At 63.7% G+C, this 56,234-nt stretch carries 55 protein-coding genes (1 of these 55 running past the window's edge); 29 read left to right on the top strand and 26 right to left on the bottom strand.

Features of this window, described 5'->3' with window-relative positions:
* Positions 1–30: 30 nt before the first annotated feature.
* Both ACLI1P_RS07685 and dut read right to left on the bottom strand, forming a co-directional pair.
* The gene (locus ACLI1P_RS07685) at positions 31–924 is read right to left on the bottom strand and encodes a DUF3710 domain-containing protein (protein ID WP_296134603.1); all 894 of its coding nucleotides are present in this window, start codon (positions 922–924) and stop codon (positions 31–33) included.
* A 75-nt stretch (positions 925–999) separates the two neighbouring features.
* Positions 1,000–1,476: a dUTP diphosphatase gene (dut, locus tag ACLI1P_RS07690; protein WP_296134600.1), complete on the bottom strand. Its 477-nt coding sequence runs from the start codon at positions 1,474–1,476 to the stop codon at positions 1,000–1,002.
* A 127-nt stretch (positions 1,477–1,603) separates the two neighbouring features.
* On the opposite strand from dut, the gene ACLI1P_RS07695 reads away from it, so the two are divergent.
* On the top strand, positions 1,604–2,125 hold the full coding sequence (locus tag ACLI1P_RS07695) for a DUF3093 domain-containing protein (protein ID WP_411708485.1): 522 nt from the start codon (positions 1,604–1,606) through the stop codon (positions 2,123–2,125).
* A 49-nt stretch (positions 2,126–2,174) separates the two neighbouring features.
* Here ACLI1P_RS07695 and ACLI1P_RS07700 read toward each other — a convergent pair whose 3' ends face one another.
* Entirely contained in the window at positions 2,175–2,465 is a 291-nt protein-coding gene (locus tag ACLI1P_RS07700; RefSeq protein ID WP_296134595.1) for a DUF4193 domain-containing protein, read from the bottom strand.
* Between the two features lie 382 nt (positions 2,466–2,847).
* On the opposite strand from ACLI1P_RS07700, the gene ppgK reads away from it, so the two are divergent.
* On the top strand, positions 2,848–3,621 hold the full coding sequence (gene ppgK, locus ACLI1P_RS07705) for a polyphosphate--glucose phosphotransferase (RefSeq protein WP_306506839.1): 774 nt from the start codon (positions 2,848–2,850) through the stop codon (positions 3,619–3,621).
* 203 nt (positions 3,622–3,824) lie between these two features.
* Positions 3,825–5,318: an RNA polymerase sigma factor gene (locus ACLI1P_RS07710; RefSeq protein WP_411708486.1), complete on the top strand. Its 1,494-nt coding sequence runs from the start codon at positions 3,825–3,827 to the stop codon at positions 5,316–5,318.
* A 133-nt stretch (positions 5,319–5,451) separates the two neighbouring features.
* On the opposite strand, the gene ACLI1P_RS07715 is transcribed toward ACLI1P_RS07710, so the two are convergent.
* Positions 5,452–7,257, bottom strand: coding sequence for a DEAD/DEAH box helicase (locus ACLI1P_RS07715; RefSeq protein ID WP_306506837.1), 1,806 nt, complete (start codon positions 7,255–7,257; stop codon positions 5,452–5,454).
* A 122-nt stretch (positions 7,258–7,379) separates the two neighbouring features.
* Entirely contained in the window at positions 7,380–7,631 is a 252-nt protein-coding gene (locus ACLI1P_RS07720) for a DUF3039 domain-containing protein (protein ID WP_296130973.1), read from the bottom strand.
* A gap of 48 nt (positions 7,632–7,679) precedes the next feature.
* Here ACLI1P_RS07720 and ACLI1P_RS07725 point away from each other — a divergent pair, with 48 nt between their 5' ends.
* The 6 genes from ACLI1P_RS07725 (at position 7,680) to galE (ending at position 13,334) form a co-directional block, all read left to right on the top strand.
* The gene (locus ACLI1P_RS07725; protein WP_411708487.1) at positions 7,680–8,129 is read left to right on the top strand and encodes a DUF3099 domain-containing protein; all 450 of its coding nucleotides are present in this window, start codon (positions 7,680–7,682) and stop codon (positions 8,127–8,129) included.
* A 48-nt stretch (positions 8,130–8,177) separates the two neighbouring features.
* Positions 8,178–9,719 (top strand): methyltransferase, encoded by a 1,542-nt coding sequence (locus ACLI1P_RS07730; protein WP_411709706.1) that lies wholly within the window; start codon positions 8,178–8,180, stop codon positions 9,717–9,719.
* A gap of 53 nt (positions 9,720–9,772) precedes the next feature.
* Complete coding sequence (dtd, locus tag ACLI1P_RS07735) at positions 9,773–10,228, top strand: D-aminoacyl-tRNA deacylase (protein ID WP_411709707.1); 456 nt, start codon at positions 9,773–9,775, stop codon at positions 10,226–10,228.
* Positions 10,229–10,350: 122 nt separating this feature from the next.
* Positions 10,351–11,355 (top strand): sigma-70 family RNA polymerase sigma factor, encoded by a 1,005-nt coding sequence (locus ACLI1P_RS07740; protein WP_296130967.1) that lies wholly within the window; start codon positions 10,351–10,353, stop codon positions 11,353–11,355.
* Positions 11,356–11,665: 310 nt separating this feature from the next.
* On the top strand, positions 11,666–12,346 hold the full coding sequence (locus ACLI1P_RS07745; RefSeq protein ID WP_296130965.1) for a metal-dependent transcriptional regulator: 681 nt from the start codon (positions 11,666–11,668) through the stop codon (positions 12,344–12,346).
* A gap of 4 nt (positions 12,347–12,350) precedes the next feature.
* Positions 12,351–13,334 carry a UDP-glucose 4-epimerase GalE gene (gene galE / locus ACLI1P_RS07750; RefSeq protein WP_408930596.1) on the top strand — a complete coding sequence of 328 codons (984 nt, stop codon included), beginning with the start codon at positions 12,351–12,353 and terminating at the stop codon, positions 13,332–13,334.
* Here the strand turns inward: galE and ACLI1P_RS07755 are convergent.
* Positions 13,291–14,418, bottom strand: coding sequence for a DUF4192 domain-containing protein (locus ACLI1P_RS07755; RefSeq protein WP_408930597.1), 1,128 nt, complete (start codon positions 14,416–14,418; stop codon positions 13,291–13,293). The genes galE and ACLI1P_RS07755 overlap by 44 nt on opposite strands.
* 296 nt (positions 14,419–14,714) lie before the next feature.
* Between ACLI1P_RS07755 and ACLI1P_RS07760 the strand changes: the two genes are divergently transcribed.
* From ACLI1P_RS07760 to ACLI1P_RS07780, 5 genes are all read left to right on the top strand, one after another.
* Positions 14,715–15,749 (top strand): PAC2 family protein, encoded by a 1,035-nt coding sequence (locus ACLI1P_RS07760; RefSeq protein ID WP_408930598.1) that lies wholly within the window; start codon positions 14,715–14,717, stop codon positions 15,747–15,749.
* Between the two features lie 30 nt (positions 15,750–15,779).
* A complete protein-coding gene (locus ACLI1P_RS07765; RefSeq protein WP_306506832.1) occupies positions 15,780–18,335 on the top strand; it encodes a DEAD/DEAH box helicase in 2,556 nt (851 codons plus the stop codon).
* A gap of 124 nt (positions 18,336–18,459) precedes the next feature.
* The gene (locus ACLI1P_RS07770) at positions 18,460–19,485 is read left to right on the top strand and encodes a PTS transporter subunit IIC (RefSeq protein WP_373692261.1); all 1,026 of its coding nucleotides are present in this window, start codon (positions 18,460–18,462) and stop codon (positions 19,483–19,485) included.
* Between the two features lie 23 nt (positions 19,486–19,508).
* Positions 19,509–19,886, top strand: coding sequence for a hypothetical protein (locus ACLI1P_RS07775; protein WP_306506830.1), 378 nt, complete (start codon positions 19,509–19,511; stop codon positions 19,884–19,886).
* Positions 19,887–20,026: 140 nt separating this feature from the next.
* The gene (locus ACLI1P_RS07780; protein WP_411708488.1) at positions 20,027–20,737 is read left to right on the top strand and encodes a VIT1/CCC1 transporter family protein; all 711 of its coding nucleotides are present in this window, start codon (positions 20,027–20,029) and stop codon (positions 20,735–20,737) included.
* A gap of 7 nt (positions 20,738–20,744) precedes the next feature.
* Here the strand turns inward: ACLI1P_RS07780 and ACLI1P_RS07785 are convergent, their stop codons facing one another.
* Positions 20,745–21,269: a carboxymuconolactone decarboxylase family protein gene (locus ACLI1P_RS07785; RefSeq protein WP_296130945.1), complete on the bottom strand. Its 525-nt coding sequence runs from the start codon at positions 21,267–21,269 to the stop codon at positions 20,745–20,747.
* A gap of 53 nt (positions 21,270–21,322) precedes the next feature.
* Positions 21,323–21,916: a peroxiredoxin gene (locus ACLI1P_RS07790; protein WP_296130942.1), complete on the bottom strand. Its 594-nt coding sequence runs from the start codon at positions 21,914–21,916 to the stop codon at positions 21,323–21,325.
* 158 nt (positions 21,917–22,074) lie between these two features.
* Between ACLI1P_RS07790 and ACLI1P_RS07795 the strand changes: the two genes are divergently transcribed.
* The gene (locus ACLI1P_RS07795) at positions 22,075–23,031 is read left to right on the top strand and encodes a hydrogen peroxide-inducible genes activator (RefSeq protein WP_408930601.1); all 957 of its coding nucleotides are present in this window, start codon (positions 22,075–22,077) and stop codon (positions 23,029–23,031) included.
* A 98-nt stretch (positions 23,032–23,129) separates the two neighbouring features.
* Here ACLI1P_RS07795 and ACLI1P_RS07800 read toward each other — a convergent pair whose 3' ends face one another.
* On the bottom strand, positions 23,130–24,170 hold the full coding sequence (locus ACLI1P_RS07800; RefSeq protein WP_411708489.1) for a hypothetical protein: 1,041 nt from the start codon (positions 24,168–24,170) through the stop codon (positions 23,130–23,132).
* Between the two features lie 93 nt (positions 24,171–24,263).
* Here ACLI1P_RS07800 and hrpA point away from each other — a divergent pair, with 93 nt between their 5' ends.
* Positions 24,264–28,139, top strand: coding sequence for an ATP-dependent RNA helicase HrpA (gene hrpA, locus ACLI1P_RS07805; protein ID WP_411708490.1), 3,876 nt, complete (start codon positions 24,264–24,266; stop codon positions 28,137–28,139).
* A gap of 6 nt (positions 28,140–28,145) precedes the next feature.
* On the opposite strand, the gene nrdR is transcribed toward hrpA, so the two are convergent.
* Both nrdR and ACLI1P_RS07815 read right to left on the bottom strand, forming a co-directional pair.
* Entirely contained in the window at positions 28,146–28,604 is a 459-nt protein-coding gene (gene nrdR, locus ACLI1P_RS07810) for a transcriptional regulator NrdR (protein ID WP_296130930.1), read from the bottom strand.
* Between the two features lie 120 nt (positions 28,605–28,724).
* Positions 28,725–28,904, bottom strand: coding sequence for a hypothetical protein (locus ACLI1P_RS07815; protein WP_296130928.1), 180 nt, complete (start codon positions 28,902–28,904; stop codon positions 28,725–28,727).
* Positions 28,905–29,423: 519 nt separating this feature from the next.
* Here ACLI1P_RS07815 and lexA point away from each other — a divergent pair.
* On the top strand, positions 29,424–30,143 hold the full coding sequence (gene lexA / locus ACLI1P_RS07820) for a transcriptional repressor LexA (protein WP_411708491.1): 720 nt from the start codon (positions 29,424–29,426) through the stop codon (positions 30,141–30,143).
* Between the two features lie 365 nt (positions 30,144–30,508).
* Positions 30,509–31,291: a DeoR/GlpR family DNA-binding transcription regulator gene (locus tag ACLI1P_RS07825; protein ID WP_296130923.1), complete on the top strand. Its 783-nt coding sequence runs from the start codon at positions 30,509–30,511 to the stop codon at positions 31,289–31,291.
* A gap of 131 nt (positions 31,292–31,422) precedes the next feature.
* On the opposite strand, the gene ptsP is transcribed toward ACLI1P_RS07825, so the two are convergent.
* Positions 31,423–33,114, bottom strand: coding sequence for a phosphoenolpyruvate--protein phosphotransferase (ptsP, locus tag ACLI1P_RS07830; protein ID WP_411708492.1), 1,692 nt, complete (start codon positions 33,112–33,114; stop codon positions 31,423–31,425).
* Positions 33,115–33,340: 226 nt separating this feature from the next.
* Here ptsP and ACLI1P_RS07835 point away from each other — a divergent pair, with 226 nt between their 5' ends.
* From ACLI1P_RS07835 to ACLI1P_RS07850, 4 genes are all read left to right on the top strand, one after another.
* On the top strand, positions 33,341–34,312 hold the full coding sequence (locus tag ACLI1P_RS07835; RefSeq protein WP_411708493.1) for a 1-phosphofructokinase family hexose kinase: 972 nt from the start codon (positions 33,341–33,343) through the stop codon (positions 34,310–34,312).
* A 24-nt stretch (positions 34,313–34,336) separates the two neighbouring features.
* Entirely contained in the window at positions 34,337–36,427 is a 2,091-nt protein-coding gene (locus ACLI1P_RS07840) for a fructose-specific PTS transporter subunit EIIC (protein ID WP_411708494.1), read from the top strand.
* Positions 36,428–36,487: 60 nt separating this feature from the next.
* The gene (locus tag ACLI1P_RS07845) at positions 36,488–36,757 is read left to right on the top strand and encodes an HPr family phosphocarrier protein (protein WP_296130910.1); all 270 of its coding nucleotides are present in this window, start codon (positions 36,488–36,490) and stop codon (positions 36,755–36,757) included.
* 94 nt (positions 36,758–36,851) lie between these two features.
* Complete coding sequence (locus ACLI1P_RS07850; RefSeq protein WP_296130906.1) at positions 36,852–37,388, top strand: hypothetical protein; 537 nt, start codon at positions 36,852–36,854, stop codon at positions 37,386–37,388.
* Positions 37,389–37,555: 167 nt separating this feature from the next.
* On the opposite strand, the gene ACLI1P_RS07855 is transcribed toward ACLI1P_RS07850, so the two are convergent.
* Positions 37,556–38,836 (bottom strand): uracil-xanthine permease family protein, encoded by a 1,281-nt coding sequence (locus ACLI1P_RS07855; RefSeq protein ID WP_306506824.1) that lies wholly within the window; start codon positions 38,834–38,836, stop codon positions 37,556–37,558.
* A 34-nt stretch (positions 38,837–38,870) separates the two neighbouring features.
* A complete protein-coding gene (hflX, locus tag ACLI1P_RS07860; protein ID WP_306506823.1) occupies positions 38,871–40,346 on the bottom strand; it encodes a GTPase HflX in 1,476 nt (491 codons plus the stop codon).
* 111 nt (positions 40,347–40,457) lie between these two features.
* Here hflX and ACLI1P_RS07865 point away from each other — a divergent pair, with 111 nt between their 5' ends.
* Positions 40,458–41,222, top strand: coding sequence for a hypothetical protein (locus tag ACLI1P_RS07865; protein ID WP_306506822.1), 765 nt, complete (start codon positions 40,458–40,460; stop codon positions 41,220–41,222).
* A gap of 21 nt (positions 41,223–41,243) precedes the next feature.
* Entirely contained in the window at positions 41,244–41,762 is a 519-nt protein-coding gene (locus ACLI1P_RS07870; RefSeq protein WP_306506821.1) for a hypothetical protein, read from the top strand.
* Here the strand turns inward: ACLI1P_RS07870 and dapF are convergent.
* The 3 genes from dapF to ACLI1P_RS07885 are packed head-to-tail and all read right to left on the bottom strand — an operon-like array spanning position 41,753 to position 44,150.
* A complete protein-coding gene (dapF, locus tag ACLI1P_RS07875; protein ID WP_411708495.1) occupies positions 41,753–42,589 on the bottom strand; it encodes a diaminopimelate epimerase in 837 nt (278 codons plus the stop codon). The two genes, ACLI1P_RS07870 and dapF, sit on opposite strands and share 10 nt — an antisense overlap.
* Positions 42,590–42,594: 5 nt before the next feature.
* Positions 42,595–43,524 (bottom strand): tRNA (adenosine(37)-N6)-dimethylallyltransferase MiaA, encoded by a 930-nt coding sequence (gene miaA, locus ACLI1P_RS07880; protein ID WP_411708496.1) that lies wholly within the window; start codon positions 43,522–43,524, stop codon positions 42,595–42,597.
* A complete protein-coding gene (locus ACLI1P_RS07885; RefSeq protein WP_411708497.1) occupies positions 43,521–44,150 on the bottom strand; it encodes a hypothetical protein in 630 nt (209 codons plus the stop codon). Before ACLI1P_RS07885 ends, miaA begins: the two co-directional genes overlap by 4 nt.
* Positions 44,151–44,280: 130 nt before the next feature.
* On the opposite strand from ACLI1P_RS07885, the gene ACLI1P_RS07890 reads away from it, so the two are divergent.
* Positions 44,281–45,597, top strand: a complete 1,317-nt coding sequence (locus ACLI1P_RS07890) for a DUF349 domain-containing protein (protein WP_411708498.1) — start codon at positions 44,281–44,283, stop codon at positions 45,595–45,597.
* Entirely contained in the window at positions 45,598–46,689 is a 1,092-nt protein-coding gene (locus tag ACLI1P_RS07895) for a GNAT family N-acetyltransferase (RefSeq protein WP_411708499.1), read from the top strand.
* On the opposite strand, the gene ACLI1P_RS07900 is transcribed toward ACLI1P_RS07895, so the two are convergent.
* The 5 genes from ACLI1P_RS07900 to recA all read right to left on the bottom strand — a co-directional run bounded on the left by ACLI1P_RS07900 (position 46,662) and on the right by recA (position 51,805).
* On the bottom strand, positions 46,662–47,750 hold the full coding sequence (locus ACLI1P_RS07900; protein WP_411708500.1) for an alkene reductase: 1,089 nt from the start codon (positions 47,748–47,750) through the stop codon (positions 46,662–46,664). The genes ACLI1P_RS07895 and ACLI1P_RS07900 overlap by 28 nt on opposite strands.
* A gap of 28 nt (positions 47,751–47,778) precedes the next feature.
* Positions 47,779–48,420, bottom strand: a complete 642-nt coding sequence (locus ACLI1P_RS07905) for a hypothetical protein (RefSeq protein ID WP_306506814.1) — start codon at positions 48,418–48,420, stop codon at positions 47,779–47,781.
* A 19-nt stretch (positions 48,421–48,439) separates the two neighbouring features.
* A complete protein-coding gene (gene miaB, locus ACLI1P_RS07910) occupies positions 48,440–49,975 on the bottom strand; it encodes a tRNA (N6-isopentenyl adenosine(37)-C2)-methylthiotransferase MiaB (protein ID WP_411708501.1) in 1,536 nt (511 codons plus the stop codon).
* 81 nt (positions 49,976–50,056) lie between these two features.
* Complete coding sequence (gene recX / locus ACLI1P_RS07915; protein WP_411708502.1) at positions 50,057–50,650, bottom strand: recombination regulator RecX; 594 nt, start codon at positions 50,648–50,650, stop codon at positions 50,057–50,059.
* A gap of 12 nt (positions 50,651–50,662) precedes the next feature.
* Positions 50,663–51,805 (bottom strand): recombinase RecA, encoded by a 1,143-nt coding sequence (gene recA / locus ACLI1P_RS07920; protein ID WP_296130866.1) that lies wholly within the window; start codon positions 51,803–51,805, stop codon positions 50,663–50,665.
* 318 nt (positions 51,806–52,123) lie between these two features.
* Between recA and ACLI1P_RS07925 the strand changes: the two genes are divergently transcribed.
* The 3 genes from ACLI1P_RS07925 to ACLI1P_RS07935 are packed head-to-tail and all read left to right on the top strand — an operon-like array spanning position 52,124 to position 54,029.
* Entirely contained in the window at positions 52,124–52,708 is a 585-nt protein-coding gene (locus ACLI1P_RS07925) for a biotin transporter BioY (RefSeq protein ID WP_411708503.1), read from the top strand.
* A 9-nt stretch (positions 52,709–52,717) separates the two neighbouring features.
* Positions 52,718–53,410 (top strand): energy-coupling factor ABC transporter ATP-binding protein, encoded by a 693-nt coding sequence (locus tag ACLI1P_RS07930; RefSeq protein ID WP_411708504.1) that lies wholly within the window; start codon positions 52,718–52,720, stop codon positions 53,408–53,410.
* Positions 53,411–53,414: 4 nt separating this feature from the next.
* A complete protein-coding gene (locus ACLI1P_RS07935) occupies positions 53,415–54,029 on the top strand; it encodes an energy-coupling factor transporter transmembrane component T family protein (protein ID WP_411708505.1) in 615 nt (204 codons plus the stop codon).
* Positions 54,030–54,038: 9 nt separating this feature from the next.
* Here ACLI1P_RS07935 and ACLI1P_RS07940 read toward each other — a convergent pair whose 3' ends face one another.
* The 4 genes from ACLI1P_RS07940 to pgsA form a co-directional block, all read right to left on the bottom strand.
* Complete coding sequence (locus ACLI1P_RS07940; protein WP_411708506.1) at positions 54,039–54,875, bottom strand: PspA/IM30 family protein; 837 nt, start codon at positions 54,873–54,875, stop codon at positions 54,039–54,041.
* A gap of 113 nt (positions 54,876–54,988) precedes the next feature.
* Positions 54,989–55,324, bottom strand: a complete 336-nt coding sequence (locus ACLI1P_RS07945) for a helix-turn-helix domain-containing protein (protein WP_411708507.1) — start codon at positions 55,322–55,324, stop codon at positions 54,989–54,991.
* Between the two features lie 45 nt (positions 55,325–55,369).
* On the bottom strand, positions 55,370–55,846 hold the full coding sequence (locus tag ACLI1P_RS07950) for a CinA family protein (protein WP_411708508.1): 477 nt from the start codon (positions 55,844–55,846) through the stop codon (positions 55,370–55,372).
* Positions 55,843–56,234, bottom strand: the 3' portion of a protein-coding gene (pgsA, locus tag ACLI1P_RS07955; protein ID WP_296130845.1) for a CDP-diacylglycerol--glycerol-3-phosphate 3-phosphatidyltransferase. It continues 199 nt past the right edge of the window; 392 of the gene's 591 nt are visible here — the last part of the coding sequence; its start codon lies off the right edge, out of view; its stop codon occupies positions 55,843–55,845. Before pgsA ends, ACLI1P_RS07950 begins: the two co-directional genes overlap by 4 nt.

Genomic DNA, 56,234 nt, shown 5'->3' on the forward strand with positions numbered 1-56,234 from the left:
TGTCGTGGTTGGTTTCGTCACGCGTTAAGCCTAGTCCTCGAGATCCTTGAGCTGCTGACGGGCCTGTGCCTCTGCGTCGGTGCTCGGGGCGTCCGCTTCTTCCTGTCCCTCGGTGCTCAGTGCCGCGGAGCCGTTAGCCTCCGCCTGCTGCTGGCGCTGCTGCAGGGCCTGCTGCACCTGCTCCGCCAGCTGCTGCGGCAGAACCACCGGCAACGGGTTCCCGGCCAGAATCGGGTCTTCGCCGCGGTAGACGAAGGTGCGCGCGACTACTTCACGGCCCAGCTGCGCCAGCTCCTCCTCCTTGCCCGCCGGGGCGGCCAGGGTCAGACGGTACATCCACCGCGGGCCCTCCACACCGATGATGCGGATGCCGCCCTTGTCATTGCTGCCCACGATTTCCGAGCCCCACGGGCCGTCCTCCAGTCGCGCGGAAAAGCCATCGGATTCGAGGCCGTTGAGGATGTCCGCGGCAGACTCCGCCCACTGCCCCGAGGTACGCGGCGCCGCGAAGGCCACCGGCGTCATCCGTCCGTGCGGGGTAAGAATGTGGAGCATGCGCGGGCCAGTCTCCCCCATTTCCACCTGGACCTGCGAGCCCTTGGGCAGCGGGATGCGCACGGAGCCTAGGTCCAGCAAGCCCACGGAGAAGTCTTCAAAGTTGAACTGGGAAATATCCACGGAATCGCCGTCGAAGGGGCCCATGTCGCCGTTGATGGCGTCGTGCTCCACAGCATGCACCGCCCCCGCCGGACCAGCGCTCGCGTTGGCTTCAGCGGCATCTGCTGACTTCGCCGCGGTTTCAGGAGCGCTAGCCGTAGCGGCCGGTTCCTTGTCCGTGGAGGTACCGGCCGGGTTCTCTGCGGCGGGTGTAGCCGCCTCCGTCTGCTCGTCCTTATTCTTCTTGCCAAAGGGCCACAGTGCCATGGTTGATTCCTTTCTCGTGCGTCGAGTCTTGTGAGTCGAATTTGCGTCTAGATCGCGGGGTAAAAGCTAGAAAAATTAGTTAACGCCGGTGGAGCCGTAGCCGCCGGCGCCGCGCTCGGTCGCGTCCAAATCGTCTACTTCGCGCCAACCCACCAGTTCCACGCGCTGGACCAGCAACTGTGCAATGCGCATCCCGCGCTCGACCTCAAAGGTCTCGGTGGGGTCGTGATTGATGAGGCACACCTTGATCTCCCCGCGGTAATCCGCGTCAATGGTGCCGGGAGTATTGACCACTGAAATGCCGTGCTTGGCCGCTAGCCCGGAGCGCGGGTGAACCAATCCGACGGTCCCCAGCGGCAGGGCAATCGCGATGCCGGTTCCCACCAGCGCGCGCTCCCCCGGGCGCAGTGTCACCGCGTGCGCGGCATAGAGATCAGCGCCCGCGTCACCGCGGTGTGCGCGATGCGGGAGCGGCAGCTCCTTGTCCAAGCGCTTGACCTGGATGTCTCCGAACGGGCTTGTAGGGTCTACGAGAGGGTGTTGCTCATTCACCCGGCCCAGCCTACCTTGTCACGATATCCTGACTCAGCCTGGTACCGAAGCGAGAACTCGGCGCTGTGACGCTGTGACAAGGTATGCGTTGGAACCAAAGCCCGTGCGGCGACTAGACTGGGTGGCCATGACTTCCACCTCGCCAGCTTCGCCCTCTTCGCCGCAGCCGGCCGCGGCCACCCCGGACATTCTCTACCGCGAGCGCCAGTGGGTGCCGTGGTACTGGTGGATTATGGCGGCCTTCATCGTGGCCTTGACCACTGCAACCGTCAGCCTAAACCGCAGCATTGTGTGGGTTATCGTTCCCGCCATCCTGCTCAGCATCATCGCCGTGTGGGCGCTGCTGACGTGGTCCAACACTGTGGTGCAGGTGGAGCAGGATGCGGACGGCACCCGCTGGCTTACCGTCAAGGACGCGCAATTGCCGCATGACGTCGTCTCCCGCAGCACGGCCGTCCCCGCCACGGCGCGGCGCAACGCGCTGGGCCCGCAGCTGGACCCGGCGGCGTTTATCGTCACCCACGGCTGGGTGCCGGAGCACGTGATGCTCGTGCTCGATGACCCCGAGGACCCCACCCCCTACTGGCTCATCGGGTCAAAGAACCCCGAGCAGCTGCTGGCCGCCTTCGTCCCCGACCAGGTCAGCTAGTTCGCAACTGCGTCCGCGACTATGTCGCAGCAGCTTACCCCGCCGGGTTCTAGGCGCAGTCCATGCACACCGGCTCGCCGTCTTCCTCGTGGTCCAGGCGCTTGTTGGACTGCACCAGGTAGCAGACGGAGCAGGTGAATTCGTCGTCCTTGCGGGGAACCACGGTGACGTTGAGTTCCTCGCCGGTCAGGTCTACTGACGGCGGCTCGAAGGACTCGACGATTTCGCCGTCATCATCCATGCCGTTGTTGTCATTTTCTGCCGCCTTCAGGCCCTCGAGAGAATCGGCCTCAAGCTCATCTTCAACGCGGCGACGCGGTGCGTCGTAATCGGTGGCCATAGTGTTTGCCCCTGTGAGTCAGATCGATAGGTACGTGTATTTATCGACGGCATCCTAAACCACTCGGGCCGCCCTGTCACACTAGGCCCGGCGTGGGGGCGAGAAAGTGGCCACCCCCGCCACCGCATTTCTCGGAGGAGATACCCCTCTAGCAGGGCTTTTGAACGCTCGTTCGCCGTTTAAAAAATTTCTAGGCTAGCAACTCCAAACTCACCGCGTGGCCAATCTCATGGGCACAACCTCACGCCTCCCGCACCACAATTGGCACAACTACAGACGCAGGTGCTGCAGACGGACACGAAGGATGCGCGCTGCCGCTGTGGCCGTGATGTATTCGACACACTACGCGGCACGGCACCACACGGTTGCTTACAATATTGGTATGACTGCTCAACATTCAGCCCACCACTCTGGCCACTCCTTCGGTATCGACGTCGGCGGCTCCGGCATCAAGGGCGCCGAGGTTGACCTTGCCACCGGTGAGTTTGTGGGTGACCGCCTAAAGATTGCTACTCCCCAACCGGCCACCCCGGAGGCAGTAGCAGAGGTCGTGGCGCAGATCGTTTCCGAGAAGTGCTGGGATGGCCCGGTTGGCATCACCATGCCGTCCGTAGTCAAGGACCAGGTCATGCTCAGCGCTGCGAACATCGATAAGTCCTGGATCGGCGTCGACGCCCAGGAGCTGTTTAGCCAGCACCTCGATGTTCCCTTCACCGTGCTGAACGACGCCGACGCGGCCGGACTCGCGGAGGTTGCCTACGGCGACGAGATCGCACGTACCGGCTCGGTCTTGTTCCTCACCCTGGGTACGGGCATTGGCTCCGCCCTGCTTCTCGACGGTCACCTGTTCCCCAACACCGAGCTCGGCCACCTCACCGTGGACAAGAAGGAAGCGGAGAAGCAGGCTTCTTCCGCCGTCAAGGACCGCGAGGAACTCAAGACCAAGCAATGGGCCAAGCGCGTCAACCGCGTGCTGCACGAGTACGAAGCACTGTTGAACCCGTCGGCGTTTGTCATCGGCGGTGGCATTTCCCGCAAGTTCGACAAGTGGGGCGAATACCTTGACATCAACACCCCGGTTGTGCCCGCTCAGCTGCGCAATCGCGCGGGAATTGTCGGCGCCGCAATGGCGGCGAAGGAAGGCGTGCGCCCGTAGCCGGAAGCCTAAACCTACTTCCCAGGCAGACCCCAGTGACCGGCACCCAGCCGAAATGTTCTATACTGGGCTGCCGATCATTAAATACCCAGCGGCGCGCCTCACATGCTCTCTTCTGAGGCGGGCTAGCATCGGGGAATAGTTGCGAGAACTTCCACTGTTCCCCGCATTTACACTCATCAGAGCAAGTCGAAAGGGCGTACGTGGCAGCCACTGATTCTTCAGACCAGGTACTCGGCGCGGGCGAGGGCTCCTCCGAGGCATCTGCACCTGCACAAAAGACCGCCAAGAAGACGGCGAAGAAGACAGCCAAGAAGACCGCTAAAAAGACGGCGAAGAAGACAGCTAAGAAAACCGCCAAGAAGACGGCCAAAAAGACCGCGAAGAAGGCGACCAAAAAGACGGCGAAGAAGGCTGCTAAGAAGACCACCCGCACCTCTGCCAAGAAGTCGGCGAAGAAGACCGTGCGTAAGTCGGCCGCAAAGAAGGCAACTTCCCCGGCAAAGAATGAAGAACTCGACGCTGACGAGCTCGAGGACGCTGAGGGCCTCACCGACGATCACGCCGACGATGTCGACGCGTCCGATGACGATATGGACTTCGACCCGGATAACGCCGACATGGACGAGGACGACGAGTTCGGCGACGAGGACGACGGCGACGACGCGGAGGATGACGACGAGGACGACGGCTCCTCCGTCTGGGATGAGGACGAGTCCGCCGCTCTGCGCCAGGCCCGCAAAGACGCCGAGCTGACCGCATCTGCAGATTCCGTGCGCGCTTACCTCAAGCAGATCGGTAAGGTTGCGCTGCTCAACGCTGAGCAGGAGGTCTCTCTGGCCAAGCGCATTGAGGCCGGCCTCTACGCGCAGTACCGCATGGAGCAGATGGAAAAGGCCCGCGCCGAGGGCGATAAGGCGGCCAAGCTCTCCCCCATGGAAAAGCGCGATATGCGCGCTATCGCGCGTGACGGCCGCAAGGCTAAGAACCACCTGCTGGAGGCGAACCTGCGTCTCGTGGTGTCTCTGGCCAAGCGCTACACCGGCCGCGGCATGGCGTTCTTGGATCTCATCCAGGAAGGCAACTTGGGCCTTATCCGCGCCGTGGAGAAGTTCGACTACACCAAGGGCTACAAGTTCTCCACCTACGCCACGTGGTGGATCCGCCAGGCGATTACCCGCGCCATGGCGGACCAGGCCCGCACCATTCGTATCCCGGTACACATGGTGGAAGTCATCAACAAGCTCGGACGCATCCAGCGCGAGCTGCTGCAGGACTTGGGCCGCGAGCCCACCCCGCAGGAGCTGGCGAAGGAGATGGACATCACCGAGGAGAAGGTGCTGGAGATCCAGCAGTACGCCCGTGAGCCCATCTCCCTGGACCAGACCATTGGTGATGAGGGCGACAGCCAGCTGGGTGACTTCATTGAGGACTCCGAGGCAGTCATTGCTGTCGACGCCGTGTCCTTCACCCTCCTGCAGGACCAGCTCCAGGACGTGCTCACCACCCTATCGGAGCGCGAAGCCGGCGTGGTTCGCCTGCGCTTCGGCCTCACGGACGGCATGCCGCGCACTTTAGACGAGATTGGTCAGGTCTACGGCGTTACCCGCGAGCGTATCCGCCAGATCGAGTCCAAGACGATGTCGAAGCTGCGCCACCCGTCGCGCTCGCAGGTCCTGCGTGACTATTTGGACTAGGAAAACGAGCCGTACCGGCTAAGTACCCACAGAAAAAATGGCCCCCACGGGGGCCATTTGTGGTTTTCAAGTGCGAAGCGGCAGCGCCGCGGCGCGCAGGCGCCTACCGCGCTCCGCACGGTGGCGGGATGTCCTACCACTTGCGCAGATAGTCGATGCGCTCGCGAAGCTGCTCGGCGTCGCATAGCGCGGTGGGAGGCCCGCCGCAGGCCTTGCGCGCTTCGGTGTGAATGGCGCCGTGCGGGCGTCCGGTGCGCTGCGCGGTGATCGACACGACGGTGTTGAGTTCCTTGCGCAGCGCCGAGATTTCATCCACCGTTCCGGCATCGGAGCCGGCAGAGCTTGGTGAAGCCGCCGCGGCACCCGCCTGTCCCCCACGCTTCGGCGCGTGCGGGGTGCCGTAGAGCTTGCGACGCTGTTCCTCGGCTGCCTCTGCAGCCCGGCGCGCCTTCTCTTCTGCCTCGCGGCGGTCCATCTCCTCCGACTGCTTCTTGCGCAACAGGTCCTTGACTTGGTCGGCGTCGAGAAGCCCCGGAATTCCCAGGAAGTCCTCGTCCTCGTCGGTGATTGCTCCGGTGTTGAACTGGGAGCCGTTGTACAGCAGGCCGGAGAACTCTGCCTCCGCGCCGAGGGACTCATAAGAAGGCTCGAGCATGTCGGGCTCGGACTTCTTCTTATTGGCATCCTCAAGCAGCTCGTCGTCCCAGCCCTCCTTGTCGGGATTCTTCTCCCCGCCGAGGACGTGATCGCGCTGCTTTTCCATATTCTCCGCCAGGCCCAACAAAACCGGTACGGAGGGCAGGAATACCGAAGCAGTCTCTCCCGGCATGCGGGAGCGGACGAAGCGCCCGATGGCCTGGGCGAAGAAGAGCGGGGTCGAAGCAGAAGTGGCGTAGACGCCCACGGCGAGGCGGGGGACGTCGACGCCCTCAGACACCATGCGCACGGCCACCATCCACTCGTCGGTGGATTCGGAGAACTCGGCAATGCGCGCGGAGGAACCCGGGTCGTCGGACAGGATGACGGAGACCGGGGTATTGGAGATCTGCTTGAGGATCTTGGCGTACGCGCGTGCGGTTGTCGTATCGGTAGCCAGCACGAGGCCGCCGGCATCCGGCATGTTGCGGCGCATCTGCATCAGGCGGGTGTGTGCCGCCTGCAGGACCGTGGGGATCCACTCGCCCTTCGGGTCCAAGGCGGTGCGCCAAGCGCGCGCGGTCTGCTCCGGGTTGAGAATGTCTCCTAAGCGCGCGGCATGTTCCTCGCCGGCGCTATCGCGCCACCGGGATTCGCCGGAGTAGCTGAGGAAGACGACGGGGCGCACCACACCGTCGGCAAGCGCGTCGCCGTAGCCGTACGTGTGATCGGAGCGGGAGACCAGGTGACCCTCCCCGTCTTCCTCGTAGCGCACGAAGGGAATCTGGGAGTCATCCGAGCGGAAGGGCGTACCGGTCAGCGCTAGGCGGTGCTCCACGTCGTCGTAGGCCTCGCGCACGCCGTCGCCCCAGCTCTTGGCGTCGCCGGCATGGTGAATCTCATCGAGGATCACCAAGGTGCGCCGGGCAGATGATATGGCACGGTGCTTGAAGGGGTGCATACCCACCTGGGCATACGTCACCACCACGCCGTCCATGGCCGGGTTCACACCAGAAGAGTTGGTGAACTTCGGATCCAAAGCTAGCCCGACGCGGGACGCGGACTCGGACCACTGCACCTTGAGGTGCTCCGTCGGCACCACGACGATGACGCGCTCGACGGTGCGATCCGCCATGAGTTCGGTAGCCACGCGAAGGGCGAAGGTGGTCTTACCCGCGCCCGGTGTAGCCACGGCCATGAAGTCCTTCGGCTTGGTGGCCAAGAACTTATCCAGCGCGGCGCGCTGCCACACACGCAGCGAACCGTTATTTGCAAATCTTTGAGTTGATGACTGTGTAGACACGGTCAGCGACTATCCCCCTCACAATTTTCCCACTGTCCCGACAGGTATGTGTTTCCCGTGCGCTAGGGCGCACAGGGGTGTTGAGCTACGCCGCCCGTGCGGGCGGCAGTGAGCGATGCTTATTAGCGGCGGCGCAGGCTCTTGTAGACGCGCTCGCAGTCCGGGCACACCGGGGAGCCCGGCTTCGCCTGCTTGGTCACCGGGAAGGTCTCTCCGCACAGTGCCACGACGTACTTGCCGTTGACCGCGGAATCCAGGATCTGGTTCTTCTTGACGTAGTGGAAGAACTTCGGGGTGTCGTCGTTGGTCGACGTATCCTCGCGGACATCGGGGCGTTCAATAGTCTTAGTCGTCGTACTCACGCCCCCTATCATGCCGCATCGGTATCGAAGTTGGCGACTCTCCCCGCTAGTCTGGTGTGCATGACCCCTTCCAACCCGCGCGATTCAGCAGCCGACACCCCACAATCGGGGCGGCGGCGCAGGCGCGTGTTCAGCCGCGAGACGCACCTGATTACCTCCGCCAAGCTCGCGCCCGGACAGGACCGGCACCGCCGCGAGGTCATCTACTCCATCCTGCAGTTTGTGCGCATACCGTCACTCATCATCGCCGGCGTTCTCATCTCCGTGTGGCACTGGTGGATCGCCGCCGCGGCGGTCGTCGCCGTGACCTTCCCTCTTCCGTGGATCGCGGTGGTGATTGGAAACAGTCGCGGCCAAAAGCGCGATAAGCGCGAGAAATCCGTCTATAAGCCAGCACTAGCTCGCCAGATGGCGCAGGCGCAGCGCGAATCCTTGGAGCGCCCCGCTCGCCGCCAACTGCCCGGTGAATCCGACCCCACCGAACCCACCACTATCGATCACGAGGACTAAGGAGCATTTACCCCTGTGAGCACCCACCACTCTCCTTTCGGCCCGCCCATGGACCCGACGCACCCCATCGGTGAACTCGCCGCGGAGCTGGCGGAGGTCTTTGACGCCGCTGGGTTTAGCGCCGACGGAATCGCCGGACACCTCGGCCCGGAATGCACCGACGCGCTCCACCGCGGCGAGCCTGCAGCCGTGGCACTGGGGGCAAGCGGCGATACGCCGCGCGATCACCTCATTCGGATCTTCCTGCTGCACGAGCATGTGCCGGCCACGCTGCTGTCCGACGTCGTGGGCGCGCGCTTGGCCGCAAAGCTCATCGACGCCGGCGTGGTGCAGACCGATGCCCACGGCACCGTCTACGTGGCCTACGATATCCGTCCGCACGTCATCGTGGGCCGCAACCGTCTGGTGTTTTCGGATGTCGATGCGTCCCTGGTGGACCACGTCCCGGGCCCCGACCACGTGCTGGGTGTGGGCTCTGCCAGCCTGTCGTTGCTGCACGCGACTCCGACGACGCCGGTGTCCTCCGTGTTGGATCTGGGCACTGGTTCTGGCGTACAGCTATTGGGGCAACTCGATTCCGCGGAGCGCATCGTGGCCACCGACGTGCACGAGCGCGCCCTGGAGCTGGCGCGCGCCACCGTGGCAGCCGCGGGTGCCGACGACACCGTGGAGTTGCGCCAGGGCTCCTGGTTCGAGCCGGTAGCGGGCGAGCGCTTTGACCGGATCGTGGCCAACCCACCGTTCGTCGTAGGCCTGCCGGAGGTCGGCCACGTCTACCGCGACTCCGGGCTCAACCTGGATGCGGCGAGCGAGTTGGTCATCTCGCAAGCAGCAGAGCACCTGAACCCGGGCGGCACGGCGCACCTGCTGGCGGCCTGGGTGCACCGCGGCGAGGAGTCCTGGCAGCAGCGCGTGGCGTCGTGGCTACCGGATACCGGCGTGGCGGCGTGGGTCATCGAGCGCGACGTGGTGGACCCCGCACACTATGTGTCCACGTGGTTGGAGGACGAATCCATCGACGTGCGCAGCCCCGAAGGCATCGAGCGCTCCCGCCAGTGGCTCGAGCACTTCCGGGACCATGGGGTCACCGGAATCGGCTTTGGATTTGTGGCAATTCAGCGCATTGGCGACGACGAACCGTCCGACATCCTGGCCGAAACCATGGCGCAGCCCCACATCGATCCGTTGGGCCCCGAGGTGGAGGAATACTTCGCCCGCGTGGCCTGGTTGCGTGGCCTTGTCCCCGGCGAGCTGGAGACCACTCACGTGCAGGTGCGCCCCGGCGTGGCCCGCGAGGATGTCGGGCTGGCCGATACCGAAGTGGGCATGGGCTTTGAGCGCGCGGCGCTGCGCCTTACCCGCACCGACGGCCCGCGCTGGCAGCACGACGTGGACGAACACCTCGCCGCCATCGTGGCTGGGCTCAACCCGCACGGCTTGAGCATCGGCGAAACCATCGAGCTCTACGCCACCGCCCAAGGATTCGACGAGGCCGAGCTGGTCAGCGCCGCACTCCCAGCAATCGTGGACCTCATCCGCCATGGTCTGCTCATTCCGGAGCAGCTGCTGGCGTTTAGCTCCACCGAATAGGACTCTTCTCCCCTTTATTTCCCGCTCCGCGAAAGGACGTGACCTCCACCCCAATGCGTGCTGTATTGACCCGCGTATCAGAAGCCTCCGTGACCGTTGACGATTCCGTCGTTGGCTCGATTACGTGCCCGGACACCGGTGGCATCCTTGCCTTGGTAGGAGTCTCCCGCGAGGACGCCGAAGCCCCAGAGCATGAGCGTGCACAGCGCATGGACACCATGGCGCGCAAGATCGCGGAGCTGCGCATCCTCGACGGCGAGGTCAGCGTCTCGGACGCGAACGCCCCAGTTCTTCTGGTCAGCCAGTTCACCTTGTATGGGCGCACAGCCAAGGGGCGACGCCCCTCGTGGTCGGACGCAGCGCCCGGCGAGGCGGCCGAGCCTGTCATCCAGGGCGTGGCACAGCGCCTGCGGGAGCGCGGCATTCACGTGGAGGAAGGGCGCTTCGGCGCGATGATGCGCGTCGCTTCAGTCAATGAAGGTCCCTTTACCGTGCTCGTTGAGGTGTGACGTATACCCCCAAAAGGGGCCGAGTACACGGCCGGTACCCGCCACTTTTCCCGCGGCGGGAACTTCGCGGCGCCGCATGCCGTTAGAAGGGGTGTACCAAGCCGCAACTTAGGAGGCATGAGATGGCCACATCATCCGCTGCTAGCGCTGCTACCGCCCAGGACGAGGACGGACAGGAAGTTGACCGCGGCTCACGCCGTAACCAGACCAACGACAACCCTTCGGCGGATTTGGTCCGCGTATACCTCAACGGAATTGGCAAGACGGCGCTGTTGAGCGCCGAGGACGAGGTCGAGCTGGCGCAGGCCATCGAGGTCGGTCTCTATGCCGAGTACAAGCTGGCGAACGCCGCTAAGCTGACCCGCGCCGAGAAGCGCGACCTGAAGATTCTGGCCCGCGAGGGCAAGAAGGCCCGCTCCCACCTACTGGAGGCCAACCTCCGCCTCGTGGTGTCCCTGGCCAAGCGCTACACCGGCCGCGGCATGCCTCTGCTGGATCTCATCCAGGAGGGCAACCTGGGTCTGATTCGCGCGATGGAGAAGTTCGATTACGCCAAGGGCTTTAAGTTCTCCACCTACGCCACCTGGTGGATTCGCCAGGCCATCACGCGCGGCATGGCTGACCAGTCCCGCACCATCCGCCTGCCTGTGCACCTGGTGGAGCAGGTCAACAAGCTCTCCCGCATCAAGCGTGAGATGTACCAGTCCCTGGGCCGTGAGGCGACGAATGAGGAGCTCTCGGAGGAGTCCGGCATCGAGGAATCCAAGATTGAGATGCTGCTGCGCCAGTCCCGTGACCCGGTATCCCTGGACATGCCGGTGGGCACCGATGAGGAAGCGCCGCTGGGTGACTTCATCGAGGACGCCGAGGCTACCGACGCCGAAACGGCAGTAGTCGCCTCCATGCGCCACTCCGATATCCGCTCCGTTATTGATTCCCTGGAGGAGCGAGAGCAGGACGTTATCCGCCTGCGTTATGGCTTGGACGATGGCGTTCCGCGCACTCTGGACCAGATTGGCCGCAAGTTCGGCCTCTCCCGCGAGCGCGTGCGCCAGATCGAGCGCGAGGTTATGGCCAAGTTGCGTGACGGCAACCGCGCGGACCGTCTGCGCGAATACGCCCTGTAGTTCGCTACTGGCGCGTTACGCCACAGGTCTTGCCACCAAGAGTCCTTCCGCCCCGTGAGTCACTGAGCCGCCGGGCACAGGAGGTTGATTCTTGGTGGCTTTGCTTTTGCGCGCTCGCTGCACTCGTCCCGGCTCGGGCGCTCAACCTGCCGTCCGAACTCAGCCGAGTACGCTATTGTTTAAGTTATTCTCTTAATAAAACGCCATTACCGCGCTTGAACCTATACTGGCCCGGCCGGCAGTGCTCCGAGGTCGGGCCGATGCCCGCCCAGCCGCACCGGGCCATGATGACGCAGAAAGGTATGCCCACGTGAGGGATCTAGTCGATACCACCGAGATGTATCTGCGAACTATTTATGAGCTAGAAGAAGAGGGCATCACGCCGCTGCGCGCCCGTATTGCCGAGCGTCTCGAGCAGTCAGGCCCCACGGTCTCCCAGACCGTCGCCCGCATGGAGCGCGATGGCCTGCTCCACGTGCGCACGGACCGCAGCCTGGATCTCACCCCGCACGGCCGGGAGCTAGCCACCAGCGTCATGCGCAAGCACCGACTGGCGGAGCGCCTGCTTACCGACGTGCTCGGGTTGGACATTCACCAGGTTCATGATGAGGCCTGCCGGTGGGAGCACGTCATGAGCGAAGAGGTGGAAAAGCGCCTCGTGGCAGTCTTGGAGGATTCCACCCGCTCGCCCTTTGGCAACCCCATCCCAGGCCTTGCGCAGCTCGGCGCCACCCCGTCCGAGGTCGATCTGGGCACCCGCGCCATCGATCTGCCTAAGGGAGAGGAGACCCCTGCCACCATCATTCAGATCAATGAGGTGCTGCAGGCAGATAGCTCCACGTTCCACGCTCTGCATTCCTCCGGCATCTACGTCGGCGCCGAGGTCACCGTGGTGAACAATAATGGCTCAATTACGCTCAGTGCGCCCGGCGGCGAGAAAGTGGAGCTCGTCGACGATCTGGCACACGCCATCCGAGTAGAGGTGAAGTAAGACAATGAAGCTTTTGGTTACCGGCGGTGCCGGGTATGTCGGCAGCGTCTGCGCCGCGGTCCTCGTTGAGGCCGGCCACGACGTGACGATTATTGATAACTTTTCCACGGGCAACCGGGAAGCCGTGCCGGAAGAGGCGCGTCTGGTCGAAGGCGACGTGGCGGATGTCGCCCACACCGTCTTGTCCGAAGGCGGCTTCGAGGGCGTGGTGCACTTCGCTGCCCGGTCTCTGGTGGGTGAGTCCGTCGAATCCCCCGCTGACTACTGGCAGCACAATGTCGTTACGACCCTGACGCTGCTAGAAGCCATGCGCGAGCACGGCGTGAAGAACCTCGTCTTCTCCTCCACTGCTGCCACCTACGGTGAGCCCACCGAGGTACCCATCACGGAAGCGATGCCCACCCAGCCCACCAACCCCTACGGCGCGTCGAAGCTGGCCATCGATTACATGATCACCTCTTACGCCACCGCCTACGGCCTGGGGGCTACGTCTTTGCGCTACTTCAACGTGGCGGGTGCTTACGGAACCATTGGTGAGAACCGCGAAGTCGAAACCCACCTCATCCCGCTGGTGCTGCAGGTAGCACTTGGCCACCGCGACAAAATCTTCATCTTTGGTGACGATTACGACACGGCCGACGGCACCGCGGTGCGCGACTACATCCATATTCGGGACCTCGCTGACGCCCACGTTCTGGCGCTCACCACGAACACCGAGGGCACACACCGCATCTACAACTTGGGTTCCGGGGACGGCTATTCCGTCAAGCAGGTCATCGAGACGTGCCGTGAGGTCACCGGCCACCCCATCCCGGCAGAACTGGCTCCCCGGCGCGCCGGCGATCCCGCCACCTTGGTGGCATCCTCCGAAAGGATCAAGGAGGAGCTGGGCTGGTCCCCCAGCCGCACCGATCTCACCACCATCGTCACCGATGCGTGGAACTTCACCCGGCAGCTCGGCGAGAGGGCTCATTCGGCACATCGTTAGCGCCTACTGCGGTCTCGTAGGCGGCCCGGGCACCGGTGGCTACGGTATCCCGGATCCTCTCGTGCAGCCCGTGCCTATAGGCTTGGCAGAGCAAAGAGCCTAAACGGTGGCTGGGAAACTCCTCAGTCACCAGCATGAGCGCTGGACCGGCCAGGATCTCCCAGTCCAGCTCCAGCTGCGCTACCGCGAAGAGGGTCAGCGCGTTCGCCCGAATTTCTCCACTAAAGGTACGGGCCGCGGCTAGCAACAGGTGTGCCGCCTTATCCCCTGCCGCCGCGCATTCCGCTACGACCAGATCCCGGGTCCACGTCGTGGACAACCACACCGCGCAGGCGGCGAGCAGGTCTGCATCCGCTTCCGCTTCTTCCGGGCTGGCGGCGCGTGTGAGCTGCCAGCGGGCGTCTGCCAGAAAATCATCAACCAACACTGTGCGCTCCTGTGGGTCAGCAGCGGCCACACGTGCGCGCAGCGCCGTGGCATGGTGTCGGGCTTGGCGCGCCATGACCTCCGCTTCCAGCTGGTCTATGTGCGGGTTGCGTCGCGTAAACACCGCGAAGAAGTCTTCTCTGCTGAGCTCTGGGACAACGTTGTGGTCCACGCAGGAGCGCATCGTCGGCGCGCTAGTCAGCGGCGGAACTTCCCCCTCTACCCATTTCTTCATGGGGCCGCTGCCATCCGTACTGACGGCCCCGTGGAGGAGGATATAGGGCTCGCCCTGGGAAATCTCGTTAACGTGCCATGCGGCATCGACGTCCACACCGTCGCGGCTGTAATTGAGGCCGTAGAGCCACGTGGCCACCTCTCGCAACTCAGTCAGTGGGCGGTGGGAGACCACGAAGGCGAAGACACCTTCCCGGGCGTGTTCCGTCAGCGTCGCCGCAATATCGGGCAGGGCGTCTTGAGCTTGGTCAATGTCGACTCGGGCAAGCGGGCCCATAGCCGGACCGCGCGGGGTGGTGTCGATGGCGAGGAAGAGGACGGACTCGCTGGGATAGAAGCCCAGCAGGCCGGGGATGTTGGCCAGCAGGTGGCCGGGGGTCGTAATGGGCGGGGTGTACTCAGTGTGCGGTGTGGTTGTGTTCATGGCCCTAGCCTGAATCAGGGCCCATTCGGCGCGCTAGGGTCAAACCTGCGCGCACGAGATTTCTGTGGATAACTTCCCCTGAGGCCCGTCTTTTGTCGGTGTTATCCACACCGCAGTGTGCAGAAGCATGGCGGAATTGTCCGGATTGTGGCATGCTTGACCGATTAACAGTGAGCATGCCCCGATTGGCTGTAGGAGGGGAATACGGCGCCGTCGCAAGGCGTTGCACGCCACAGAACATTGATTTAGTCCGTACGCTCGATTCTAGAGCCGGACATAAGGAGGAGTCACACACCATGCAGGAAGAACAGCGCCGCATGTATGAGCTGGAGTACCCCGCACCAGTGGTCAAGGACGATTCCACCCAAGGCAGCGGCCCCACCATGATCGTCGCCATGAACGGCTACGCCGACGCCGGACAGGCAGTGGAGGCCAGCGCCGATCATCTCAAGGCCGCACTAGAGAACCGTCAGCTCGCATCCTTTAACAATGATGAGTTGGTGGACTACCGCTCCCGCCGCCCTGCTGTGACCATTGATCATGACCGCACAGTGGAGATTGAGAACGTGGATCTGGGCATCAAGGTGCTGCGGGATAACTCCGGCAAGCCCTTCCTGCTGCTTTCCGGCCCAGAACCGGACCTACGTTGGGAGGCGTTCACGGATGCCGTGGTCAACTTGGTGGAGAAGTTCGATATTCAGAACACCATCATGCTCTACGCCGCCCCCATGCCCGTTCCGCACACCCGCCCCACGGTTGTGACCGCGCACGGCAACTCTCCTGAGCTGCTGAACTCCATGGTCCGCATCGAATCCACGATGATGGTCCCCGGCGCCGCCGCGCTGTACCTCGAGCGCGCCTTGGACAAGAAGGGCCGCCAGGTCGCCGGCTACACCGCACATGTGCCGCATTACCTGGCATCCTCGCCCTACCCCTCCGCCACGCTGCATCTCTTGGACTCGGTGGCCTCCGCGGTAGACCTCAACATCCCGCTGGGCAGCTTGGAAGCTGACGTTGACCGGGTCAACCAGCAGTTGGAGGAGCAGGTTACTGACTCCGACGAGATTGCCGGTGTGGTCCACCAGCTGGAAGAGCAGTACGACGCCTACATGGAGCGCTACCGCAAGCGCCACCCACAGGCCATCATGCCGGGTGAGGAGCACATGCCCACCGGTGAGGAGATCGGCGCCGATTTCGAGGCCTTCCTCGCGGGGCTGGATGAGAATCCGGAGATCCTCTCTGAGGACATCGATGACCGCGAGGACAACTTTGGCAAGGACGGCGACTCGGACGATGAGGATTCCGGCAAGGATATGGGGGATGACGTCTAGCCGGTAGGGTCTTCGCCTAAGGTGGGACGAGTGAACCTTTCTCAGATGTTGCCCGATCTCGCCGAAGTCCCCGAGTCGATGGTTGATGAGGCCATTTGGGACACCTTTCAATCGTGGGCTTCCGGCCGCGGAATTTCTCTGTACCCGGCCCAAGAAGAGGCCTCCCTTGGCATCCTGGCTGGCGATAATGTCATTCTTGCCACGCCCACCGGCTCCGGTAAGTCCATGGTAGCCAACGCCGCGCACTTCATCGCGCTCGCCCGCGGGCAGCGCAGCTTCTACACCGCGCCCATCAAGGCTTTGGTGAGTGAGAAGTTCTTCTCCCTGTGTGAGATTTTTGGCCCCGAAAACGTGGGCATGATGACCGGAGATGCCACTGTCAACGGCTCCGCCCCCATCATCGCCGCCACGGCGGAGATTGTGGCCAATATTGCGCTGCGCGATGGCGCTGAGGCCGCCATCGACCAAGTCGTCATGGATGAATTCCACTACTACTCGGAACCGGACCGCGGCTGGGCCTGGCAGGTACCGCTGTTGGAGCTGCCCAAGGCGCAGTTCCTCCTCATGTCGGCCACGCTGGGTGATACCGCGTGGCTGGAGAAGGATCTCACGGAGCGCACCGGCCGCACCACAACTCTTGTCGCCGGCACCACGCGCCCGGTGCCGCTGGACTTCTCTTATGTGTTCTCCGCGGTCCACGAGACCATCGAAGAGCTCCTCGAATCTGGTAAGGCACCCATCTACGTGGTGCACTTCTCCCAGCGCGAGGCCTCCGAGCGCGCCCAGGCGCTGACCTCGCTGTCGAAGATCATCACCCCGGAGGAGAAAGAGGCTATCGCCGCCGAGCTCGGCCCCTTCCGCTTCACCACCACCTTTGGCAAGGACTTGTCCAAGCTGCTGCGCAAGGGCATCGGCGTGCACCACGCCGGCATGCTGCCTAAATACCGCCGCTTGGTGGAGCGCTTGGCGCAGAAGGGTTTGCTCAAAATCATCTGCGGCACGGACACCCTGGGCGTGGGCATCAACGTGCCCATCCGCACGGTGCTTATGACGGGCCTGGCCAAATACGACGGCACCCGCCAGCGCATCCTCAAGTCCCGCGAATTCCACCAGATCGCGGGCCGCGCCGGGCGCGCCGGCTACGACACGGAAGGCACGGTCGTCGTCGAGGCGCCGGAGCACGAGATTGAGAACGCCAAGGCCCGCCGCCGCGTGGGCGATGACCCGGCGCGCCTGAAGAAGCTGAAGAAGAAGTCCGCGCGCGAGGGCGAGGTGTCGTGGTCGGAGAAGACGTACGCCCGGCTTATCGACGCCGAACCGGAGCAGCTCACCTCCCAGTTCCGGGTATCGAACTCGATGCTGCTGAACGTGCTTGCCCGCCACGGCAATGGCTACGAGCACTTGAAGCACCTGCTGCGCACCAGCCACAACACCCGCAGCCGCCAGAATCAGGACATCCTCACCGCCCTGAGCCTGTTCCGCGGTCTGCTCAACTCCGGCGTGGTGCAGAAATCCACCAAGGGGCTCGACATTTACGGGCGCCCCTACCACGTGGTTCGCGAGATGCCGCGTGACTTCGCGCTCAACCAGCCTCTCGGCCCCTTCGCGTTGGCGGCCCTCACGCTGCTCGATCCCGAGTCCGAGACCTACGCTCTTGACGTCATCTCCGTCTTCGAGTCCGTGCTCGATGACCCGCGCCAGGTACTCACCGCCCAGCAGAAGCAGCGCCGCGGTGAGGAGATCGCAGCTCTCAAGGCCGAGGGCGTGGACTACACGGAGCGCATGGCCATCGTGGAGGACATCACGTGGCCCAAGCCGCTGGAGGAGCTTTTAGACCAGGCCTACGACACGTTCTGCGAAACCAACCCATGGGCCAAGGACTTCGAGCTGCGGCCTAAGTCGGTGGTGCGCGACATGCTGGAGAGCGCCATGACGTTTTCGGACCTCGTGGCTACCTACGGCCTAGCGCGCTCCGAGGGCGTTATCCTGCGCTACCTCACGGACGCCTGGCGCACCCTGAAGCAGTCCATTCCTGCCGAGTACCTGACTGATGAGCTCGAGGACATCATCGTGTGGCTCGGCGAGCTTATCCGTCAGGTGGACTCCTCGCTGGTCGACGAATGGGCGGAGATGGCCGGTGAGGACTCCCCCATCTCCCAGAAGGACTTGGACCGCGAGCTGGCCTTTGGCGTGGAAGACCCGACCGCGCTCACTGCCAACCAACGCGCCTTCGGCATCATGGTCCGCAACTACTTCTTCCGCTTGGCCCAATTGTTCGCTTTGGAGAAGGAGGACCGTTTGGCCGAGTTGCTGGACTACCTCGACGAGGTTCCGGACTTTGGTGAAGCTCTCGACGCCTACTTCGAGGACTACGACGATATCGACGTCGGCCCGGCTGCGCGCGGTCCCGAGTACTTCCTCGTCGACAAGGGATCCGAGGGCGCACGCTCCCGCTCGTGGACGGTGCGCCAGATCCTCAAGGACCCCCAGGACGACAACTCCTATCAGCTGGTGGGAACCGTGGATTTGGATGCCTCGGATGCCGCCGGCGAGGTTCGGCTTTCCGCCCTGCGCGTTGAATATTAAGCCCACCATTCCGAGCTAATACTTTCCGTTCTACGCATAGTATTCGTATGCTGAGGGAATGAGTACGTCCGCCTCCGACCCGCACATCGCCCCTCGCCCTGCCGTCACGCCCGGCAGCTTCACCATGAAGGTGCTCAACGGCATTTCCATCGCCGTGGTAGTGTCCTTGGTCCCGCAGGCTCTGCTCGGCGAGCTTGCCAAGGCGCTGCTTCCCTATTGGTCTGGGGCGTCTACCGTCCTCGCGCTCACCGGGCTGGCCTCGAGCCTGCTACCGGTCATGATTGGCGTCCTGGTCGGCATCGAGTTCAAGATGACGCCCATCCAGACCGCCGCCGTGGGCATTGCCTCGTTTTGTGGATCTGGCGTGGCCACCGTCAATCCGGAGGGCGGGTTCTTCCTCAAAGGCACGGGCCTGGTCATCAACTCCGGGCTAACGGCAGCGATAGCCGTCGCCCTCCTGTTGGTCATTGGTGATCGCCTCAAGAGCTACTCCATCTTGCTGCTCTCCACCATCGTCACTCTAGTGGCTGGTTCCATCGGCTGGGTCGTCACGTTCCCCGTGGTCAAGATGCTAACCATTTGGTTGGGCGACCTAGTCAACGGCGCGACCAGTCTGCAGCCCATCGTCATGGGCGTGGTATTGGCCACGCTCTTCGCCGTCATGATTGTCTCTCCCATTTCCACCGTCGGCATCGCCACCGCCATCTTCATGGAAGGCATAGCATCCGGCACGGCCAACCTCGGGATTGTGGCCGCAAGCTTCACGCTTCTGTGCGCCGGCTGGCGGGCCAACGGTTTCGCCGGGGCCATCCTGCACGTCTTGGGCTCCCCGAAGGTGCAGATGGCAAATATGCTCTCCAGGCCGGTTACCTTCCTCCCCGTAGTGTGCTCCGCGGCCATCGTGGGCGGCATCGGCGGCGCGCTGGGTATCTCCGGAACCGCTCTTTCTGCGGGCTTTGGTATTTCCGGCCTGATGGGCCCGCTCGCAGCGTTGAACTACGAGGGGTGGGGGTGGACCGCCGGCAACGTGACGATTATCGCCATCGTCTACATCGCCGTTCCGCTAGCCCTCGGTCTCTTCTTTAGTTGGCTCTTTGAACGTGTTTTCCGCCTCACTAAGCCCGAGTATTACGCCCTCAACTTCGAGTAAGTGAGCGTAGGGTGGGTGGTGTTATGACTCAACCAGGCTCTTCTTCCACCGGAATCCGTCTTGCGGGCGTGAGCTTCGATGTTCGGGCAGATGGTGTCACCGTCCACTGGCTCCTCGGAGGCCTTCCCCATCACCGCAATGCGGTCTTTACCCTGCACACCGTCGAACGTGAGCTCACCGCTTCCTTTGAGGGCGAGAACCTCACCAGCATGGAGATGTCCGGCTTCGGCGAGAACGCCCGGGGTGACTCCTATCCCGTCGACTATGCGTACACGTACACCAGCGACGAGTTGGCCATCCATGTCCCCGAGGCACACTTCGACCTCGATGACCGGGTCTTTACTATGGCCCTGCACGTGGACGGTCAGCCCTGCGGCGAGTGGACGGGCACAGTTAACTAGTACCAATCGTCACAGCGAAGCCAAAGCTTTCCTCAGTGAGCCTCACTAAGCTTCAGTGAGCTAAGCCTACGCACCCTTTACAAGCTTCTGACCAGCGGCAATACTGAAGGTACTTACCCAGTCCCCCAGGAGCTTGCACCATGACCGCCACCGCTCAACACGCTAACGAGCCCCACCTCGTATCGAATAACGCGCGGCTGAATTCGCTGCGCGCGGGGGTTCTCGGCGCCAACGACGGCATTGTCTCAGTCGCTGCGCTGCTACTCGGAGTGGTGGGCTCTGGGGCGTCGGCAAGCGCGATTGCCACAGCCGGTCTCGCTGCCACCGTATCGGGCGCGGCCTCCATGGCATTAGGTGAGTACGTGTCGGTGTCTGCACAGCGAGATTCCGAACGCAAGCTCATCGACAAGGAAACCCGGGAACTGAATGAGCTCCCCGCGCAGGAGCACGAAGAGCTGGTATCCATGCTGTCGAGCTACGGCATGGGAGCCCAGACCGCCGACACCGCGGCCCGGGAAATTGCGGCCGAGGAGCGCCTGCTCGAGGCACACCTGCGGCTAGAAATGGGCATCGACGGCGAGGACCTCACCAACCCCTGGCACGCAGCCTTCTGGTCGGCGGTATCCTTCCTTGCCGGTGCCGCGCTTCCGTTGCTCGCGGTGCTTGTCGCGCCGGAATCGGCGGCGGGTGCCACCGTCGCCATCGTCACGCTTATCGCACTGGCCGTCACCGGCTACGTATCTGCGCGGCTGGCGGGCACCAACGCCGCTCGCTCCGTGGTCCGGCTGGTCGCCGGCGGCGCACTCATCACCTTTGGAATCGGTGTGGCCTTCGGCGGAGTGGTTGGCTAAAGCGCTTTTAGCGGGCGGCTTCTGCCTGCAGGGCCTGCGCCACGGCCTGGACCACGCCGGCCACCTTGATGCTCTCCCAGATCTGCTCCTTGGTCAGGCCCTCCTCCAGGAGGGTCTTGGAGTGAGCGGTCAGGCAGTGCTCGCAGCCGTTGACGGCAGAGACCACGGTGTTCCACAGCTCGAAGGTGGCCTTGTCCACGCCCGGCTTGGAGATGATGTTCATGCGCAGGCCGAACTTGACCTGGGCGAAGTCATCACCCAGCCAGCCCTTGGCGCGGTAGGCCACGTTGTTCATGGCCATGACGGTGGCGGCACCCAGGGCGGCATCAACTGCCTCCTCAGACAGGTGCTCGCTGGCCTCTTCCAGGATCTCCTTGAGCACGGAGTCGTTGCGGGTGGCGGCAGCCGCAGCCACGAAGCTGCCCCACAGCTGCTCCTCGTTGAGCTCCGTAGAACGCGTCAGGGTGCCCAGGTTGAGCTTCTGGTCCTTCGCGTAGGCCGGCAGTGCGGACTTCAGGTTATCAATAGACATGAAGGAATCTCCTTTCAGCAGGAATGTCTTCAGTAGGAACGTCTAGAGAGTGCTTAGAGCGCGGACTGGACGACGTCGAGCTTGTTGATGTTCTTCGTCGGGTCGTTGGCCTCCCAGTTGCAGGCGCAGACCTCTTCAGACTGCAGAGCGTCGAGCACGCGCAGGACCTCGTCCACGTTGCGGCCCACGGCATCCGGGGTGACGGACACGAACTGGATAACACCGTCCGGGTCGATGATGAAGGTGGCGCGGTCAGCCACGCCGTCCGCGTTCTCCACGCCGAGGGCGCGGATCAGATCGTGGCGGACATCGGAGAACATCGGGAACGGAACGTCCTTGAGATCCGGGTGGGTAGCGCGCCAGTTGAAATGTGCGTACTCGTTATCGGTGGAGCCGCCCAGGATCTGGGTGTCGCGGTCCTGGAACTCCTCATCCAGCTTGCCGAATGCCGCGATCTCCGTCGGGCAGACGAAGGTGAAGTCCTTCGGGTAGAAGAACACGACCTTCCACATGCCGCGGTACTTGTCCAGGGACACCTGCTCGAAGTAGTCCTCCGGCTGGTTAGCGTTAACGTCGTGCAGGTCGCCGCCCTTCAGCGCGGTCAGCTCGAACTCCGGGAACTTTTCACCGACGGTCAGAATAGACATTAACTGCGTCATCTCCTTAGTAAATTGTGATGCAAATCTCTATCGCGGGCCTCGTTACCACCCTCTTACTGGGCCGTGACCACGCACCTGCCAAGTATGCCAACGAGAGCTTCACACGTCAACGTTTCAGCTTATTTATCAGTGTTAGAGTTATAGGCATGCACAATAAGGAGTATCGCCCGACGCTGGCCCAGCTGCGCACCTTCGTCACCATCGCAGAGAACAAGCACTTCGGCACGGCCGCCTCCAAGCTCGAGATCTCCCAGCCCTCCCTGTCCCAGGCGCTCGTCGCCTTGGAACAGGGCCTGGGCATCCAGCTCATCGAGCGCTCCACCCGCAAGGTCATCGTCACCTCCCTCGGCGAGGAGCTTCTCCCCTACGCTAAGGCCACGCTAGAGGCTGCCGACGCCTTCCTCGCCCACGCACGCGGCGCCCACGGCACCCTCACCGGGCCACTGACCATCGGCATCATCCCCACCATCGCGCCCTACGTCCTGCCCGAGCTCCTCCAGTCCATCACCCAGAACTATCCCGAGCTGGAGCCGCGCTTCGTCGAGGAACAGACCCACCACCTACTGGACAAGCTGCGCGAAGGGGCCATTGACATCGCCATCACCGCCCTGCCCACCGAGGCTTCCGGGATGGTCGAGGTGCCTCTCTACACCGAAAAGTTCACCGTGGTCACCAATTCGGAGCACCCCTTGGCCGGGCGCACGGATCTCACGCTCAGCCAGCTGGAAGACTTGGATCTGCTGCTGCTTGACGACGGCCACTGTTTGCGCGATCAGGCCCTCGACCTGTGCCGCCGCGCCAAGATCAATCCCTCCGAGGCCACCAATGCCGTCACGCGCGCTTCCTCCCTGACGACGATCTTGCAGCTAGTCATGGGCGGACTCGGCACCACCCTGGCCCCCGAATCCGCTTTAGCCACAGAGTGCACCAGCCCCTCACTCTCCGTAGCCCGCTTCTCGGAAGACGTAAGCGCCGAGCGCCAAGTGGGGCTTACCTATCGCTCCTCGGCCTCCCGTGCGGAAGAATTCCTCGCCTTCGGGCGCTTAGTCACCGGCGCGTTCAACACCGCGCTGGAGCGCTCCCGCGCCGCCTGCGGCTCCTAAACCCTCCCGCAAAAGAACGAAGCGCCGCTTCCCTGGACTATTCCAAGGAGGCGGCGCTGTGTGCTGTGTGCGCTGAGCTCTACTCTCCTACTGCCCTACTAAGCAGCCGGGGCGAAGCGGCCCTGGCACTGGCGGCACAGGTGCGCGGTTGCCAGCGCCATTGCGGGCCCGATGATGATAAGCGCCAAGCCCAGCGTGAGCATAGACGCCATGTAAAGCAGACCCTGCAGGACTAGGAACAGCAGGATGTGGCCATAGTTCTCCTTGCCCAAAGACAGGCCCTTGGAGAAGGACTCACCGATGGAAGACGTATCCGCCGCCAGCCATGGCATCAGCGTGAAGAAGGGCTGGATGAACAGCCACGCCAAGAGCACCAGCACCAGGATGCCGAAGATCGCCCCGATAATGCCCATGATCTTGCCCATCTCGGCATCACTCGGGTTCTCCCAGTTGATGTTGCTGCCGCCGCCAACACCTACTACCACGAGGCCCACAACCACAGCGACAAAAACAATGGTTCCCAGGACACTCAAGACGATGTTGACCACCAGCGGTGGTACCCATCGCACGCCCTGGAACAGGTCGCCCCAGGAAGGGCTGGGCTTGTCAATCTCGCGGTAGGCAAGGCGGTAGACCACGATCCAGACAAAGAGCGACAGGATTCCCATCAGCCACGACATGCCTTGGGACGCCACACCCATAGCTTCTTCATTGTCTGATACCGCGAAGCCCACGGCGAATTGGGGAACAAACATGACGAGGAAGTACACCACAGCGCCGACGAGCCACACAACGGCGTTTCCTAGAGCTGCCTTGAAGCCCCACTTGATGGCCTCCATAGCGCTGACCGGGCCGGTGTACGCCGGACCCGCGCCCGGACCAGGTCCGGCGTAGCTGGAATCCGTGCCGTAGCCGGCGCCCGCGTAGCCCGGCTGTCCGGAGTTCGCGGCACCGTAACCGGCGTACTGGTCGCCCGCGCTGGAGGAATGTGCACCAAAGGCCGGGTTCGCGCTCGTGCCGAAGCCTTCCTGGTCCTCCGGGTGGCTAGTGGTCTCATACCGCGGCAGGTCGCCGCCGTTTCCGGAGCCAAACCCACCGTTGGAGTTGTTGTCAGATTTTGGATCAAAAGGGTTAGTCATCGATTGTGTCCTTTACTCTTTAGTCACACAGTCACCACGAGCCTACCAACATAGTCATAAGTCTCACCGAACGAGTAGACTTTCAGGGCGATTATGACTGCCACTCGCGAAGAACTTCTAGACGCACTCTCCCAGGTTTCCCTGAGCGATGAGCGCGCATTCCGCCGCCGCCTCCGCAAGGCCCGCTCTCCTCAAGCCCTGTCCGCCATTGGCCAGGACATCGCCGCTGCTACCGAGCGCGTGTCCGCCATCGACGCCGCCGTCCCGGGCATCACCTACCCGGAGCAGCTCCCTGTCACGGGACGCCGCGATGACATCGCTGAGGCCATTGAGAACAACCAGGTGGTCATCATTGCCGGCGAAACCGGTTCCGGCAAGACCACCCAGATCCCCAAGATCTGCCTCGAACTTGGTCGCGGGCGCCGCGGACTCATCGGCCACACCCAGCCGCGTCGTCTCGCAGCGCGCACGGTGGCCGAGCGCATCGCGGACGAATTGGATCAGTCCATCGGTGACTCGGTGGGCTATGCCATCCGCTTCGACGACAAGGTCTCCCGCACCACCGCGGTCAAGCTGATGACGGACGGAATTTTGCTCGCGGAGATGCAGCGCGACCGCTTCCTCAATGCCTACGACACCATCATCATCGATGAGGCGCACGAGCGTTCCCTCAACATCGACTTTCTGCTGGGCTACCTCAAGCGCCTGCTGCCCAAGCGCCCCGATCTCAAGGTGATCATCACCTCCGCCACCATCGATCCCGAACGCTTTGCCCAGCACTTCGCTGACGCCGACGGCGAACCGGCACCGATTATTGAGGTCTCCGGGCGCACCTACCCGGTGGAGATCCGCTACCGCCCGCTGGAAGAGGAGGTTGGCGGCAAACTCGTCGACATCGATCCGCTCGACGCCTTGTGCGGGGCCATCGAAGAGCTCATGGCTGAAGGCGAGGGCGACATCCTGTGCTTCTTCCCCGGCGAGCGCGATATCCGCGACGCCATGGAGGCCATCGAAGGCCGGCATTGGCGCGGCGTGGAGGTCACCCCGCTCTTTGGCCGCCTGTCCAACCAGGAACAGCACCGCGTCTTTAGCGCGCACCGCGGGCGCCGCATCGTGCTCTCCACCAACATCGCCGAAACCTCCCTGACGGTGCCGGGCATTCGCTACGTCGTGGACACAGGCACCGCCCGCATCTCCCGTTATTCCACCCGCACCAAGGTTCAACGCCTGCCCATCGAACCGATTTCCCAGGCCAGCGCCAACCAGCGCTCGGGCCGCTGCGGCCGTGTGGCCGATGGCATTGCCATCCGCCTCTACAGCGAGCAAGACTTTCTCTCCCGCCCCGAGTTCACGGATCCGGAAATCCTGCGCACCAACCTGGCCAGCGTCATCCTCCAGATGATTTCGCTGCGCCTGGGAGATATCTCGGAATTCCCCTTCGTCCAGCCGCCGGAGCCGAAAGCGGTGCGCGACGGCCTGCTGCTCCTCCATGAGCTCGGCGCCCTCGAGGGCAAGGAGAAGAACGGCCTGCCCGTGCTCACCCGCGTCGGCCGCGACCTCGCGCGCATCCCCGTGGATCCGCGCATGGCGCGCATGCTGGTGGAGGCCCACACCTCCGGGTGCTTGAGCGATGTCATGGTGATCGTCGCTGCAATGACCATCCAGGACGTGCGCGAGCGCCCCATGGAGAAGAAAGAGCAGGCCGACCAGGCCCATGCGCGCTTCAAGGACAAGTCCTCCGATTTCTTGGCCATGCTCAACCTGTGGGACTTCGTCCAAGAAGCCCGCGAAGAGATGAGCGGCAATGCCTTCCGCAAGCGCATGAAGGCCGACTTCCTCCACTACATGCGCATCCGTGAGTGGTTCGACCTAGTGCGTCAGCTGCGCGACGTGGCCAAGCAGCTCGGCTGGAAGACCCAGGAGACCACCGAGCGCCGCCCCGACGATATCCACATGTCCCTGCTGGCCGGCCTGCTGTCCAATATCGGCGCACGCGACGGCAACTCCAAGGAGTTCATTGGTGCCCGAAATACCCGGTTCCTTGTCTTCCCCGGCTCGGCTCTGGCGAAGAAGCCACCGGAGTTCCTCATGGCCGCCGAGCTCGTGGAAACCTCGCGGCTCTGGGCACGCGACGTAGCCGCCATCGACCCGGCCTGGGTCGAGAAGCTGGCAAAGAACCTGCTCAAGCACAACTATTCGGATCCCACGTGGTCCCGAAAGCGCGGCTCCGCTGTCGTCACCCAGCGCTCCACGCTCTACGGGGTCACCGTCGTGGCGGACCGCACCGTGCCATATCACCGCGTGGATCCAGCAGCAGCGCGCGACATGTTCATCCGCCACGCGCTTGTCGACGGTGACTGGAACACCCACCACCACTTCTTCCACGACAACAAGCGCAAGCTTGCCGACGCCTCCGAGTACGAAGAGAAGGCCCGCCGCCGCGGCCTAGTCGTGGATGAGGACACGTTGTTCGACTTCTACGACCAGCGCATCCCGGAAAAGGTCACCACCGCCAAGCACTTCGACTCGTGGTGGAAGAAGCAGAAGAACAAGCACGCCTTGGACTTCGATCCGACCAAGTTGCTCGACGACGACCACGACGTCACCGAGGAGGCCTTCCCCGACCGTTGGCTCAAGGGCACCGTTGACTACGACCTGAGCTACAAGTTCGGGCCAGGCGATCCCCTGGACGGCGTCACCCTCATGGTCCCGGTCCCCCTGCTGGCGGGGCTCGACACCGAGGGCTTTGACTGGCTCGTCCCGGGCCTGCGCCTAGAGCTCGTCACCGAACTCATTCGTTCCCTCCCCAAGGCGCTGCGCCGCACCGTGGTCCCAGCTCCCGAGTTCGCCGAGCGCGCGTTGCCGAAGCTGTTGCCGTACGAAGGCACGCTGACAGAGCAGCTCGCGGCAGTGCTGCGTGAAATGGGCGGCCAGGGCATTGACGCCAACGACTTCCGCCCGGATCAGCTTGCCCCGCACCTGCGTATGAACTATGCCGCTGTGGACAAGCGCGGCAAGGTTATCGACTCTGACCGGAACCTCCAAGCGCTGGTGCAACGCCAGGCTGGACACATTTCTTCGTCGGTCTCCCGTGTGGGCCGCGCCGCGGAGTCGAAGGCAGTCAAGGAGTGGTCCGACGATACCTTGGGCACCATCGACGAGGAGGTCACCACCATCGTCGACGGCCACGAGGTCACCGCCTACCCGGCGCTGGTCGCCACGAAGAATGGTGTGGCGCTCAAGGTGCACCCCACCAAGGCGGCAGCGGATGCCTCCATGATCACCACGACGCTGACGCTGCTCCTGCGCGAGATCACCGTCGGCACCCAACAGATGGTCAAGGGTCTGCCCTTGCAGCAGCGCGTCGCCGTTGATGCATACCCGCACGGCGGGGCGGAAGGTTTGGTCAACGACGCCCGCGTGGCCGCCGTACGGGACATCATGATGGAAAAGGGCGGACCCGTCCGCACCCCGGCGGACTTTAAGGCCCTACTGAATCAGGTCAAGCCGGAAGTACCCGGGCGAGTGCGCCAAGCCGTCGTCGCTATTGCTCCCGGCTTAGCGGAATATTCCAATCTTTCCGCAGAGCTCAAGCACTGGGAGGGACCGGCGATTGATGACATCCGCAAGCAGCTAGACTTCCTACTGCCGCCACACGCCATTACGGTGCACGGAATGCAGCACCTGCGCCACCTGCCGCGGTACATTCAGGCCGCGCGAATCCGTTTGGAGGACATGAACCTCGATCCGGACCGCGATGCCGACCGCCAGGCTGATGTGGATGAGGCGAAGGCATACCTGGCCAACCGCCTCCGCTCCCTGCCTGCTGGCCGCGAAAAGTCCCGCGACGTCAAGGACATCTACTGGATGATTGAGGAGCTACGCGTTTCGCTCTTTGCTCAGCGCCTCGGTACCGCGCACGCAGTGTCGGTGCGCCGCATTCAAAAGGCCGCAGACAAGCTGCGCTAATCGCAGCTAGAAGCTATCGCGGTCCCGGCGGCGCATGAGGCGGATTTCTGATTCGAAATCGTCAGCGCTCTCAAAGGACTTGTACACCGAGGCAAAGCGCAGGTAGGCCACCTCGTCCAAGTCGCGCAGCGGCTCCAGAATGGCAAGGCCGATATCGTTGGCATTGACCTGGGAAGAGCCGTGGCTGCGAACGGTTTCCTCTACTTGCTGCGCCAGCTTCTTCAGCGAATCGTCGCTCACGTCGCGCCCCTGACAAGCGCGCTGCACGCCGCGAATGAGCTTGTCCCGGCTAAAAGGCTCCGCCAAGCCGTTGCGCTTGACGACGAGAAGAACAGCCTTCTCCACGGTGGTAAATCGACCCTTACATGACGCGCATTCGCGGCGCCGGCGGATAGAGGTTCCGCTGTCTACCACGCGCGAGTCGATGACTCGGGACTGTTCATTGTGGCAAAACGGGCAATACACGTTACGCGGCGTCCTTTCACTCAGGCCTCCTGGAAACCAAGCGGAGGCTTTCCATCCCCGACCGTTAGCCTACCGCCGCCCCGAACTGAAAGGCACACCGCTACCGCGTTCTCCGACAGGTTAGTGGGCGATGGATGCCGCCTCGATATCGGAGCTCGAGTGCACGGCCGGGGATGGTGCCGCCGGCGACTCAGTGTCGATGCTCAAACCGCCCCAGACAGTGCCAACGAATACCGCGGCCCCGAAGACCGCACCCAGAACATAGTTACCTACGTTCGATCCCTTAACAGTGGAATCCACCACGCCTTTTGGATGTCCACCACCGCGCGAGCGCGATTCACAGAGGCGGCTCTGTGTTCTATCGAGGGGACTCAACGTTCGAACATTGCGAGGTCCGAACGCTCGGCCGGCACCCCGACCACGCTCTCCCGCCGGATCCCACACCGCCGCCGGAGGCACAACTGCGGGTCGCGGGCTAGCAGAGGCTTCATTCGGGATGCGGTTGCGTGAGCTGGTATTCAGTACGATTGCCATGATTATTCCTTTGCGTTCTTTTCATCTAGCGGATGACGTTGCCTGCAGTGTATGCAACGCGGTTGACACACTCGAACATTCCACTCGCTAAACCGTTCGATCCTGTTCGTATGTTCGATTTATAACACCCTCTCGAATATTTGTCCACATCTGCGCGCCATTTCTCGAACATTTTTTCTTTCCGTGCTACAAAGGAAGACAGTGCCGCGCACTTCATAATCTTTTTAAGAAGCCCACTTAACGCCACTGTGAACGCAAGCTTTACCCCACCTTGAGGAGCCCATAATGTCCCGCAAACCCAAGAAGACCGAACAGCCCACTCTTGATTCCCTCTCTGCCCGCCAGCGCCGAATTCTGGAGGTCATCCATGACGCCGTGATGCTGCGCGGCTACCCACCCAGCATCCGTGAGATCGGTGATGCAACTGGGCTGCAATCGACGTCGTCGGTGGCATATCAGCTCAAGCAGTTGGAGGAGAAGGGCTTCTTGCGCCGCGACCCGAACAAGCCGCGCGCCGTGGATGTCCGCCACTTCCCCAACTCGGAAGACGCAAAGAAGCCCGGCCGCAAAACCTCCGCAGCCCAGGACTCCCCTGAGCCCACGTCTTCGGACGTACCCGAGGACGCCGCTCGCCCGACCTACATCCCAGTGGTGGGCCGCATTGCCGCCGGCTCCCCTATCACTGCAGAGGAGAACGTCGATGCCTACTTCCCCATGCCGGATGAGGTCGTGGGCAGCGGTGAGCTCTACATGCTGCAGGTCGTAGGGGACTCCATGCAGGATGCTGGCATCCTCAACGGTGACTGGGTCATTATCCGCTCCCAGTCGGTTGCGGAGGAAGGTGAGTTCGTTGCCGCCCTGCTGGACGATGAAGCAACGGTGAAGGAGTTCCACCGAGATTCCTCCGGCGTCTGGCTGCTCCCCCACAATGACGCATACGCTCCGATCAAGGGCGACGAGGCAGAGATTATGGGCAAGGTTGTCTCCGTGTTCCGCAAGCTCTAACACCTTCTCCCCTTTTTTGTCGCCCACCGCTTTCCCGCCCCAACCGCCTTCCTCCCATTCAGAACGGAAGGACGGGGCGGGACTTTTGTGTTTGTTTACCCCCTTGCGCGTGTAGATGCCCGATTTGCGCCCGATTAGCGTCCTAAATCACACATTCCCAAACGGGCAGGCCAATGGCTGTTTTCCACCAATCCTTAACGTTCTTGATGTGTGAATCTCTTTGTTTTGTTCCGTTTTACCCGCACTCAATGAAAGAATGGGGACATCACAGCAACACCCGTTGCACATTTTCATTAAGCCATCAATTCATCCCCCATGTTTCCCTGGCTTAGCGATGAACAATGGAGTCCCCCAAGGGAGAAACAATGTACGCAGAAGAACGCCGTCGCCAGATCGCGTCACTGACCGCCGTCGAAGGCCGTGTCAACGTCACCGAGCTCTCTGAGCGCTTCGATGTCACTGCAGAAACCATCCGCCGCGATCTTGCGGTACTGGACCGCGAAGGCGTAGTTCACCGCGTCCATGGTGGCGCCGTCGCCTCCCAGTCTTTCCAGACTGCCGAGTTCACTCTTGACACCCGCCAGCGTTCGGCTACCGGCGCCAAGATGGCCATCGCCCGAGCAGCCCTTGATCAGCTTCCCGAAGACGGCAGCATCTTCCTCGACGCCGGCACCACGACCAACGCACTGGCAGATCTCATCGGACAGCGTTTCTCTGCCGGACAGTTCAACATCGTGTCCAACAGCCTCCCCATCGCACTGTCGCTTGCCAGCAACGGTGTGTCTGACGTGCAGCTGCTCGGCGGCACAGTGCGTGCCATTACTCAGGCGGTCGTTGGCGATACTGCGTTGCGCACCATGGCGCTGATGCGCGCCGACGTCGCATTCATCGGCACCAACGCACTCACCATCGACCATGGCTTGTCCACGGCAGACTCACAAGAGGCCGCTATCAAGGCCGCCTTTGTCACCAACGCCCACAAGGTCGTCGTGCTGTGTGACTCCTCCAAGCTGGGCAACGACTACCTCGTCAGCTTCGCGTCCCTGGCGGACATTGATGTGGTTATTACTGACGCCGCCGCCCCGACTTCCTTCCTCGACGCACTGCGCGCCAATGACGTCGAGGTCGTCCTCGCCGGGGATAAGTAGTTTCCCCGAAAACCACAACAGCGACCGCTCCGGAAGGTAATCCGGCGGTCGCTCTTGTTCTATCTAGCGCCTGTGCAGCCAAGCGCCGCTGCAGCAAGTGAGCTCGCTCAGCGGCGCTATTCGTTGGAGTCCTAGGCCTGGAATTCTTCCAGCAGGGCGATGACCGCGGTCCGGGCATCGGACGGACCCTCAGCATTGATGGCAGCGTCTGCCATCTTCTGGCACTGCTCCAGGGTGAGATCGGCCAGCTGGGCACCGACGCCGGCGACGGCGGTCGACGCAGCCGACAGCGAGTTCACGCCCAGGCCGGTGAGCACGCAAGCCAGCATCGGATCGGCCGCAGCCTCGCCACACACGCCGACCATGACGTCGTTGTCACGGCCCACCATGCAGGTGTGCTGGATGAGGCGCAGTACGGCCGGCTGCCACGGGTCGGTAAGGTATGCTAGCTGCGGGGACAGGCGGTCAGCCGCCATGGTGTACTGGGTCAGGTCGTTGGTACCGATGGACACGAAGTCCAGGTGCGGCATGATGGTATCCGCCATCAGCGCAGCAGCCGGAACCTCAATCATTGCACCGGCGGTCAAGCCACGCTCGCGGCACAGACCCGCGAACCACTTAGCCTCGACGGCGGTAGCAACCATCGGAGCCATAACCCAGGTGGTCGCCTTCTCGTCGCGCTCAGCTGCTGCCTGAGCAATAGCGTCGAGCTGACGGGTCAGCAGCGCCTCGTTGTCGCGGGCCACGCGCAGGCCGCGGACACCGAGGGCCGGGTTCTCCTCAGAATCCAGGGTGGCATAAGAAATCGGCTTGTCCGAGCCAGCGTCCAGGGTACGGACGACGACCTTGGACTCCGGGAAGGCGTTGAACACCTTGCTGTAGATGCGCGCCTGCTCGTCAACAGTCGGCTCCTCGCTAGCGGAAAGGAAGGACAGTTCTGTGCGGTACAGGCCGATACCTTCGGCCTGGGAGTCCGAAGCGATGCGGGCGGCGTTGCCGTCGGCCACATTGGCCAGCAGTTGCACGCGGTGACCGTCCTTGGTGTGGGCGGGGCCGCGCCACTGCGCCACGCGGGCAGCCTTCTCGCGGTACTCCTCCACTGCCTTCAGGGACTCCGCGCGGTCAGCGCCGAGGGAGACGGTGCCCATGGAACCATCGACGAAGACCTGCGTGCCGGCCTCAATGGAGCGTAGGTCAGCACCCACGGCCACGATGCACGGAATGTCGAGCTGACGGGCGATGATGGCGGTGTGGCTGGTCGGACCACCTATCTCAGTAACCAGCGCCTTAATGTGCGCGGTGTCCAGGGTGGCGGTATCAGCCGGTGCCAGGTCGTCCGCGAAGAGAACGGCCTCACCAGAGACCATGGGCAGGCCAGGCTCCTGCTCGCCACGCAACTGCGCGATGACACGGTCACGCACGTCTTTCAGGTCCGTGGTGCGCTCTGCCATGACGCCGCCGGCGGCCTCAAACATGGTGACAAACTTGTCAGTAGCGCCGACGACGGCATACTCGGCGTTCTTGCCGCCACGGATGCCCTTGCGGACAGCCTTGTGCCAGCCACGATCCTTCACCATGCCGGCGGTCGCCCCCAGCACTTCTGCGGCCTGGCCATCGGCTCCAGCGGCACGCTGTTCCAAACGCGCTGCGACGATGTCCACCGCTTCCAAGAAGCGGTCGTACTCGGCATCGCGCTTATCCTCGGCGATGGTCTTTCCGGCGGAGGGCAGCTCCGGGCGAGGCCGTACCCACACGGCTTCGGCGTACGCAACGCCGGCTACAACGCCAGTTCCTTTAACGGTGGATTGGGACACGTTTTCCATGACACAGTTCCTTACGGAGACGAATTTTTTCTCTTTACAAGATCATCACAAATTTTCCGAAAATGCAACGAAAACCACAGTGATTCGATTGACAATCGGACACAATCGGGCAACAATCAACACCGACGAACCCTCGAGCTGATGTATGTCTAGTTCGACCGCGCCGGCTCCCGCCGGGCGAGTTTGCCACCACTATACGCACACCGGAAAGGGACGATTCACCAGTATGATCCTCACCTTAACCCCGAATCCCAGTATTGACGCCACGATCTCTCTGCACGAGGAAATCGAGCTCGGTGCCGTTCACCGCGCCGAGTCGGTCTCCCAGGTTGCCGGAGGCAAGGGCGTCAATGTAACCCACGCGGTAGCCCTTGCCGGCGTCGATACGCTGGCGCTCGTGCCAGCCCGTGAAGATGATCACTTCCTCTCCCTTACCGCCGTGGATTCCATCCCAGTGGAGGCGATCCCCATGGACGGAACCATCCGCATCAACACCACGTTGACAGAGCCGGATGGCCGGACCACCAAGCTCAACGGCCCTGGCCCCGTGCTCAGCACGGATACCCAGCGCGCTGTGCTAGACGCAGTGGCCGCACACGCGCCGAAGGCCGAGTGGCTCGTCATGGCGGGTTCCCTGCCCAAGGGTGTGCCCACCGAGTGGTACACCCAGCTCGTAGCCGCTGCTCGCGCGGCGAACCCAGAACTGCACATCGCCGTCGATACCTCCGACGCTCCGATGGTGGCCCTCGGCGAGGGCCTCAGCACCGCCGCCCCTGACCTCATCAAGCCGAACGGGCTCGAGTTGGGGCAGCTGGCAGGAGTCGACGGCCAGGCGCTGGAAAAGGCTGCCGAAGGTGGCGACTACAGCGGTGTGGTCGAGGCCGCCCGTGTCGTCGTCAAGCGCGGCATCCCCGAGGTCCTCGTCACCCTCGGCGGCGCCGGTGCCGTTCTGGTGACGGCGGACGAAGCGTGGGTGGCTACCCCGCCGCCGACTACCGTGAAGTCCACCGTGGGCGCTGGCGATTCGTCGCTGTCCGGCTACATTCTGGCACGGCGTACTGGGGCATCCTACGCGGACTCCCTGCGCCAGGCGGTGGCCTATGGTTCAGCCGCGGCATCCCTGCCTGGGACCCAGATTCCGACCCCCCAACAACTCGATATCGATCACACCGCTGTTTCGGCGGTATCCAACCTCTAATCTTCGTTAGGAGTGCCCAACACCATGGCATCCGATCTCATTACCACCGATCTCGTGGCGCTCGACGCCGATTTCGGTAACAGTATTGAATCAGTCATCACCAACCTGGCCACGCTGGTCCACGACACCGGCCGCGCCACCTCCGTTGACGAGCTCGCAGCACCGGCCATTGCCCGCGAGGCCAAGGCCGGCACCGGCGTTCCTGGCGGAGTGGCTATCCCGCACTGCCGTTCTGCCGCAGTCACGGAGCCGACGTTGGCCTTTGCTCGTCTGTCTCGGGGCGTAGACTTCTCCGGCCCCGACGGCGACGCATACTTGGTCTTCCTCATCGCAGCCCCCGAGGGCGGCGGCAAGGCCCACCTCAAGATCCTGTCCAAGCTGGCCCGCGCGCTGGTGAAGAAGGACTTCCTCGAGGCTCTGCGCAACGCGCAGACCAAGGAAGAGATTGTGAAGCTGGTCCTCGGCGTGGTCAACGCGGAGAAGCCGAAGAAGGCTCCGGCCGCTGCCGCTGCGCCCGCTGGCGCCGCCGCTGCACCGGCGAGCGCTGCCAGCGAGTCCAGCAACAAGACCAACAAGACGCGCATCGTGGCCGTTACGGCCTGCCCGACGGGTATCGCACACACCTACATGGCTGCCGACGCGTTGACGCAGACCGCTGAGGAGCGCAACGACGTCGACCTCACCGTGGAGACCCAGGGCTCGTCGAACAACACCTCGGTCTCACCGGAGACCATCGCGGCTGCCGACGCCGTCATTTTCGCCACCGACGTCGGAGTCCGCGACCGCGAGCGCTTTGCGGGCAAGCCGGTCATCGAGTCCGGTGTTAAGCGCGCCATCAACGAGCCGGGCGTGATGATCGACGAGGCCATCGCCGCCTCCAAGAACCCGAACGCACACAAGGTCTCCGGCACCGCCGGCGCGTCCTCCTCCACTGCGAAGGAAGAAGGCGAGGGCCTGGGCTGGGGCAAGCGCATCCAGCAGGCCATCATGACCGGTGTGTCCTACATGGTGCCGTTCGTCGCCGCCGGCGGCCTCCTGCTGGCCCTGGGCTTCCTGCTGGGCGGCTACGACGTGGCCAACGGCTGGCAGGCCATCACCACGGACTACTCGCTGACTAACCTGCCGGGCCACGACGTGGTGGTCGACGGCGTGACCACGACCTTCAAGCACTCTGGCCTCGGCCTTTACCTCGGTGCGGTCCTCTTCGCCACCGGTCAGGCTGCGATGGGCTTCATCGTGGCTGCCCTGTCCGGCTACATCGCCTTCGCCTTCGCGGGCCGCCCGGGTATTGCACCGGGCTTCGCTGGCGGCGCCATCGCCGTCACTCTGGGCGCTGGCTTCATCGGCGGTCTGGTCACCGGCCTCATCGCCGGCCTGGTCGCTATGTGGATTGGCAAGTGGAAGGTCCCGCGCTGGATCGGTTCCCTCATGCCTGTCGTTATCATCCCGCTGCTCGCCACGATGATCACCGGCCTGCTCATGTACCTGCTGCTGGGCGCACCGCTGGCCGCCATCATGGAGGGCTTGCAGAACTGGCTGTCCTCCATGTCCGGTTCCTCTGCAGTCCTGCTCGGTATCATCCTTGGCCTCATGATGTGCTCCGATCTGGGCGGCCCGGTGAACAAGGCGGCCTACCTCTTCGCCACCGCTGGCCTGTCCACTGGTGACGAGGCTTCCATGAAGATCATGGCAGCCGTCATGGCCTCCGGTATGGTTGCCCCGATTGCGCTGTCCATCGCTACCTTCCTGCGCAAGAACCTGTTCACCCCGGCTGAGCAGGAGAACGGCAAGTCTGCATGGCTGCTGGGCCTGTCCTTCGTTTCCGAGGGCGCAATCCCGTTCGCCGCTGCCGACCCGCTGCGCGTTATTCCTTCCATGATGCTGGGTGGCGCGGTCACCGGCGCACTGTCGATGGCCCTAGGCGTTATGTCCCGTGCCCCGCACGGCGGCATCTTCGTCATCTTCGCCATCGAGCCGGCATGGGCCTACTTCGTGGCCATCCTGGCCGGCGTTGTGGTGGCCGCCCTCGCGGTCATCGCAATGAAGCAGTTCTGGCCTAACAAGACTGCGGAGCAAGCCGCTGCGCAGGCAGAAAAGGCCAAGGCTGCAGCGTAACCCATAACGGGCGTACAATTGTAATCACGAAAAAATCTTTAAGCCGAAAGGACTATCATCATGGCTTCTAAGACCGTCAAGGTTGGTTCCTCCGTCGGGCTGCACGCACGTCCGGCCTCCATCATCGCTGATGCTGCCGCCGAGTTCGATGAGGACATCTTCCTGACCCTCGTCGGCGACGAGGACGAGGACGAGACCGATGCTGCCTCCTCCCTGATGATCATGGCACTGGGCGCCGAGCAGGGCGATGAGGTCACCGTCACCTCTGACAACGAGGCTGCAGTTGAGAAGATTGCCGGCTTGATTGAGCAGGACCTCGACGCTTCCTAGATAGCGTCCCGCCGCTTCAGGCGCACGCTCCCGCTTCCCTCTTGAGTGAGGGAGGCGGGAGCTTTTTCGTTTGCCGCTTTGTTAGCGTTATTCCATGACGCAACGGCCCACAACTCCTAAAGACCTAGGTATCGAAGACCTAGATCTCGCACAGATTGAGCAAGCCCTAACACCTCGCTTGGACAGTTTTACTGCCTCCGAGAATCGCTACCCGCACGAAGGAGAGTGGAAGGAACCGAAGTTCACCGTTGTCGCGCTCATAAGGCACACATTGGCTATCGATACCGTCCTGGCCATAGAGACTGACTGCGAACAAGGCCTAGCGTTCATGGGTTACGAAATAGTGGGGGCACAGGCCCGCTTCCGCCGTGACGTCAGTACTGAAACCCTCTATCACGGTATAGCTTCAGTGCTTTGGGCGGATCAGCTCGCGGGAGACTATCCGATTGGAAAAGCTGATTTCACTAATCCCGAAGCTATTACGTGGCCAACTCACACCGATGACGAGGTCTACTTGCACACGGTTGAGGAGCTGCGTGACTACGTTCAGGCGCGGCCCGGAAGTGATGATGTGTGGGTAAACGACGAATTCGTCGCAGGGCTTATGCCGCACCGTGGTTTCGGTGATTAAGAAGCGGTGAGGTACGAGAAGGGACCAGAGTAAAGACACCTTATGCAGGATTCTGCACGCAGCCACCTGGGGTTTTAGCTCACTGCTGCTCCAGATGGTGTCTTTACTCCGGTCCCTTATCCCCCGCCACTATGCCCCGCTCTCGCAACACTTATGCGGCGAGAGCGCTAGTACTTCGCGCCGTGGCCCTCACCGACGGTCTCGTAGAGCTTCTTCATCACCGGGTAGAGGACGATGATGCCCACCGAGCCCCAGGCGATGCCCTCCAGGGTCACGCCGAAGACGTCCAGGGTGAGGTTGCCAATGCCAGCAATAAGCGCCACCGCCGCCGCGGTGAGGTTCACCGGGTTGTTGAAGTTGACCTTGTTATCCATCCAGATGCGCACGCCGAGCATGCCGATAAGGCCGTAGAGCACCAGGCAGGCGCCACCCAGGACGCCGGTGGGGATGGTGAAGATGAGCGCGCCGAACTTCGGGATGAAGGCCAGCGCAATGGCGGTGATAGCGGCCACCCAGTACGCGGCCGTGGAGTAGACGCGAGTGGCGGCCATAACGCCGATGTTCTCCGCGTAGGTCGTGGTACCAGAGCCGCCGAAGCCGCCAGCCAGGGAGGTGGCCAGGCCGTCGGCAATAAGGGCGTCGCCGGCCAGGTCATCGAGGTTGCGCTTGGTCATCTCGGAGACGGCCTTGACGTGGCCGACGTTTTCCGCAATAAGGACGACGAGCACCGGCAGCGCCGCCAGAATAGCGGAGATGTGGAATTCGGGTGCGTGGAACTGCGGGAAGCCGATCCAGGCGGCCTCGCGGATGGATTCCACCGCGCCCTCCCCCAGGTTGCCCGTGGCAGCGGCAAATGCCCAGCCCACGACCACGCCGATGAGGATGGATAGTCGCGAGACCATGCCGCGTCCCGCCACGGTGGCCAGGATGATGGCCGCCAAGGTGACGGTGGCAACCAGCGGCTGGCTGGAGAAGTTGGAGGCCGCATTGGGCGCTAGGTTCAGGCCGATGAGCGCCACGATGGCGCCGGTGACCGCCGGCGGCATGACCGCGTCGAGGACTTTCCTACCCGCAGCCTTGACTCCGAGTCCGATGAGCACGAGGACCAGACCCGTCACCAGGACCGAGCCGGCCTGCGCGCCGATACCGTACTGCTGCGAGGCGGTCAGCGGCGCAATAAACGCAAAGGAGGAGCCCAGATAGGAGGGCAAGCGGTTGCGCGTGATCGTGAGGAACAGCATGGTTCCCAGACCGGAGAAGAGCAGCGTGGTGTTGACCGGGAAACCGGTCAGGGTGGGCACCAGCAGCGTCGCGCCGAACATGGCCACGACGTGCTGCATGCCGATGCCAATGGTGCGGCCCCAGCTCAATCGTTCTTCGGGCGCAACGACGGCACCCGGCTTAATAGTTTTTCCGTCCCCATGGACGTCCCAGGCAAAAATACTCACGAGCCTTAATTATGGCCCACCAGCGCCCCGAATCCTAAGCGGAATCCGCCACGCGGAACTCGGCGAGCTCGGCGGCGACGGAGGCGGGCAGGCGGACGTCGACAAGCGTGCCTTCCCCGGAGTACTCCTCGCTGCGCACGGTGCCTTCCGCGTGGAGGCGTGCCACAACGTCGCCGCGGGTAAACGGAATAAGCAGCTGCACGTGCTCGTCACGAGAATTGAGGAAGAGCTCCACCCGGGCGGTGAGCTCGTCTACTCCCTCGCCGGTTTTCGCGGACACATAGACCACGTTGTCGCGGTCGAGGACGTGACGCAGCTCCGCCAGGACGAGAGGATCGGCCTCATCGATCTTGTTGATGACGATGATCTCCGGCGGGGCTTCCTCACCGGTGTCTTTCACGATGTCATAGATGACCTGGTTCACCGCCTCGATCTGCTTGAGCGGGAACGGGTCGGAGCCGTCGACCACGTGCAGCATGATATCCGCAGCCAGCACCTCTTCGAGGGTGGACTTGAAGGCCTCCACCAGCTGTGTGGGCAGGTGGCGCACGAAGCCGACGGTGTCGGTGAAGACGACTTGGCGGCCATCGGCAAGCTCGGCGCGGCGCGTGGTCGGATCCAGCGTGGCGAACAGGGCGTCTTCCACCAGCACGCCCGCGCCCGTCATCGCGTTAATCAGGGAGGACTTGCCGGCGTTGGTGTAGCCGGCGATGGCGATCTGGGACACGGTGGAGCGCTGCCGCTTCGAGCGCTTAACCTCACGCGCCGTCTTCATCGCCCGCAGCTCCTTGCGCAGCAGCGCCATCTGCGTGCGGATGCGGCGACGGTCGGTCTCGATCTTGGTCTCACCGGGACCACGCAGGCCCACACCGCCGTTGGAGCCGGCGCGGCCACCCGCCTGGCGCGAGAGGTTGCCACCCCAGCCACGGGTATGTGTGTAGAGGTACTCCAGCTGCGCCAGCGAGACCTGCGCCTTGCCCTCTTTGGACTTCGCGTGCTGGGCAAAGATGTCCAAGATGAGCATGGTGCGGTCAATGACCTTGGTGTTAAGCGCGCGCTCAAGCGCGGTGAGCTGGCCGGGGTTGAGCTCACCATCGCACACGACGGTGTCGGCGCCGGTGGCCTCCACAATGTCTCGCAGCTCCTTGACCTTGCCGGAGCCGATGTAGGTGCCGGAATCCGGCTTCTCGCGCTTCTGGTAGATGGCCTCAACGACCTCCGCGCCGGCGGTTTCCGTCAGCGCCGCCAGCTCCGCCATGGTGGCTTCTACCTCGGCCACGGTTCCCTCGGTCCACACGCCGACGAGCACCACCTGCTCCAGGCGCAGCTTGCGGTACTCCACCTCGTAGCCATCGGTGGTGTCCTCGGAGCGGATGGTGGTTTCCCGGGTCACGCGGCGGAAGGCGTTGCGCTCCGCTAGGTCCAGGTCACCGGTAGTCGGCTCGGCCGGTGCGGGCGCGGGCTCCCCGAAGGCCTGCGCGAGGAGTTCTTCATGTGTCTTATCTGTCATACTGCTCCCCATTCTTGCACGACTGCCTGCAAGAACGGGAATCAAGTTTCTACGGCTTGGGCCGTACTTAGTCATTTTTGGCTGGGGCGGGTGCCGGATACAATAGTGGCTATGAGCGTGAAAGAAACGACCCACCCCGAGATGCAGGCTATCGGCCTGAATTACGAGCGCTGGCAGGACGCCGTCGAGGCCGCCATTTCCACCAATCAGTTGGCGGTGACCGGCGAGGTCCGCGGCGGTCAGCTCATCCAGTTCACTGACGCCTCGGGCGCCCAGCTCAACATCCTGGCGGTAGAACCTTTCGCCACCTTCATCGGCTTCGAGTCCGTGACCCAGGGCTTTGCGCACGTGTCGATGATCAATGATGTGCTGGCCTACCTCGACATCATCGACCCGTTCGGCACCGTCATCACGCAGGCCACCGCCAACCTGGCGCAGGGTCCGTTGTTGGTGGAGGAAGATACCCAGCAGTGGCAGCAGGTCGAGCTCACGGCGATGGGGCTCGACGTTTCCCGCTACGACAACTCCGACGCCTACGAGGCGCAGCACGGCGAGTACCCGGCCACCTTCGAGTCCGAGGGAGCCGCCATTGTTGCCTCCGGCTCCGGGGCTGCCGCGCCGACGCCGGGCTGCAGCTTTGCTGCCCGCGTCATGGAGTCCGAGTGGCGCCACAACCAGCTCACCGGCCAGCGCTTCATGCACATGGTCATGGACGGCGCCTTCCCCTTCGATCTGTGCCTGCCGGAGTCCTTCGGTCAGCTCCCGGAGAAGGACTCGGTGCTCGCCGGTACGGCCATGCTCACTGCCTCCATCGCGCTGCCTACCGGCGGCGGCTGCGGTTGCGGCTCCGGAGGCTGCGGCTGCGGCGGCCACTAGGCATATCGTAGGGTGGAATCCATGAGTTTCTCCGCATCTCAGCGCCGGCAGCTTGCCGTGTTTCTCGCCGTGGCCACCGCTGCGGTGCTGATCGTGACGCTGAAGCTGCCAGGGGCGGTGCTGGCGGTGCTCGTGGCCGGCGCCATGTGGCTTTTTGCGAGCGCGCGCCCCAACGCGTCCGAGCACGCGGCACTGCGCGCGTCCATCGCGCTGACTGTGGAAGACATCACCGGCGTGCTGCAGGATTACGCCACGTTTGCCACGAGCGACGACGCGGAGTCCTTGGCGGACCGCACGCTGCACCGCCCCGCGCTTGCCGACGTTGACTGTGCCCACCCCACCATCCAGGCCTTCCACTACGAGATGCACGGGGCCCAACGCTTCCTGCGCCGGCTCAACGCCCGCGTCAACGCCGCGGACGTGGAAACGAGCGAGTTGGAATCGCTCCTCAAGGTCGCCGACGAACGCGCCGCCGAACTCAAGGAAGCCTGGCTCGCGGCACGCTGTGCCGCGCTCAGCCTGGGGACAGACTACAAGTAGGCCTCGCCGCTGGCCACGATGCGCGAGGGGCCGGTCAGCGTCGAGCCGTCATCGCTAATCTCAACGGTCACCTCGCCGCCGGGGACGATGATGCGGACTGTGCCGGTGCCCCGGGAGGCGTCGGCAAGCGCGGCGCGTGCCGCAGCCACCGTTCCCGTGCCGCAGGAACGAGTCTCCCCCACGCCGCGCTCGAAGACGCGCATGTGCGCCACTCCGTCCTCCAACGGGGTCACCAGCTCCACGTTGACGCCCGCGGGGAAAAACTCCGTATCGAAGACTGGCTGCTCCAGCGTGCGCTCCGCCAGCGCCTGGGGGCTGAGGCCCGGGATGACCGCTGCCAGGTGGGGGTTGCCCATATCGACGCCCAGGCCGGCGAAGCTCTCCCCGGCCATCGACGCGGTGGACACACCCAGCACGGTGGCCGGGCCCATCTCCACGCTCACCACCGCATCGGTGTCGCTACAGGAGTGCACTGTCACCTGCTTTGCCCCGGCGCGGGTGCCCACCGTGAAGGTATCTGTATCCACCAGCCCGCGGGAGCGTACCCAGTGGGCAAAGACGCGCGTGCCGTTGCCGCACATCTCCGCCACGGAGCCATCGGCGTTGCGGTAGTCCATGAACCAGTCCTCTGGATCAATACCCGGCGCGAGCGCGTCAATCTCCCCCGCCTTCACTAGCTCTGCGGCGCGGATGACGCGGAGGACGCCGTCAGCCCCCAGCCCGGCGCGGCGATCACACAGCGCGACTACTTGCCCTGGCGGCAGCGGCTGCGTGCCCTCGACGATGACGAAGTCATTTTCAGTTCCGTGTCCCTTGGCAAATTTCATAGGCGCTAGTCTACGTCGGTGGCGAGAACGCGGCGCGCCTGCCCGAGGGTATCCCCGGCGGCGTCGAGCCAAACAATGCGCTTGTCGCGGTTGAACCACGCGCGCTGACGGCGCACGTAGCGCCGCGTTCCCGTGATCGTGCGCTCCACGGCCTCCTCCCACGTCAACTCCCCGCGCTGGGCTTGCAGTACCTGCGCATAGCCAATCGCGCGCCCGGCGGTGGAGTCTGCGACAAGGCCCTGGGCCTGCAGGCGTTCGACCTCCTCCACCAGACCCTGGTCAAACATACGGCGGCTGCGCAGCTCGATGCGTGGGTTGAGCCATTCTGCCTGGGTGCGCAGCCCCAGGATGCGCGTTCCCCAGCGCGGCGGGGCATCCTTGGGCGGCTGGCTCGCCTTGTAGGACCGTCCGGTCAGCTCGATGACCTCCAGGGCTCGCACCGTGCGACGCGGGTCCTTGTCCTCGATGATGTCCGCGGCGGCGGGGTCGATGCTCGCCAGCTCCGCATGCAGGGCATCCGTGCCAATCTCCTGCCGGCGCGCCTCGTAGCGCGCTCGCACCTGTGGATCCGTGGGCGGGAACTGCCAGTTGTCCACCAAGGATTGCACGTAGAGCATGGAACCACCGACCAGGATGGGGGTCTTGCCACGCGCCAGGATGTCCTCCACGTCCGCGATGGCGGCGGCTTGATAGCGCGCCACCGAGGCGGTCTCGGTCACGTCCCACACGTCCAGCTGGTGATGTGGCACGCCCTCGCGCTCGGCCACGGTGAGCTTGGCCGTGCCGATGTCCATGCCGCGGTAGAGCTGCATGGAATCGACGTTGACTACCTCCCCGTCCAGCTCGTGCGCAAGCGCCACGCCGAGTGCGGACTTTCCTGACGCGGTGGGTCCTACAACAGCGATGGGAGCTGTCGGTGCAACGGGAGTGCTCATGACACCGCCCACCCAGCAACGTAGCGGCCGACCCCCAGCGTGGAGTCCGCCGCCCGCAGCTCCCCGTGATGCGGGTGCACTCGAGCCAGCTGAGCCCACAGCTCGGTCTCTACTACCCCGGCGGAGCGCAGGAACTCCTCGTCGCAGTGTTCCTGTCCCCCGGCAGCCCCCGAAACGAGACCCTCGCACCACAGGTGGGCGTCCTGGGCACGATGCACTAGGGCCAACGGCGCGCGCTGGGTCAGGCCCGCGCTGCCGTCGACGCAGACAATGGTCAGCCGTTCTGGGTGCACCTGAGCGATATCGGCCCGGGAATCCGCCACCCGAAAGCCATCCGCTCCCAGCTCGCGGCTGAGCGCATAGCGGGCCATGAGCTCCGGCAGATAGTTGCCGCCGCCTACCTCGACCTGCGGCGCGCCCCACGCGCGCAGGCTCCCGGTGTGCGCGGTGTACCAGCGCTGGGCCTGCGAGCCCACGATATCCACGCTCACCGGGGCAGCCTGGGCGCGCGCGAAATCCCGTATCAGCTCGCGGACTGCAGCAAGGAGGGCCCGCGAGGCGTCGTCGTTGGGTGAGAGTTCTTCCGCCAGCGCCGGGGAGGCGGGCATGATTACAAGATTCAGCATCGATTCCCATCCTATAGGTCGCATTTGGGTGGTTAGCACGCGACCAAGCGGTGGAAACGGTAGTGTTAGGTGGCATAAGTTTTGGCAGCCGTGTCGCGCGGCGCGAGTGTACTGAAGGTGGTTTCCTCCTATGTCTCCCATCCCTACTCCTGGAGCAATGCCCCGCAAGGGCGCCCGTCCCGGCCCGAAGCCTGCCGCTCCGGCCGCACGCCCCGCTACGACCCCGAAGAATGACCCCGCCAAGTGGGGCCGCGTTGACGCGGACGGTTCCGTGTTCGTGACCGGCCCGGAGGGCGAGCGCAAGATTGGTGAGTGGCAAGCCGGCACCCCAGAGGAAGGCCTGGCGCACTACGGCGCTCGCTACGACGACCTCTCCACTGAGATCGCCCTGCTGGAATCTCGCCTCACCGCACACCCGGGCGAGGCCGAGTCCATCAAGTCCACCGCGCAGGAGCTGCGTGAATCACTGCCCACCCAGGCAGTGATTGGCGATATTGCAGCGCTCGACACCCGCCTGGCCGCCGTCATCGAGCACTCCGTCGAAGCCGGCCAGCAGGCCCAGGCGGACAAGGCCCGCCACCGCGAGGAAGCTATTGCCAAGAAGGAAAAGCTGGCTGCCGAGGCGGAGGAGATTGCCGCCAACTCCACCGAGTGGAAGGCCGCGGGCGATCGCATCCGTGCCATCCTGGAGGAGTGGAAGCAGATCCGCGGCATCGACCGCAAGACGGATGACGCGCTATGGAAGCGCTACTCCCGCGCCCGTGATTCCTTCAACCGCCGCCGCGGCTCTCACTTTGCTGAGCTGGACCGTAACCGCGCCGCCGCGCGCGCCAAGAAGGAAGAGCTGGTGGAGCGCGCCGAGGCCCTCAAGGAGTCCACCGAGTGGGGCGAGACCGCCCGCGCCTACCGCGACCTCATGACGGAGTGGAAGGCTGCTGGCCGCGCGCCGCGCGAGGTGGATGACAAGCTGTGGGCCAAGTTCCGCGCTGCCCAGGATCACTTCTTTAACGCCCGCAACGCTGTCAACGATGAGCGCGACAAGCAGTACGCGAACAACGCCGCGGCGAAGGATGCTCTCATCGCGGAATACGATTCCCAGATTGATCCCTCCACGTCCATCGACATGGCCAAGGCCAAGCTCCGTGAGCTGCAGGAGAAGTGGGAGGAGATCGGATTCGTCCCGCGCAACCAGGTCCGCGAGTATGAGGCTAAGATTTCCGCGCTGGAAAAGCGCGTGAGCGACGCCGAAGACTCTGAGTGGCGCCGCACCGACCCGGAGGCGCAGGCCCGCGTGGCCCAGTTCCAGGCCAAGGTGGATGACTTTAACGCTCAGGCCGAGGCGGCCGAGGCCAAGGGCAACGCCAAGAAGGCCGAAGACCTACGCGCCCAGGCAGCGCAGTGGCAGGAATTCGCGGACGCCGCCGCAGCCGCTGTCAACGACAAGTAGGTGTTCGTCCAGATAGTCGCGCCGTCGCCCGCCGCTGCGGCCACCGCCGAACCAGCGGATTGCCTGCGCAGTTTCGTCTTCGACGCCAACCTGGCCGCCCAGGAGGCCAGCGGTGATCCAGCGGCCAGCAGCTCGCCGCGCCGCGTCCTCCAGCGCCTGCAAGGCTCAACCGAGTCCCGCACGCTGCTCTTCGGGCTGACGGATTCCGCTCTCGGTAAGGCCGGAGAACTAGGCCTCCCCGTCATTTCCGCGGCGGAGCCCAGCCCCGAGATCGACTTCGATGGCTTCATCCACATCTCCCTCCCGCTGTTGGAGGAGACGGACAACGCAGACGTCGAATGCGTTCTCGCCGCTGATTTGTTGCCGCTGCCCGGGGAGGAGCTAGCCCCGGAGGCCCTTGCGGTCACGCGGGCGCTGGCCCGCGAAGCCCTGCGGCTGGCGCGCGAGCTCGGCCGCCGCACCGTCCAGGTAGGAATGCTCTACCCGCCAGACGCGGACTTTCACTACGACCCCATGTCGCAGGCCTACACAGAGCTGGGGTTTACCCGCAAGCACTCCGAGCACCAGATGTACGTGGACATCACCGATACTCCCCCGATCCTCGGCGCACAGGTGTGGCCCGACTACGACATTCCGGAGGAATTCCTGGACGATGTCCTACGGCTCTTGACCTTGGCCTCCACGGATGCCGTTTTCGGTGACCTCAGCGTGGAGCCCATCGTGTGGACCCGGCAGCGCCTCCGCGAGGCGCACGCCCGCCTGCGCTCCCGTCATGCTCACACGTTGCTCGTCGCCATCATTGAGGGCGGCCGCGTGGTGTCGCTCACGGAGCTATCTTGCCACAGCGACGCCGATCCGGAAGTCTGCGAGTGGACACTCACCGTCACCGACCGCGCACACCGCCGACGGGGGCTCGCCACCCGCGCCAAGCAGCACGCCCAGCACGCGGTGGGCCACCACTGGCCGGACGTGCGCCGCGCATATTGCTCCGTCGCGGACGCCGACCCCGCCATGAACGCGCTCTACGCGAGCCTTGGCGCCCACGCTATTTCTGCAAGCAGCGCCTACGAGCTGACGGTGTACGACGGGTAGTCGGTGTAGCCGCGCTCCCCGCCCATGTAGAAGGTGGACTCGTCCGGGGCCGTGACCGGCAGCTCCTCCTGCCAGCGGCGGACCAGATCCGGGTTAGAGATGGCCAGCCGGCCCACGGCCACGGCGTCGCCGTGCTGTACCAATTGCTCGGCCTCCTCGCGCTGGGTGATCTGGCCAAAGCCGGAGTTAAGGATGACCCGGGTGCGCCCATTCGCGCGGGCGTGAGCACTCAGCTCAGAAATCAGCTCGCCGGTAGGCTCCGCGTTGAGGAAGGACACATAGGCCAGGCCAAGGTCGGCGGTGGCGCGGAGCAGGCCGCCGTAAGTGGCGAGCACATCCGCGGCATCGGTCTCCGCAATGCCCTGGATGTTGTTCTGCGGGGACAGGCGCAGCGCTACGCGGTCCGCGCCGATCTCTTCGGCCGCTGCGCGCACGACCTCCTCCACGAGGCGGTAGCGGTTCTCCGGAGATCCGCCGTAGCCATCCTCGCGGTGATTAGAGCTCGGGGACAGGAACTGGTGCAGCAGGTAGCCGTTAGCGCCGTGAATCTCCACGCCGTCCATGCCGGCGTCGACGGCGTTGCGGGCCGCCTGGCGGAACTCATCAACGATGCGCGGCAGCTCCTCAGCCTCGAGGGCACGGGGAACCGGGCACTCCTTGCGGGATTCGAAATCACGCACCGCCGTGCCGGAGGCTAGCGCCGACGGAGCCACCGGCTGCTCTCCCTCAAGCAAGCTAGCGTGGGACAAGCGCCCGCCGTTCATCACCTGCATGAAGATGCGCCCGCCGGCCGCATGAACGGAGTCGGCCACGCGGCGCCAGCCGGCGACCTGTTCCGCGGTTTCAATACCGGTCTGGCCCGGGAAGGCGCGGCTTGTCACCGCTGGGAAGACGCCCTCGGTCACGATGAGTCCCAAGGAGGCGCGCTGCGTGTAGTACGTCGTGTGCAAGTCCGTGGGGACACCGTCGCGGCCGGCGCGTGAACGCGTCAACGGTGCCATCGTCACGCGGTTCGGCAGGGTCAGTCGTCCCAGTTCAAGTGAGTCAAATAGTGATGCCATGCCCACCACAACACGGCGTAGCGGACGCTTATTCCGCGCCGTGCTGCCGGCGGTAGCGGGCGGCGGCTTGGGAGCGGCGGTCGTCGACCAGCAGCGGGTTCTGCTCCGCCGGCAGGTCCGTGGCGGCTTCGGTCTGCAGCAGTCCCACGTGATCGAGCTTGCCGGAGGTCTCGCGCACGCGCTCCGCGGCCGCAAGCTGCTCCGGGCTACGGCGCAGGGCCACGTTGCAGTACGCCACAAACGCCAGCAACGTGGACAGCGCGCCGACATACATCCCGATGGACGCGCCGTCGGCCGAGCTCCCGCGGAACCAGAAGCCCCACAGGTTGATGAAGAAGGAGATGGTCACCAGCATCCAGGCAACCAGTGCCAAGGATGTCCGCCGCACGAGGAGAGTGACCGTGGTCAGCACGCCCACACCGAGCAACGCGAACCACGCGCTCACGGTCTCCATGATGGAAATTCGCACGCCTTCGGAGGTCTCCGTCAGCGCGAGGGCTTCCCAGCCGTGCGCTGCGCCCGCGTACGGCAACAGCAGGTAGGCCACATAGGCGACAACGGAAGCGATCAGAAGGTAGCGGAAGTTGCCCAACTCTATGCGCTGGGCCGCGCGGCGCTCGGCCACTACGGCATCATGGGCGGATTGGGCGGCCTGGATATCCTCACTCATGTTCTCGGAGCCTACTCCCCTAGCACCCGCAGGCGTCAGCGGACGCGGCAGGAGCGCTGGGCTTGCCGACGCCCGGCAGGCCCAAGCCCACGCCAATCGGTGCGGTGGTGGGGACCTGGCCGGCAGCGGACATGTCACCGGCCTTGGTGCGACGATGCTCGGTCACGCCCGCATCAGCCACGAGGAAGAAGGAACCCGAATCCGTCACCGTGGTGTGGACGACGTCGCCGGGGCGGATGTCTCCGGAGATGTCCTTGCCCTCTGCATCGACGGGCGCGAAGTGCACCAAGCGGCCGTCGCGAGCACGGCCGGACATGCGGTGCGTCTCGTCGTTCTTGCGGCCGCCCTCAGCCTGCACCAGCAGCTCAACATCGGTGCCGACCAGCTTGGCGTTTTCCTCAGCCTGGATGGAATCCTGCAGCGCGACGAGTCGCTCGAAGCGTTCCTGCACCACTTCCTTGGGGATCTGGTTGTCCATCTCTGCCGCGGGAGTGCCGGGGCGCGGCGAGTACTGGAACGTAAATGCGGAGGCGAAGCGGGCGCGGCGCACCACATCCAGGGTGGCCTCGAAGTCCTCCTCCGTCTCCCCCGGGAAGCCCACGATGATGTCGGTGGTGATTGCCGCATGCGGCATCTTTTCGCGCACCTCGTCGAGGATGCCGAAGAACTTCTTCGTGCGGTAGGAGCGGCGCATGTCCTTGAGCACCTTGTCGGAGCCCGACTGCAGCGGCATGTGCAGCTGCGGGCAGACCGACGGGGTTTCCGCCATCGCATCAATGACGTCAGAGGTGAACTCAGCCGGGTGCGGGGAGGTAAAGCGCAGGCGCTCAAGTCCCTCGATCTTGCCTACTTCACGCAGGAGCTTGGAGAAGGCAAAGCGGTCTCGCGGCAAGTCGGGGTCAGCGAAGTTGACTCCGTAGGCGTTGACGTTCTGGCCCAGCAGGGTCACCTCGGTCACGCCTTGGTCCACCAGTGCCTGGACCTCCGCCAGGATGTCACCCGGGCGGCGGTCCTCCTCCTTGCCACGCAGGGACGGGACAATACAGAACGTGCAGGTGTTATTGCAGCCCACGGACACCGAGACCCAGCCAGCGTAGGCGGACTCGCGCTTGGCGGGCAGCACAGAGGGGAAGGCCTCGAGAGCATCCACGATCTCCACCTGGGCCTCGTCGTTGTGGCGGGCGCGCTCGAGCAAAGTCGGCAGCGCGGCCATGTTGTGGGTACCGAAGACGGCATCGACCCACGGCGCGTGATCGAGGACAGTGTCCTTGTCCTTCTGCGCCAGGCATCCGCCCACCGCGATCTGCATGCCCGGGTGATTTTCCTTGGTCTTCTTGAGCGCGCCGAGCGTGCCGTAGAGGCGCTTATCAGCGTTCTCACGCACCGCGCAGGTGTTGAAGACGACGAGGTCCGGCTCCACGTCTGCGGGGGCGGCGGTGTAGCCGGCTTCTTCGAGCAATCCGGAGATACGCTCGGAATCGTGCACGTTCATCTGGCAGCCGAAGGTACGCACCTCGTAGGTGCGGGGCTGGTTTTCAGTTACAGGGGTGCTCACGTCGGGTCATTTTAACGGCCCACTCCCGCTACTCATAATGCGTCAGCAGCCCTGGATAGGCGCGCTTGACCCAGGGATTGCCTAGGACAGCTCCGCTATGCGCGCATCGAGCGCCTCGATGGATACCCGCATGGTCAGGCCCTGGTTGTAGCCGCGGTGCGCCAGGGTGCCCACGATGCGCCGCAGGAACTTATCCCGCTCGTGGCGGTCCGCGGGGACCTTCTTCAGCGTCCGGGCCTTCTTCGCCGCGATCTGACGCGCGATGGTCTCTTCCGAATCCTCGGTCACTTGCTCCAGGGCCGCAGCGCGATCCTCGGCAGCAACTCCCTTCTCTTTGAGCTCCAGGTTGAGGGCCCGCGCGGACTTACCGCGCCGCACGTGGCGCTGGCGAACCCACTCGCGCGCGAAAGATTCATCGTCGATAAGCCCCACGCCCGCGAGGTCATCGAGGACCGCCTCGACAACGTCGGGTTCAAACTCGGCTGCGACGAGCCGGTCGTGCAGCTCCTTTCGGGAGCGGGCCCGCTGATCCAGCAGGCCCAGCGCGCGGGAGCGCACCGCGGCCTTGGCTTCCTCTGCTTCGGTATCGATGAGGCTGCCGCCCGCGTTCCCCGATTCATACTCTTCGAGGGCGTGGCGCAAGCGCTCAATCTTGTCCGGTGAGGGTTGAACCATCAGTAAGGCAGATTAGTCGTCGTCGAAATCGACGTTGGGGACCAGATCCACAGACTCATCCGTGAGCGGATCGTCTGCGCCCGGCACATCCATGGCCACGTCTTCGCCGGCCTCAGCCGCAGCCGCGCCGACGCCCAGCTTGACGAAGATCTTCTTCTCAATCTCATCCGCCAGGTCCGGATTGTCCTTGAGGAAGTGACGCGCCTTCTCCTTGCCCTGGCCCAGCTGGTCGCCCTCATAGGTGAACCACGAGCCCGACTTCTTAATAAAGCCGTTCTCCACACCCAGGTCAATGATGGAGGACTCGCGGGAAATGCCCTCGCCATACATAATGTCGAACTCCGCGATCTTGAACGGCGGGGATACCTTGTTCTTGACCACCTTGAGCTTGGTGCGGTTACCAATGGCGTCCTGACCGTCCTTGAGCGTCTGGATACGGCGAATATCGCAGCGCACGGAAGCGTAGAACTTGAGGGCCTTACCACCGGTGGTGGTCTCCGGGGAACCGAACATCACGCCGATCTTCTCGCGCAGCTGGTTAATAAAGATGGCGGTAGTGCCGGAGTTGTACAGCGCGCCGGTCATCTTTCGCAGCGCCTGGGACATCAGGCGGGCTTGGAGGCCCACGTGGCTGTCACCCATCTCGCCCTCGATTTCCGCCTTCGGCGTCAGGGCTGCCACCGAGTCAATGACGATGATGTCGATGGCGCCGGAACGCACCAACATGTCCGCAATCTCGAGAGCCTGCTCACCGGTATCCGGCTGGGACACCAGAAGATTGTCGGTGTCCACGCCCAACAGACGGGCGTATTCCGGGTCAAGCGCGTGCTCGGCGTCAATGAACGCGGCAATGCCGCCGGTCTTCTGCGCTGAGGCTATTGCATGGAGGGCCACGGTGGTCTTACCGGAGGACTCCGGACCGTAAATCTCCACGATGCGTCCGCGCGGGAAGCCGCCCACGCCCAAGGCAATGTCAATCGCCGTGTTTCCGGAAGAGATGGCCTGGATTGGCGGGCGATCGTCATCTCCCAGGCGCATCACAGCACCTTTACCAAAATCCTTCTCAATCATCGACATTGCGGCGTCGAGCGCCTTCTGGCGGTCATCGCCCTTTCCGGCCTTGCTGGCCGCCGAGGACTTCTTCTTCGTAGCCATGTAATCCTTTACCTCGTCGTGGTTACTTGTCGTTGTTAATCGCTAATTTCTGTGCAGTGTTTAGCCTTTAGACTGCGGCTGCAGCCGCTAGGTTCCCGGCTCATTCCCGAACCACGAACACACCCTAGCGCGCCCGCCGGACTCTCCTCACACAATACACACACAGGTGTTCGATTATCCACTTTCACCCTGGTGTGTCGAACAAGCTCACTCCCGCCACCCAGTTGAGGGTATTCCAGGCAAGAAAACGCCAAGCTTGAACACCGTTCAAAATCCCGTATTTGCTGGCACGTTGCAATGCTAGATAAACTTCGGCCCATGAAAAAGAACTCTGTCGCAAGCGACATCGCCTACGTCGCGGTATTCACGGCCCTCATCATCGTCTTCGCCTTCGTGTCCATCCCCACCCCGACCGCGGGCGTGCCCATTGTCCTCCAGAACGCCGTCATCATCCTCGCCGGACTCGTACTGGGCGGGCGACGTGGTTTCTTCGTCGGACTGCTCTTCCTCGCACTGGGCCTAGTCGGCATGCCCATCCTGGCCGGCGGACGCAGCGCCCTCGGCGCCATTGCCGGCCCCACCGTGGGCTACTTGGTGGGCTACATCATCGCCCCCGCCATCGCGGGACTCATCGCCTACCGCGCCCCGCGTGCCAAGGGCGGAATGATTGCCACTCTGGCCGTCGCTGGCGTCGTGGGCTTGGCCATCCAGTACTTCTGCGGCAGCATCGGCCTCATGGTGCGCTCCGACATGTCCTTCATCGTCGCTATCGCCGCGCAGGGCCCGTTCCTCATCCCGGATCTGATCAAGGTTGCCGTCATGGTGGCCGTAGCCGTCGGCGTACACACCGCCTTCCCTGACCTCATGGGGCGCCACGCTAGCTCCACCCAACAACACGCTTAGGCCATCGTCGTGCCACGGATTGACTTCAACAATGTCTCTGTCTCCTTCGACGACAAGCAGGTTCTCACTAATATTTCGCTGACGCTTTCAGAGCAGCGCATCGGCATCATCGGTGCCAATGGTGGCGGCAAGTCCACGCTGGTTCGCCTCATCAACGGCCTGGGTGAGCCCACGGAAGGTGAGGTGCTGGTGGACTCGGTGGACGTCGCCAAGCACGGCAAAGAGGTGCGCCGCAAGGTGGGCTTTGTCTTTTCCGATGCAGAGAACCAAATTGTCATGCCGAATGTGCGGGATGACGTGGACTTTTCCCTGCGTCGGCTCAAGCTTCCCAAGGCGGAGCGCGCAGCTCGCGTCGACGCCGCCCTTGAGCGCTTTGGCTTAAACTCGCTGGCCGAGCAGTCACCGCACACCCTCTCCGGCGGGCAAAAGCAGTTGCTAGCACTTGCCGCAGTCTTGGTCATGCAGCCGACCGTCATCATTGCGGACGAGCCCACCACGCTGCTTGACCTGCGCAATCGCGACCGCATTCGGCGGGAATTCGCCTGCTTGGAGCAGCAGCTCATCGTGGTGACCCACGATCTGGATTTCCTCTCCGACTTCGACCGCGTGCTGTGCATCGACAACCACCGCGTTGCCGCCGACGGCGCTCCTGAAGACGTCATCCCCTTCTACACCGACCTCATGGCCTCCCGCCCGCTCTAGCATCATGCCCAAGAACATCCCCCTCGGCTTCTACGTGGACGCCGATACCGTGATTCACCGCCTCCCCGCGGCGCTCAAGTTTGTCGCACTGATCGCCTTCATCCTGGTGACCTCGCTGGCGGTGCACACCATACCCTGGGCAGGGCTGTGCCTGGCCCTAGTCTTTGCGCTCTACCCCATCGCGCGGATCCCCTTCCGCGTCGCGGTGGGACAGCTTGCGCCGCCGCTCTACCTCCTGATTGCCCTCGCTGCCTTCCAGTGGTGGCAAAAGGGCTTCGTGGACGCCGCCGTCATGTTTCTCACGGTCTACGCGGCAGTTGCCGCGGCCATTCTCTTGACGCTGACAACGCAGGTTTCTGAGATGATGGATTCCTTTGACCGGGCGCTGGCCCCGCTCGCCCGGTTCAGCGTGCCCGTGGAGAACATTACGCTGGCGATGTCTTTGACCATTCGCCTGCTCCCCCTCATGCTCAACACCGCCCTCGAGGTACTTGACGCACGAAAAGCCCGGGGTGCCACGGCCTCACTCACGGCCTTTGGCACCCCGGTAGTTATTCGTTCCATCCGCCGCGCCCGCGCCATGGGCGAAGCGCTGCAGGCGCGTGGTGTCGGCGACTAGCGCTGGTTTCTACTCCCCGCGCAGCTCGCGCAGGCGGGCCTGCACGGCGTCATCCTGAGCATTGGACTGGGAAGCCGACGAGTTGCCGCCGATGGCCTGCTGGGAGTTGCCCTCCACCGACTTCGGGCTATTCATCTCCGCACGGATCTGCTCCAGGCGGGAGTGACCAGCCAGTTGCACGCCAGCCTGCTCGATCTCCTGCATGCGGTTCGACACCGAATTCTCCGCCAGCTCCGCCTGACCCAGAGCGTTGGAGTAGCGGCGCTCAATCTTGTCACGCACCGCGTCCAGGGACGGCGTGTTGCCGCTAGCGGTGAGCTCATTCATGGAATTCAGCGACTCGGAGACCTTCTCCTGCATCTTGGCCTGCTCCAGCTGCGACAGCAGCTTGGAGCGCTCGTTGACCTTCTCACGCAACGCCATGCCGTTGCGCTCCACGGCCTTCTTGGCCTGCTCGGCCTGCTGGAGGGCCTGGTCGTGCAGCTTCTTGGTGTCCTCCACAGACTGTTCAGCGGTGACCAGCTGGGCGGCGAAGGCCTCTGCGGCGTTTTCGTACTCGGTGGCCTTCTGCACGTCGCCCTCCGCGCGAGCCTTATCCGCCAGGTTCAGCGCGTTGCGGGTGTTCTGCTGCAGCTTTTCAATCTCGCTCAGGCGGCGGTTGAGCTGCATCTCCAGCTGGCGCTGGTTGCCAATGACAGCCGCGGCCTGCTGCGACAGCTCCTGGTGCTGACGCTGCGCATCCTGGATCGCCTGCTCAATCTGAACCTTGGGGTCCGCGTTCTCCTCAATCTTGGAATCGAAGAGAGCCATAAAGTACTTCCAGGCCTTTACGAATGGGTTCGCCATGACAGAAGGTGCCTTTCTCAGCAGTCAATAGTGTTTCGAGAGTTGTTCTACCCACCCAATAGTAGCGAAGAGGGTGGGTAAGCGTTGCGGTACGGAACCGGCGCGCGGCCTGTCTAGAGCTCCGAGGCCGCGGGTGCCGTGGAGGCTAGTTCCTCGTCCATAGAGGGCAGTGCCATGTAGCCAGCTGCCTCAATGAGAACGTCGGAGACGGTGACGTCTAGGGCGTGGCACACGGAGGCGAGCAGCTCAGAGGACACCTCCTTGCGTCCGCGCTCCAGCTCAGAGAGGTAGCCCGGGGACACGCGGGCCACACCGGCGAGCTCGCGTAGCGTCACGCCCTTGTCTGCGCGAAACGCGCGGAGGGTAAGTCCCAGCGCCTCACGCAGCAGGGGTTCGGGCGCTTTCGGTGCTCGGGTGGGCTTATCAAGAAGTGCAACTGAAGTGTTCATCACCCCGTACAACGGCTCAGCGAAAGCGTTTGTTCCCGCGGCGCCCTAATTTTCTGCAAGAGTTGATAGCAGAAGGCTCAAGGCCGCGTCCGCTGCTGCCTCGCGGATGGCGTTGCGCTCGCCGCCCTCGAGCTGCACCAACACGCCGCGCTGGCCCGCACCCCTACGGCACACCCCCACGTAGACCGTTCCCGCCGGCTTTCCCTCCTGCAGGTCGGGCCCCGCCACGCCGGTAAGCCCAATCCCCCAGTCAGCATCAGTCTCCGCACACGCGGCCACGGCCATCTCAGTTGCCGTCTCGGCTGATACCACGCCTTGGTTCTCCAGCACCTCCACGCTCGTGTGCAGAAAGTGCGCCTTGACCTCCGTCGCGTACGTCACCAAGCCGCCACGCAGCACCGCAGAAGCACCCGGAATGCTCGCCACCGTGGCTGCCGCCAGGCCGGCAGTAAGTGACTCACAGAACGCCACCGTTTCCCCACGCTCACGAAGCACGGTGACGACGCGCGCTGCGGTACTCACTGGTTTTCCTTCCGCCCATCAACGAGATACTGCACGCCGGTGACCACCGTGACTACGACGGCGGCGAGCATGACGATGCGGCTCGGGATATCCATCCACTCCGGCAGCGGGCACAAGTACAGCGCCACGGCCAACGTCTGCAGAGCAGTCTTCAGCTTTCCGCCCTTGGACGCCGGCACCACCTTGCCCTGACGCAGCAGGACGAAGCGCCAGATGGTGATGCCAAACTCGCGGAACAAAATGACCACGGTGATCCACACCGGCAACGCGCCGATGATGTTGAGGCTCACGAACGCCGCGGTCATCAAGGCCTTGTCGGCGATGGGGTCGGCGATCTTGCCAAAATCCGTAATCAACCCGCGCGCGCGAGCAATGTCGCCGTCGAGCT

Origin of the sequence: Corynebacterium tardum (assembly GCF_046717785.1) — a bacterium.
Taxonomy (GTDB): Bacteria; Actinomycetota; Actinomycetes; order Mycobacteriales; family Mycobacteriaceae; genus Corynebacterium.

What these genes read in the sequence shown, in the direction of transcription:
- ACLI1P_RS07685 (WP_296134603.1), bottom strand. Translation starts at nt 924, where the DNA reads ATGGCACTGTGGCCCTTTGGCAAGAAGAATAAGGACGAGCAGACGGAG.
- ACLI1P_RS07755 (WP_408930597.1), bottom strand. Translation starts at nt 14,418, where the DNA reads ATGAACACAACCACACCGCACACTGAGTACACCCCGCCCATTACGACC.
- ACLI1P_RS07790 (WP_296130942.1), bottom strand. Translation starts at nt 21,916, where the DNA reads ATGTCTATTCTGACCGTCGGTGAAAAGTTCCCGGAGTTCGAGCTGACC.
- ACLI1P_RS07890 (WP_411708498.1), top strand. Translation starts at nt 44,281, where the DNA reads ATGTCTCCCATCCCTACTCCTGGAGCAATGCCCCGCAAGGGCGCCCGT.
- ACLI1P_RS07785 (WP_296130945.1), bottom strand. Translation starts at nt 21,269, where the DNA reads ATGTCTATTGATAACCTGAAGTCCGCACTGCCGGCCTACGCGAAGGAC.
- ACLI1P_RS07730 (WP_411709706.1), top strand. Translation starts at nt 8,178, where the DNA reads ATGGACCCGACGCACCCCATCGGTGAACTCGCCGCGGAGCTGGCGGAG.
- ACLI1P_RS07945 (WP_411708507.1), bottom strand. Translation starts at nt 55,324, where the DNA reads ATGAACACTTCAGTTGCACTTCTTGATAAGCCCACCCGAGCACCGAAA.
- ACLI1P_RS07780 (WP_411708488.1), top strand. Translation starts at nt 20,027, where the DNA reads ATGACCGCCACCGCTCAACACGCTAACGAGCCCCACCTCGTATCGAAT.
- ACLI1P_RS07720 (WP_296130973.1), bottom strand. Translation starts at nt 7,631, where the DNA reads ATGATAGGGGGCGTGAGTACGACGACTAAGACTATTGAACGCCCCGAT.
- hflX (WP_306506823.1), bottom strand. Translation starts at nt 40,346, where the DNA reads ATGACAGATAAGACACATGAAGAACTCCTCGCGCAGGCCTTCGGGGAG.
- ACLI1P_RS07900 (WP_411708500.1), bottom strand. Translation starts at nt 47,750, where the DNA reads ATGGCATCACTATTTGACTCACTTGAACTGGGACGACTGACCCTGCCG.
- ACLI1P_RS07760 (WP_408930598.1), top strand. Translation starts at nt 14,715, where the DNA reads ATGCAGGAAGAACAGCGCCGCATGTATGAGCTGGAGTACCCCGCACCA.
- ACLI1P_RS07925 (WP_411708503.1), top strand. Translation starts at nt 52,124, where the DNA reads ATGAAAAAGAACTCTGTCGCAAGCGACATCGCCTACGTCGCGGTATTC.
- ACLI1P_RS07935 (WP_411708505.1), top strand. Translation starts at nt 53,415, where the DNA reads ATGCCCAAGAACATCCCCCTCGGCTTCTACGTGGACGCCGATACCGTG.
- ACLI1P_RS07870 (WP_306506821.1), top strand. Translation starts at nt 41,244, where the DNA reads ATGAGTTTCTCCGCATCTCAGCGCCGGCAGCTTGCCGTGTTTCTCGCC.
- dapF (WP_411708495.1), bottom strand. Translation starts at nt 42,589, where the DNA reads ATGAAATTTGCCAAGGGACACGGAACTGAAAATGACTTCGTCATCGTC.
- hrpA (WP_411708490.1), top strand. Translation starts at nt 24,264, where the DNA reads ATGACTGCCACTCGCGAAGAACTTCTAGACGCACTCTCCCAGGTTTCC.
- ptsP (WP_411708492.1), bottom strand. Translation starts at nt 33,114, where the DNA reads ATGGAAAACGTGTCCCAATCCACCGTTAAAGGAACTGGCGTTGTAGCC.
- ppgK (WP_306506839.1), top strand. Translation starts at nt 2,848, where the DNA reads ATGACTGCTCAACATTCAGCCCACCACTCTGGCCACTCCTTCGGTATC.
- ACLI1P_RS07865 (WP_306506822.1), top strand. Translation starts at nt 40,458, where the DNA reads ATGAGCGTGAAAGAAACGACCCACCCCGAGATGCAGGCTATCGGCCTG.
- recA (WP_296130866.1), bottom strand. Translation starts at nt 51,805, where the DNA reads ATGGCTACGAAGAAGAAGTCCTCGGCGGCCAGCAAGGCCGGAAAGGGC.
- dtd (WP_411709707.1), top strand. Translation starts at nt 9,773, where the DNA reads ATGCGTGCTGTATTGACCCGCGTATCAGAAGCCTCCGTGACCGTTGAC.
- miaA (WP_411708496.1), bottom strand. Translation starts at nt 43,524, where the DNA reads ATGAGCACTCCCGTTGCACCGACAGCTCCCATCGCTGTTGTAGGACCC.
- recX (WP_411708502.1), bottom strand. Translation starts at nt 50,650, where the DNA reads ATGGTTCAACCCTCACCGGACAAGATTGAGCGCTTGCGCCACGCCCTC.
- ACLI1P_RS07800 (WP_411708489.1), bottom strand. Translation starts at nt 24,170, where the DNA reads ATGACTAACCCTTTTGATCCAAAATCTGACAACAACTCCAACGGTGGG.
- ACLI1P_RS07695 (WP_411708485.1), top strand. Translation starts at nt 1,604, where the DNA reads ATGACTTCCACCTCGCCAGCTTCGCCCTCTTCGCCGCAGCCGGCCGCG.
- ACLI1P_RS07840 (WP_411708494.1), top strand. Translation starts at nt 34,337, where the DNA reads ATGGCATCCGATCTCATTACCACCGATCTCGTGGCGCTCGACGCCGAT.
- ACLI1P_RS07885 (WP_411708497.1), bottom strand. Translation starts at nt 44,150, where the DNA reads ATGCTGAATCTTGTAATCATGCCCGCCTCCCCGGCGCTGGCGGAAGAA.
- ACLI1P_RS07835 (WP_411708493.1), top strand. Translation starts at nt 33,341, where the DNA reads ATGATCCTCACCTTAACCCCGAATCCCAGTATTGACGCCACGATCTCT.
- ACLI1P_RS07775 (WP_306506830.1), top strand. Translation starts at nt 19,509, where the DNA reads ATGACTCAACCAGGCTCTTCTTCCACCGGAATCCGTCTTGCGGGCGTG.
- ACLI1P_RS07770 (WP_373692261.1), top strand. Translation starts at nt 18,460, where the DNA reads ATGAAGGTGCTCAACGGCATTTCCATCGCCGTGGTAGTGTCCTTGGTC.
- ACLI1P_RS07850 (WP_296130906.1), top strand. Translation starts at nt 36,852, where the DNA reads ATGACGCAACGGCCCACAACTCCTAAAGACCTAGGTATCGAAGACCTA.
- ACLI1P_RS07795 (WP_408930601.1), top strand. Translation starts at nt 22,075, where the DNA reads ATGCACAATAAGGAGTATCGCCCGACGCTGGCCCAGCTGCGCACCTTC.
- galE (WP_408930596.1), top strand. Translation starts at nt 12,351, where the DNA reads ATGAAGCTTTTGGTTACCGGCGGTGCCGGGTATGTCGGCAGCGTCTGC.
- ACLI1P_RS07700 (WP_296134595.1), bottom strand. Translation starts at nt 2,465, where the DNA reads ATGGCCACCGATTACGACGCACCGCGTCGCCGCGTTGAAGATGAGCTT.
- ACLI1P_RS07740 (WP_296130967.1), top strand. Translation starts at nt 10,351, where the DNA reads ATGGCCACATCATCCGCTGCTAGCGCTGCTACCGCCCAGGACGAGGAC.
- ACLI1P_RS07940 (WP_411708506.1), bottom strand. Translation starts at nt 54,875, where the DNA reads ATGGCGAACCCATTCGTAAAGGCCTGGAAGTACTTTATGGCTCTCTTC.
- ACLI1P_RS07725 (WP_411708487.1), top strand. Translation starts at nt 7,680, where the DNA reads ATGACCCCTTCCAACCCGCGCGATTCAGCAGCCGACACCCCACAATCG.
- ACLI1P_RS07825 (WP_296130923.1), top strand. Translation starts at nt 30,509, where the DNA reads ATGTACGCAGAAGAACGCCGTCGCCAGATCGCGTCACTGACCGCCGTC.
- lexA (WP_411708491.1), top strand. Translation starts at nt 29,424, where the DNA reads ATGTCCCGCAAACCCAAGAAGACCGAACAGCCCACTCTTGATTCCCTC.
- ACLI1P_RS07905 (WP_306506814.1), bottom strand. Translation starts at nt 48,420, where the DNA reads ATGAGTGAGGATATCCAGGCCGCCCAATCCGCCCATGATGCCGTAGTG.
- ACLI1P_RS07845 (WP_296130910.1), top strand. Translation starts at nt 36,488, where the DNA reads ATGGCTTCTAAGACCGTCAAGGTTGGTTCCTCCGTCGGGCTGCACGCA.